Origin of the sequence: Streptomyces sp. NRRL S-455 (assembly GCF_000717875.1) — a bacterium.
Taxonomy (GTDB): Bacteria; Actinomycetota; Actinomycetes; order Streptomycetales; family Streptomycetaceae; genus Streptomyces.
Genome location: NZ_JOCT01000021.1, coordinates 225,401 through 283,071, shown reverse-complemented (window position 1 = coordinate 283,071; position 57,671 = coordinate 225,401). Strand labels below are relative to the sequence as shown.

Here is a 57,671-nt window from a genome sequence, read left to right as displayed (position 1 = left end):
AGTACCAGTGCGGCGTCCGCGCCGGCTTGCTCCGCGATACGGGCGAAGCGCAGCGCCTGCGCCCAGCCGTAGCCGATGCCCGCCACCACCGGCAACCGTCCGTCGGCGACCTCGACCGTGGTCCGCACGACCGCCCGGTACTCGTCCTCGTCCAGTGAGAAGAACTCTCCAGTCCCGCAGCACGGGAACACCGCGCCGGGTGCGGTGGCCAACCGGTCGGCCAGGTACGCCCGGTAGGCGTCCAGGTCGAGGCCGCCGTCGGCCCGGAAGCTCGTGAGGGGGAAGGACAGCACCCCGCTCGCCATTCCGTCGCGGAGTCGCCGAGTGACCTCTGCGACCTCCGCGCTGATCCCTGTCATGTCTTCTCATCCCTGTATGCAGATGGCGTCTACGTATGCAGATGGAGGCTAGATGGGTGAACTGGGTGGGTCAACGGATGGGCAGACTCGAATTGACGCGGATTTACGATGGGCCCATGTCGGAGGGGAGAGGTGTCCGCGGTGTGAAGTCGGCGGCCCGGACCGTCGCGCTGCTGGAACTGCTCGCCGCGCGGGGCGAGCAGCCCTCGCGCCTGGACCAGCTCGCGGAGAACCTGGGCGTGCCGCGCAGCAGCATGTACCAGCTGCTCCAAACCCTGGTCGACTGCGGCTGGGTCCGCACCGACGTCACCGGCTCGCTCTACGGCATCGGGATCCGCGCCCTGCTCACCGGCACCAGCTATCTCGACGGCGACCGGCGCATCCGTGTGGTCCGGCCGTACCTCGACGAGGCGTCGGACGCGCTCGGCGAGACGATCCACATGGCACGGCTCGACGGCCCGGACGTCGTCTACCTCGCCACCCGTGAGTCCCACGAGTACCTGCGCACCATCAGCCGGGTCGGCCGCCGCGTCCCGGCCCATGCCGGCGCCCTCGGCAAGGCGCTGCTCGCCGAGCGCCCCGACGAAGAACTGCCGATCACGGACGGGTCGTTGACGGCCCTGACGGAGAACACGCACACCGACCGTGCCGCACTGCTCGCCGACCTGGCCCAGGTGCGCGAGCGCGGCTACTCCATCGACCGCGAGGAGACGGTGACCGGTATCGCCGGCTTCGGCTTCGCCCTGCGGTACGACGCACCGGCCACCGACGCCATGAGCTGCTCGGTCCCGGTGGCCCGGCTGACCCGGGAGCACGAGGTCCGCATCGTCTCCGTGATGCGGGAGGTACGAGCGAAGATCGAAGCCCACCTGCCGCCCGTCTCGCGCATACCCGACTGGCGCTGAGGCTGCGGGTTCACCCGGGGCCCCGGCGGCGAGAGCCGAGAAGCAGCGGTCACTCTCCGCCGGCCCCGATGTCGCCGCCGAACGGCACGAGCCAGCCGAGACCGTGCCCCGTCCGCGCCCCTGAGAACGGGCAAGCAGGGTCAACAGGGGTGCGATCAGCCCCAGGAAACGGCGTGCGGACGGTGAATCACCGCAGTTCAGCGACCATGTGGCAGCGCAAGCGCCGTCGCTTGGCCAAGCTGAGAGCGCGAGTTGGATCCTCGTCACCCGCTCCACGTCCAAGAGCTCCGTGCGCCGATTCTCCGGGAGCCGGGAGCCGGGAGCCGGGAGCCGGGAGCCGGGAGCCGGGAGCCGGGAGCCGGGAGCCGGGAGCCGGGAGCCGCCACATGTTGTGCAGTGTCCTTCCCCCGGTCAAGGGAGACCGCGATGCCCCCATCCCTCTCGCTCACCCCTGCCGAGGAGGCGGAGCGTGCAGGGCAGTTACGCAGGGGCGCCCTCTCCGGGCTGCTGGGCACCGCCGTCGAGTTCTACGACTTCCTCGTCTACGGAACCGTCGCCGCGCTGGTCTCCGGCGAACTGTTCTTCCCCGGCGCCGACCCCGCAGTCGGAACCGTCGCCGCGTTCGGCACCTTCGCCGCCGGCTATGTCGCCCGACCGCTCGGTCCATGCTGCTGCTCACGATGGGCCTGATGGGTGGGGCCAGCTTCCTCATCGGCCTGCTGCCCACGTACGACACGATCGGTGTCTGGGCGCCGATCCTGCTGATCACCCTGCGCGTCGTCCAGGGCATCGCCATCGGCGGTGAGTGGGGCGGCGCCACCCTCATGGTCGTCGAGCACGCCGGAGAGCGGCGCCGCGGGCTGTGGTCCAGCTTCACGCAGATGGGAGCCCCGCTCGGCTCCCTCCTCTCCTCACTGGTCGTCACCCTCGTGGTCGCCATGCCCAGGGAGCAGTTCACGGCCTGGGGCTGGCGTGTGCCATTCCTGCTGAGCGTGGTGCTGCTCGGCGTCGGACTGTTCGTACGGCTCAAGGTCGTGGAGAGCTCGCTCTTCGCCGAGGTGAAGAAGGACCGGGCCGAGTCGCGGCTGCCGATCCTCGACGTGCTGCGGCGTCCGCGTCCCCTGCTGCGTCGGTATCGGCGCCTTCACCGCCCAGTCCCTTCTGACCAGCTACCTCATCGCGTACGCCACCGGCATCGGCTACGCACGCCCGCAGGTACTCACCGCGCTCACAGTCTCCGCCTGCGTCGCCCTCGTCGTGCTGCCCCGCGCCTCCGCGCTCTCCGACCGGATCGGCCGCCGCCCGGTCGTCCTCGCCGGTGCTCTCGCCTCGGCGGCGCTGGCCTTCCCGGTGCCGGCGCTGGTCGACTCGAAGTCGCCCGGGCTGCTGATCCTCGCCGTCGTCCTCGGCCACGGCATCGCCCAGTCCACGATGTACGGGCCGCTGGGCGCCCTGCTCAGCGAGATGTTCGGCACCCGGGTCCGCTACACCGGCGCTTCCCTCGGCTACCAGGGCGCCACCCTCATCGGCGCCGGCTTCTCCCCGATGATCGCCGGAAGCCTGGTGGCCGGGAGCGGCAGCAGCACCCCCGTCGCCCTGCTGATCTGCGGGGGCTCCGTGATAACGGCGCTGACCGTCCGGTTCGTGCGCGAGACCAGCGGGGCGTCCCTCCCTGAAGCCACCGAACGACCCACCGCACCCCACACCGAGGAGATCTCCGTATGACGACCGGCGCCCGCACCCGCGTCCGGACCGCCCGCCGCACCGCCTGCGGCGCGGCGCTCCTGCTCGCCATCACCGCGCTGCCCACCTCGACCGTGGCGGCCGCCGCGGACACGAGCCACATCGAGGGCCAACTCGCCTCCGGTGCGACGTACATGATGGACGTGCCCGCATCCTGGAACGGCACTGTCCGACGGAGCCCGGCCGAGCGCAATGCCCCTGCGCGCACGTGCTCCGCCCACCGGCCTTCGCCGCTCGTGCCCACAGCGTGCCTGGAAGAGCGGACAACCACGGTCAACAGCGGTGGCTCCCCACCGCAGCGCCGCCTTGAGAGAAAGACGTCTCCGCAGGTCAGGGCAACTTCCGCACCGCAAGCGCCCTCGCTTCCCAAGCTGAGAGCGCGAGTTCGATTCTCGTCACCCGCTCCATGATGAAACCCCAGGTCAGCGTTCTGGGGGTTGTGTCTTGCCACTGCTTATCGGGGCTTTTCGCCCCGCCATACGCTCGAGGATCGGGCACGCGGAGTGTACGAGCGCGTAGTTGACGCCAGCCGGCCCCTGCTCCTCGAGCCGGTGTGCACCGGTGACCTGCTGTTTTCACGCCGCGCAGGACAAGATCGCAAGAGGAGAGCCCTCAGCCTGCCGGTCCCGTAGAACTACTGCCGGGCGGTGCGACGCATGACACCAGCCAAAAGTTTTCGGCCCAGCTATGCCGCCGCGCTGCCCTGATCACCACTTGCCGGCATCCGCAGCGTGTGATCACCGAAGTCGGCAACCAGGTCCAACCTGCCGCCGAGCGCCTCGACGTAACGTGCGATGACATCGAGAGTGGCGACCTCACCGTGTTCGATCTGGGATACGCGAGCGATGCTCACACCCATGCGGGCAGCCACGTCCCTCTGGGCCAGCCCGTACTGCTTGCGCGCCTCGGCGAGTTGATGCCCACGGGCTTCCGCCAGCAGACGACGCGAACCAGCTTCCACCTCAGCGGGATGCACACCGGCCGAGTACAGCTCCTGCTCCAGGGTCTCTCAGTCCTGCGGGGCCTTCTTGGGCATGCTTACTCCTCAGTCCTCCGTGTCACCGGTGTAGTCGCGGTAGAGCTGTTCAGCCAGAGGAATGTTGTCGCGGTACCAACGATCCCAGTTTCCCGCCTTGTCGCCGCCGAGGAGCAGCAGGGCCGAACGAGTCGGATCAAAGGCGAAGATGATCCGAATCTCGGACCGGCCACCCGATCCCGGCCTCAGCTCCTTAGGTTCCCGATCGTCCGCGACCAGCTCACGGCCCTCAACGACGTGCTCGACGGCTGCCGGACGGCCGAGTTGCCTCCTACACCCTGGCCGCCTCTGCGAGCGAGGAAGCCAAGTCTTACGACCTGTGTGCATGCGCCCTGGTGAGGCACGCGTACATCGATCTGTATGAACGTCGCTACGCCGACGCCGCGCGAACCCTCTCGGCGGCCGAACTGGTGGCCCGGCGCGGAGACAGCGCCCTGACTACCCGTTACCGGGTCGCCTCCGTCCAGGCTGAGGCTCACGCCGGCCTCGCAGACCTCTCGGCGTGCGAGCGAGCCCTGTCAGCGATCGTCGCGCCTCCCGCCTTACCCGTGAGCAGAAGAGCCGCATCGTCGCCACCTGCTGGACCGCCCAGATGTACAAACACTTCGACGACCCGAAGCCGGGCTACGTCGCGGACTAACCTGACCTGCCCGACTGGCAGAAAAGAGCAAGCCCCCTTGCGGGGACGCACGTGATGCACGTGGCCGCGGAGGGCATTTCGGTGTAGCCCTCCCGAACGCCCTCGGCGGCCCGAGGCACCTACTGGAAGTGCCCGAAGGTGTAGCTCAGGCACCAGCTGTTGACACAACCAGTGATCGTCAGCGGGCTGTCATGTGAGAACGAGATGTTCCACTCATCCGAGAGATCGATGCCCTTCGCCTTCAAGTACTCACGCGGTGCTTTGTTGGCTACGTCCACCATTTGGCGCTCGCGCTCCATCTCCGCGACCACATCGGGCAGTTTCGGGTGGGTGGCCAGATAGGCGGCGCCGAGCTGGAAACGCTGGAACTTCTGGTCGTCCGCAGAATTCATGACACCACTCCTACTTCTCTGGGAAAAGACGTTGCGCACGCCGTTGAAGCCGGATCTTGGAACCGCGGAGTCAATCCCGGTATTAGGAGAGAGCGAGGGTTGCGCGACGGTCCATCATCCTGCGGACCCGTGCGCCGGAGTTCTTGTCCGGCATGGCCTGCGCACCAACACAACCACCCTCCCCCTCCCTGCGCGTTCCCGCAACTTCCCTAACGTCCCACGGGCTCACCGAGCGGGAAGTGCAGGTCCGTCGGTCCGGCATCGGACACCACTGCGTCAGAGCAGGGGCGCGCCGCACTCCTCTGCTCCACCTGCGCAGACTTCCTCCGCCGGGCTGCGGCCTTCCTCCACACCATGGGCATCGCCCGCATCGAGCGAGTCCTCACCCACCTGTTTCTGGAGATGCGCACGTAGCAGCAAAGGTGCAACATAACAAGTGGGGGTTTCTCAGATGGCGTACACCCAGTCATCTATTGACGCCGGGTCTTACGCCGTCGGAACTGGCAAGTCATGCCGAAGGAGAACGGCCATGTCAAACGCAGTCACCGGGCAGCCTCAGCCCGCAGTTGGCCGGAATCAACCCAGCGGGGATCAGCTGCCGTACGTGCCTCCGTGGGACAATATTCCGCGGCCCACCCCCTGGTGGCCCTGGTGCGACAGGCTGCCGTGGATCATCCGCTCGGTCACGCGCGAAATGGATCTCTTCAAGACGGCTCCTCCAGAGGTTCAGAAGAAGCACTTCGAGGTGACGCTCAACGGGCTCAAGGAAGATGGGATACTTGAAGAGGGTGATGTGCAGACGCTGCTCAGTGCGTTCGATGGCGCTCGAGCAGACATTCCGCCAGCAGTAACCCCTGACGGATCCCCCTCGCTGTGCGGAATGATCGGCGCAACTCTGGTTCCCCGTCTCAACATTGAGAGAAGTGGGAACGACGTTGGTGTCGCCGGTGGCGCAGCTGTTGGTGCAGCCGCCGGGGCTGGAGTCGGTGGAACCGCCGGGGCGATCGCTGGTGCATCTCTGGGAGCGCTCGTCGCATCCTCTGTTCTGCCGAAGTGACGACCTTTCACGTATGAGGGGCGGCCGTGCCGACAGCCACGAGCTCCTCGGTGAGCCCAACCGCACGGCCTCGTCCGCCACCTGCTGCCACGTGTCATCATTCCGACCTTCACAACACGGTTATCAGGGGTGACCAGGACGCGGTGCGGGAGATCGTCAGTACCGTGGGCCTTACTGAAGAGAGCTTTCAGGCTCAGGGCGGCGGCATGTGGCTATGGATCGCCTTGGTGGGAGGGTTCATCGCAGCGCATGCCATGTTCACGAAACCGAAGTGCACTACCTGTGCCCGATGGGTTTCACCCGGACAGAGCCTATGCCAGTGCACAGTCAGTGGCTACGGTCTCATGGCAGGCCCCTTCCCTCTGGCACGATTGGAGTAGCCACATGCCTCAACAAGCCAGCACGAACAACGCACAATCAGCACGCAATGTCACAATCACTTTCAAGCCGGATGCGGAGTTGGAGGTAGTCCACAAGGCGGTCGAAGACCTCATCCGACGATTGAATCCTTCAGGGTGCACAAGATGCGGCCTGACGGGGATCGATCTGACTCTCCGTAGCGGTGACCCAGAAATTCACAATGGGCTCAACGAGCTCCTCCGCGACGACGACGTTATCGGCGTGGATGTACGACTCTAGTGCGAAGCAGCGGGATTGTGATCTGCGAGTTCTGGAGCTGATCCGTGATCATGCCTGAGTCGCAGATTCAGCGGGGGCCCCGAATCGCGACCACTTACACTCCCGGCGATCGCGCCCTCCTTGAACGAATCCTACCTTTGGTGGATCACATGGAGGTGACTCCCGATGCTTTTGTAGATGAAAATTCTGACGGGGGAAGCCTTCAGATTGACGCTCTGCATGAGCTGAGGGATTTGGCGAGTGACGCCACCGTAATTGTCCATGGAGTTGGACTGTCCATCGGCTCCCACGACGGATGGTCAGATGACTATCTGCGCTGTCTCGATCAGCTCATGGACACGGTTAACGTCGCCTGGCACAGCGAACACCTCGGCTATACGATGGTGCGCGGAGAGTTTCTCGGCACAATGCTTCCCCTGCCTCGAACGAAAGAGGCGCTTGAGCTCGCCATCGAGCGTGTTGCAGCTATCCAAGAGCGGTACCCGTCCCCCTTCCTCTTGGAGAACGTGGTGCGTCTGCTTCCGGATTACGACAGCGACTACACGGAGGCGGAGTTCCTCAATGAACTGACATCGGCCACTGGATGCGGACTTCTGCTCGACGTCTACAATTTGGAATGCGACCGGGCGAATAACGGATTTGAGATCGAGAAATTCTTGAATGAAATCGATCTCAAAACCGTGCGGGAGATTCACGTTGCCGGCGGCGTCGAGCACCGGGGAATCATGCTGGATGTGCATTCACGCCCCATGAAGGCGTCGACGCTGAACCTAGCGAAGGAGGTTTTTACCAGGGCGCCGTATGTGGAAACCGTCACCTACGAACTACTGGATGAGGCAGCGCCAATTCTTGGGCCAGATCTGATCGCCTCCGAACTGGTTCGAATGCGGGCAATGCTGGAGTCAGCACCAACCGCCAGCAGGGCAGTAACTCAATGAATTTGGAAAAACTGCAAGTCGGCCTGTTGGCCCTGCTGAAGTCGAGAGAGCAGGAACCGCAGAATGATCACCCGTACTTCCATCAAGTAAATTCCTCGGGGCGGCTCTCGGCGCTACAGGAGATTTCAGGGTGGTGGCGGATTTTTGCAATCGAGAAAACTTGCATTTTGACATCGACCTTGCTTAAAAGGCGCGGAACCTTCGACGAGGTGGCTGGTCGATTCGCCAGTAGGCCCGATGTGACGCCCTACTATCAGCAACAGGCAGCTGTCTTCCTGGCCGACATGGGATGCCATAGTGATCCACTCATCGCTGCGGTCGCTAGTTTTGAAGCCGCTCTTCTGGCAATCAAGGCTGGTGACATGACAGGTCCCGTCACTATCGAGTGGCAGCACGCACCGTACGCAGTACTAAAAAGCCTGTTGCTGGGTGCACCACTTGACGAAGCGAAGATTCGCGGCGCGTACCGGATGGTAGTGAGCCGTGAAACTCCAGAATTGTTCTACGTGCAGCCACTGCCGTAGCGGCCGGATCACTCATGGCCGCCCGGGGAGTCGGCTTTTAGAACTCTTGCATCAGGCGGCTGATCAGAGCAGCCAAGCAACACCTTTGAAGCGCTTGAAGCTTACCGGTTCGTCGGTTCGGAGAAGCGGCCACCGGCAGCCGCACCACAACCGCACCAGATCGAGCGGGGAACCACGCGGAAAGCGGCCGAGCCAGACAGGGCCGCAACCCGACCGTTCGTCCAGGTCAGCCCTTGGAACCAGGCACCCCCGGCTCGGCCCCGTGATCATGCACGGAGGTAGGTGAGGACGGCGAGGACGCGCCGGTGTCCCTCGCCGTCGAGGTGGAGTTCCAGTTTCTGCAGGATGTTGCTGACGTGCTTGTTCACCGCTGCTTCGGTGACGTACAGCTCGCGGGCGATCTCGTTGTTGGTACGGCCCTCGGCCATCAGAGCAAGGACCTCGCGCTCCCGTGGGGTGAGGCGCTGCAGGGGGTCGTGGCGGCGGTTGAGGAGTTGGCGGACCACTTCGGGGTCCACGACCGTCGCGCCCGCGGCGACCTGTGCGACCGCGTCGACGAACTCGCTGACGGCGCTGACCCGGTCCTTGAGGAGGTAACCGATCCCGGTGTCACTGCCCAGGTCGAGCAGGTGGGCGGCGTAGGACTGCTCGATGTACTGGCTGAGGACCAGCACCGGCAGCGTGGAGGGCTCCTGCCGCAGGGCGACGGCGGCGCGCAAGCCGTCGTCGGTGTTGTCCGGTGGCATGCGGACATCGGTGACGACGATGTCGGGACGGTGTTCCCGAACGGCGGTGATCAGGGTGTCCGCGTCGCCCACGGCGGCGAGCACCTGGTGGCCGAAGCGGGTGAGCACCCCGACGAGGCCGTCCCGCATCAGCGGGGAGTCCTCGGCGACTACGACGGTCAGCGGCATGGCAGCTCCACATGCAGCAGGGTAGGCCCGCCCCGCGGGCTGGAGATCCGGAATCGGCCGTCCGCGGCGGCGACGCGGTCGGCCAGGCCGGTCAGTCCGGTACCGCCCTCCGGGGTGGCGCCGCCGATGCCGTTGTCGCCGACGGACAGCGTGAGCACGTCGGTGTGCAGGCGGGCGTGTACCTCCACTCGCGTCGCCTCGCTGTGCTTGACGGCGTTGGTCAGGGCTTCGGCGATCACGAAGTACGCCGTGGTCTCCGCGGAGACGGGCATACGGTGGGGCAGGCTGATGTCGACCGTCACAGGCAGAGCCGAGCGGGCCGCGAGGTTCTCGACCGCCGCGGCCAGACCGTGATCGGTCAGGGCCTTCGGGTGCACGCCACGACTGAGCTCACGCAACTCGTCGACGGCGAGCGCGACTTGCTCCTGAGCCTTGTCGAGTTGCCCGGCCAGTGCGGAGTCCGGCTCGGCGTCGAGGCGGGCCAGGCCGAGCATCACGTTGAGTGAGACCAGCCGTTGCTGCGCGCCGTCGTGCAGGTCCCGCTCGATACGGCGGCGTTCCGCGTCGAAGGCATCGACCAGCCGGGCTCTCGAGGCCCGCACGTCGGTGAGCCGGCGGCCGAGTTCGCTGTCGCGCGGCGCCAGCATGAGACGCGTGACCGCCGCCCTGGCACCGGCCCAGGCGGTGATGGTGTACGGCGCGGCGGCGAGCAGGCAGAGGCCGACGAACACCAGGGGCCAGGCGCCGGGATCATCCAGTGGCGACATCATCACCAGCACGGGGACGACCAGGGCGAAGCCCAGGACGAGGAGATCCATCCACCACAGAGCGGTTACGGAGACCGCCGTGAAGCCGAGCTCGCGCCAGGTCGCCGGCTCCCGCAGCCGGGTCCGCAGCCATCCGACGAGTCCCGCGCGCTCAGCCGCCCGGTGCGGGTCCGGCACCGGGTCCAGGTCCACCAGCCGCAGGCGCCACCGTTCGAAGCGTGTGACGACGACGCCGGACAACGCGACCCCGAGCAGGATCACCGCCCCCACCAGCACGACCAGCGAGACGAGCCCCGCGACCAGCGCGACCACCAGAACGGTGCTGGTGACGGCACCGAAGACGACGCCGGACAGCAGGTAGGCGAAGGACCTCCAGGGCCAGCTGGAGCCGAGTACCTTCAGCGGGTTCTGGCCGAGCGCCTGCCAGGCGGTTCGATGTCGCATCCTGCGACCGTAGCGAGTGCAGGATCTTGAAGCGGTAGTGCCGGCACTACCTCGGGACTCCCGTGCACGCCCGTGCGTCGGCAGGGGACGGACCGGTGCACTGGGCCCATGAAGCTGATCACCCTCCGCACCGGCCCCCGTCGCAGACTCGCTGCCCTCATAGCCGCGCTCGGTGTCGCGGTGGCCGCCGTGCCGGGCTCCTCGGCCGCGCAGTCCACCGCCACCTTGGATCCGGCCTCGATCGACCGTTTCGTGGACGACTACCTGGAGCAGACCCGCCTGCCGGGCGCGGTGGTCGCCGTGACCAAGGGCGACCGGGTCGTGCACACCGCGGGGTACGGGCACACCGCGTCCGGCCAGGCCATGACACCGCGTACGCGCCTGCCCGTGGCATCTCTGTCGAAGTCCATGACCGCTCTGGCCGTCATGCAACTGGTGGAAGCGGGCAAGGTCGACCTCGATCAGCCCGTGCGCCGCTACCTGCCGGAGTTCACCATGGCCGATCGGCGCGCCGAGGAGATCACCGTCCGACAGGTGCTGACCCAGACCTCCGGCATGGCCGATTCCGCCTACCCGGACCTGACCCGTGCCCAACCACACACCCTTGAGAAGGCGATCGCCTCGATGCGCGAAGCGCACCTCGCCTCCGCGCCGGGCACCAAGTACAGCTACCACAACCCCAACTACTTCGTTGCGGCCCGCCTGGTCGAGGTCGTGAGCGGTCAGCCCTTCGCCGACTACATGTCCGCCGAGCTCTTCAGGCCACTGCGCATGACGCGTACCGCCTCCGTCGACACCACCACGGAGATGCCCGACCAGGCCCGTGGCTACGTCCGCGCCTACGGCGGGACGTTCTCCCGTCCTCACCCTCGCTGGTTCACCGCGGGCGGTCACGGCGTCGTCACCACCGCCGACGACTTCTCCCAGTGGCTGATCGCCCAGAACAATCAGGGCGTCGCCGCCGATGGCCGTCGTATCGCCACCGCGCAGAGCATCGAGCTCACGCACACCCCGCCGGATGCGCCGAAGGACAGCGACTACGCGATGGGCTGGTGGGTGAAGCGAGACGACGACGGACGCGACGACAAGCGCGAGGAGATCCAGCACACGGGCCAGCTCCTGACCCACAACTCGATCGCGATTCTGCTGCCCGACAGCAAGGTCGGCATCGCGGTCGTCACCAACACCGGCCTGCTTTCGGGAGACGACGCCCCCCAGATCGCGCAGGGTCTCGTCGACCTGGCCCGGGGCAGGAACCCCGAGGTGGCCAAGCCCTTCTCGATGACGGCCGACTGGGTTCTGGCGGCCCTCACCCTGCTGGCGACGGGCCTCGGCATCCGCGGCGTGCTTCGTGCTCGGCGCTGGGCACGGCACACCGCACGGCGACGGTGGTGGAGAGTGGCACTGCGGCTGCTGCCCCATGCCCTTCCGGTCCTCTTCCTGACCCAACTCGCCTCACTCCTGGGCCTGCTGATGAACCGCTCCGGAACCCTTGCTCAGACCGCCTACGCCTGGCCTGCCCTCGTCGTCTGTGCGGGCGCCGGTGCCCTTGCCTCCACCGCGGTCGTCACCGCACGGGCCCTCGCTCTGCTTCGGCACCGCCATGGCCGTCGCGCCCGGCACGGAGCACTCGGTGCAGGGGACGAGTACCAGACCGCCCAGCCTGGCTGACAGCACCAGGAGGGGAACGCAGACCGGGCAGCCACACGGCTCGGAGCAGCGCGCACCCCCAGGCCGAACCGGAGACGGCCGCCGAGAAGGGCTTCACCGCCGAGACGGCGTGCGATACGGCATGCCTTGGACGCCACTTCGATCACTCCCTGGCGGTGACGCGGCCGGCTCCCCGGCAACGCAAACGCGCCACATTCGAGCACATGCCCACGTCAGTCATGTCCATGACTTCCGCGCCAAGAGGTACTCCCTTAGGCTCCTCCGCCGGACCGCAGGCGTTACCGACGGTAGGGGAGACCGGTATGGGGCGAACGGGCAGCACGCGACGCACCTTCGTGGTGGGGGCCGCGGCCGCAGGCGGGGCGGTGGCGCTGGGCACCGGCACGGCGGCTTCAGCGGCACCGGCGCAGGAACGGCGGCAGGCCGTCGCCGTGCTCGGCGGTGGCGTCGCCGGGCTGACCGCGGCGCATGAACTCGCCGAGCGGGGCTTCGCGGTGACCGTCTACGAGCGCCGGGCGCTCGGCGGCAAGGCCCGCTCCATGGACGTACCGGACAGCGCGAAGGGAGGCCGCAAGCCACTGCCCGCGGAGCACGGGTTCCGCTTCATCCCGGGGATCTACCACAACCTCCCCGACACGATGCGGCGCATCCCCTTTCCCGGGAACGCAGGCGGCGTCCGGGACAACCTGATCGCACCCAAGGAGATGATGTTCGCGCGGAACAACGGCCGCGAGGATCTGCGGATACCCATCCCCGGGGAGAAGGAGCCCGCCGAGCTCACCCTCGACGACATCAGACGCGCCCTCACCGGTCTCCTGGAGACGGGATTCAACCTTCCCCTCCATGAGATCGCGTACTTCGTGAACCGCGCCGTCGTCTTCCTGACCAGTTGCGACGAACGCCGCAACTCCACCTGGGAAGCCACCCCTTGGTGGACCTTCGTACGCGCCGGGCAGATGTCGAAGGAGTACCAGCGCATCCTCGCGGTCGGCGTCACCCGCAACATCGTCGCCACCAAGGCCGAGGAGGCCAGCACCCGCACGGTCGGCACCCTCGGCGAGGCCTTCGTTCTCAACGCGCTCGGCCGGGGTGCGGACGGCCCACCCGACCGGATCCTCAACGCACCCACCAATGAGGCCTGGATCGACCCCTGGGTGGCTCATCTCACCACCCTGGGCGTGGAGTTCCGTATCGGCTGGACCGTGCACGAGGTGAGGCTGGGCGGAGACGGGCGGGTCTCCGAGGCCGTCATCGAGGATGCGGACGGCGTACGTCGCTCCGTTACCGCCGATCACTATGTCTCCGCCATGCCGGTGGAGCACGCGCGGCGCACCTGGAGTGCCGGACTACGCGCCGCCGACCCACAGTTGGCGCGCTGCGACAAGCTGCAGACGGACTGGATGACGGGCCTTCAGTTCTATCTGACCGAGACGCCGCCCGTGGTACAGGGCCACTTCAACTGCATCGACTCGCCGTGGTCGCTGACCGCGATCGCCCAGGCCCGGCACTGGCCAGGGCGTGACTTCGCCGCCGACTACGGCGACGGCGTGGCCAAGGAGTGTCTGTCGGTGGATATCTCCGAGTGGGACAAGCCCGGCGTCCTGTACGGCAAAACGGCCAAACAGTGCACCCGCGAGGAGGTCGCACGCGAGGTGTGGGCACAGCTCAAGGACGCACTCAACGACACCGGCAGGACAGTGCTGCGCGACAGCACGCTGCACTCGTGGTTCCTGGACCCCGGAGTGGACGGGATCGGCACCCCGCACCCGACCAACCAGGACGAGCTGCTGATCCATCCCGTGGGCACGCTGCACAACCGCCCTTCGGCCAGGACCGCGGTCCCGAACTTCTTCCTGTCCGGGGACTACGTCGCCGTGGACATCGACCTCGCCACCATGGAGGGCGCGAACGCCTCGGCCCGTCAGGCGGTCAATGCCCTTCTGGACCAAGCAGGTTCGACTGCGCCGCGCTGCACGGTCACCCCGCTGTTCCGGCCGCCGGAGCTCGAGAGCCTCAAGCGCCACGACCGCTTCCGCTTCAAGGCCGGCCTGCCGAACGCGTTCGACCTGGGGTGATCCATTCGAGGGCGGTCGCTCGACCTGATCAGCCATGACGCCGGCGAAGGCACCCTTCTTGCCGCGGAGCTGCCCCAGGAGGTCATTCCACAGCTGGGGCATCGCGAACAGGTGTGAGGACACCCCCTGAGCAGGGGGTGTCCAATTTCAAAGAGCGCCATCAGCCGGTCGGGGTGCAGCGCGGCCTTGGGGTCGCGGCATCCGACGCCAAGGGCAGCACACGTTCACCCCAGCCCGTCCTACGGTCGCTCCGCGAGCAGCCGTACGACGTCGGCGAGCCGCGTACGGAAATAGAAGTGACCGCCTGGCTGTACGTGGAGCCGGAACCGGCCCGTCGTGCACCGTTCCCAGGACCGGGCCGCGTGCACCGGCACCGAGGGGTCGGAGTCACCGACGACGGCCGTGAGGTCGCAGCGGAGGGGAACGGGCCGGGCGGTGTACCTCTGCAGCAGCCGGTAGTCGTTGCGCACGATCGGGAAGATGACCGCCCGCACGTCCGGGGAGTCCAGCAGCCTCGGATCCGTACCGCCCTCACCGGCGAGGTCAGCCCGCAGCTCGTCGTCGGTCAACGAACCGCTGCGGGAGGGAACCTGGCCGATCGGGGAGCCGGGCGCCGACCGTCCCGAGACGACGAGATGTGCGAGGCGTGCCCCGAAGTCGTCCTCCAGCAGACGCGCGACCTCGTAGGCGACGGACGCGCCCATGCTGTGGCCGACGAGGGTCGTGGGCAGCGCGGGCCCGGCCGCCCCGGCGACCGCGTCGGCCGCCGCCCCCGCGAGGGTCGCCATGTCCGGGACGAGCGGCTCCGCCATACGGTGCTCCCGCCCGGGGTACTGCACGATCCGCAGCTCCACGTGTGGGGGGAGGTGCGCGGCCCAGGCGCGGTAGTAGTTCGCCCCGCCGCCCGCGTGAGGGAAGAGGAGCATCCGGTGCCGGGCGTCCGGGCGCGGACGGGGCACCACGAACCAATCACCTGGGTCAGCCATCGCCGCCTGCTCGCTCGCTGTCCGAGGCGGAGACGAGCGACGTCCCCTCGTCCCCCCGCCCACCCGGTGCGGACGGCTGCGGCTTCTCCTCGCGGATCCGGAAGCGCTGGAGCGACTTCGGGGCCCACCAGATGGCGCGGCCGAAGATCGCCATGAGAGCGGGCACCAGCAGGCACCGCACCAGGGTGGCGTCCACCAGGATGGCCAGGGCGACGCCCAAGCCCAGCATCTTGGTGAGGGTGATCTGCGAGGTGCCGATGGCCACCATCACGATGGTGAGCAGCACCGCGGCGGCGGTGATCACCCCTCCGGTCTGGGCGATGCCGGCGCGCACGGCCTCGCGGTGGTCGCCGTGCCGGTCGTAGTTCTCCTTGATCCGCGACAGGATGAACAGGGAGTAGTCCATCGACAGACCGAAGGTCAGGCAGAACATCAGCACGGGCAGCGAGGTCTCGATGAACCCGGTGGCCGTGAAGCCGAGCAGCCCACTGAGGTGTCCCTCCTGGAACACCCAGACGGCGGCCCCGAACATCGCGGTGAGGCTGAGCGCGTTGAGCACGACTGCCAGGAACGGGAGCACCAGCGAACCGGTCATGAGGAAGATCATGACGAGGGTGACCATGATGATGAACAGCAGCGCGTACGGCAGGTGTTCACCGATGACGGCCCGGCTGTCCACCAGCATGGCGGCCTGCCCGCCGACCCTCACCGAGGACGAGGGCGGCTCCTCGACGGCGCGCACGCGCTTGACGAGGTCCTGGCTCTCGACGGAGATGTCCTCGATGGTGGGGACGGGCCAGACGGTCAGGTAGTCGGTGCCCGACACCGCGCGGGTCGCGCTCACCGCGGTGGGCGGCTGGACCAGCTGTCCGCCCTGGTAGGTGCCGGTCGGGCTGTCCACGCGCGCCACGCCCTTCAGCGCGGACAGCTTCTCGGCGTAGGCACCGATGTCCTGCTGCTCCCCGTCCCGGGCCAGTACGTCGATCCCGCCGGTCGGACTGACGGGGAAGGACTCGCGCAGGGTGTTGTGGACGATCCGGGCCTCGGCCTTCTCACCGAGCGTCCGGTCGTCCACCGTGCCGAACTCAACCTTCAGGAAGGGGAGGCCGACCAGGATCAGAAGCGCGGTGACGAGCACGGTGACCAGCGGCGCACGGCGCATCGTCGCCCCGGCGAGGGCACGCCAGCGGCGTTCCGCGGCGGCCTCCCGCTCCTGGCTGCCCTTCCGGCGGAGCCGTAGCGCGTCCACCCGGTGGCCGAGGAGCAGCAGCAGGGCGGGCAGCACGATGAGCGCGGCGAGCGCGGCGAGCGCCACCACGGTGATCCCGGCGTACGCGAACGAGCGCAGGAAGTACATGGGGAAGATCAGCATCGCGGCGAGCGACACGGCCACGACGAACGCCGAGAACAGTACCGTCCGGCCCGCGCTGTGCATCGTGGCGCTGAGGGCCCGCGCGGTATCGGGCTCGCGCTTCAGCTCCTCCCGGTAGCGCCGGACGATGAGGAGCGCGTAGTCGATCGCCAGGCCGAACCCGAGTGCCGTCGTCAGGTTCTGCGCGAAGACCGACACGTCGGTGAGGTGCGTGATCCCCATCAGGATGGCGTTGGTCCCCAGGATGGCGATCACGCCGATCCCGAGCGGCAGCAGCGCGGAGACGACGCTGCCGAACGCCAGCAGCAGGATGAGGAGCACCAGCGGAAAGGCGATCAGCTCGGACTTCACCAGGTCGTCGGCGGTCTGCTGCTGTGACTCGTTGCGCACGGCGACGGTGCCGCCGAGGGACACCTCCAGGTCACCGACGGCGCCCCGGTAGTCGTCCTCGATACGCTCGAAGACCTTGCCCGCCTCGGTCTCGTTGCCTTTGATGTGGGCGACGATCAGCGCGTACCGGCCGTCCTCCGCGCGCAGCCCGGGATCACCGGTCTGCCAGTAGTCGACGACGCCGGTGATGCCCTGCTCCCGGGCCAGCCGCTGGGCCAGCTCGGTGCCCTCCCGTTTCGTGCCGGGGGCGTCGGCCTCCGCCTTCACGAGCAGTACGAGATTGGGCCTGCTGGCCGGGAACTTGGCGTCCATCGTCTCGGCCGCCAGGCTGGACTCCGCGGCCGGGTCCTCGGTGCCGCCGAGTTGGAGCCGGTCGGTGAGACCGCCGCCCGCGAGTACCGCGCCCACCAGCAGCGCGACGACACAGGACAGCAGCAGCCTGGGCCGTCCCGCGATTCGAAGTAAAGCTGACATGCTTACCGCCGATTCTTCCTCAGAGGGACGCGTTCGGATGTCCGACTGCGACGTGAACGCATCCTGGGTTATGCCTCGGGCTTGGTGACCGCGAACGCGAACACCGAACCAAACTTAATCAAGCGGTAGTTGACGAATCCCACCTTCTCCAGCTGCACGGGCAGCTGCTTCAGATCCGTGCGACGGATTCCGGTCATCCTGACCCCGATGCGGCTGCTGACGAGATCGTTGACTGCGAAGGTGCTGGCCACGTAAACACCACCGGGCTTCAGGAGCCGGAACACCGCCTCGTAGGCGCCGACCGGGTCGGCGTACAGGTGCAGCGAACCGGGGTTGTTCACGCCGTCGAAAACACCCTCTTTGAAGGGCAGTCGACGCACGTCCCCGCGGACCAGGTGAACGTTGCGACGGCCAACGGTCTCCTGCACCGCCTTGTGCAGCATCGCCTCGGAGATGTCCAGGCCGATCACGGTCGCCTCGGGCACCGCCCCCGCGAGCTGGTCGGTGAAGTACCCCGCGCCGCAGGACAGATCGAGCCACGTGCCGGTGTTCTCCTCGTCTAGCTTCAGCCATTTCCGGTAGATCTCGAACTCTTCGGCGTAGTCCGGGATGTGGTTGCCGAACCCGGCGAAGAGCCTGGAGAAGAACGGGCGCATGACGGCCTCGTAGAGCCGGACGAACGCGGCGCTCTCCATCAGCTTCTGTGCGGTGGTCGGCGCGGCCGGGTCGGGTTTGCCCGGTTCCCGGACCATGTCGATGAAGGCAGGGGTGACCGGGGCGCCTCGACCGCAGGAGGAGCACTTCAGCTCGGTGGACGCGGTCTGCGTGACCTCCGCCGAGCAGGACGGGCAGGCCAGTAGGTCGAGCACCTTGGTCAGCATCGGTTGCCTCTCTTGGATAGCTTTGTCACGTACTGCGGATCGGAGTGCGGGGTTCACAGCTCGATGTGCTCGCCGATCAGCTTGGCGAGGTGACCCACATGCGGGCCGGTGAGCATGGAGAGGTGGTCGCCCGGCGTCTCGCAGACCTCGACGGGGCCGGCGGTGAACCGTCCCCAGCCGCGCGCTTCGTCGTCCAGGATCCAGGCCAGCTCGTCCGGGGGGACGTTGTCCGGGTGCAGCTCGGCGGCCCGGAAGAACGTCAGGGTTCCCTCGTACGGCACGGCGGGGACGTACAGGCTGTGCTGGTCGGCGATGTAGGCGCGGATGAAGCCGCGCAGCCGGGCGTCGTCGTCGAACTCGGGCGGCAGCACGCTCTGCTCGCGCAGGGTGTCGCGGAACGCGGCGAGCTGGGCCGCCTCGTCGAGCTCCCTCAGCCGCTCGTGCGTGATGTCGAGCCGGCAGCCGAAGATCCGCTCGAAGACCCGGGCCAGGGCCACCAGCCAGTCGACGTGGTCCCAGTCCGCCGTCGCGTGCCGCCGCTCGGGCAGTGGCGCGGTGGTGTCCAGCATCCCGAGCAGCCGGACCTCGTGACCGGCCGCGCGCAGCCGGGTGGCGAGCTCCAGGGCGATGTGCCCGCCGAAGGAGTGCCCGACCAGGTGGTACGGGCCCTGGGGCGCGGCGGAGAGCACCAGGGGAAGGTATTGCTCGGCGAGTTCCGCGACCAGCGTCTGCGAGGTCGTGTCCTCGGTGAAGAGCGGCTGGAGGCCGTACAGCATGAGCTGTTCGGGGAGGTGGGCGGCGAGGTCGTTGAAGTACACGAGGTTGCCGCCCGCGCCCGGCAGGAGGAACAGCGGCACCTCACCGCCGGGGCGCAGTCGGACCAGCGACTGCCGGTCGGTGTCGGCGGCACCGCTTTGGAGGGCCACGGCCATCTGGGCGATGGTCGGCCCCTGGAAGAGCACGGACAGCGGCAGCCGCCGCCCGAACTGCCGCTCCACCTCGGCCAGCAGCACCACGGCGAGCACGGAATTGCCGCCCAGGTGGAAGAAGTTGTCGCGCACGCCGACCGAGCGCTCCCCGAGGATCTCCTGCCACAGCAGCGCCAGCCGCATCTCGGTGAGCCCCCGGGGGGCGAGCCGGCCGGCCCGGTCGGTGCCGGACGCGGTGGGCTCGGGCAGAGCGCGGCGGTCGATCTTGCCGTTGGGGGTGTAAGGCAGCTCGTCGAGCAGTTGGAGGGAGGCCGGGCTCATGTAGCCGGGCAGCCGCGTGTCCAGGTGGGCGCGGAGCGACGTCTCCGTCAGCCGGCTGCCGGGCCGGGGCACGGCGTAGCCGTCGATACGGCGCGCCACTCCGGTGCCGTGCGTGGTCGCCGCGGCCTGCGCGACACCCGGGTGGGAGAGCAGCGCCGCCTCGATCTCGCCGAGTTCGATGCGGAAGCCGCGCACCTTGACCTGGTGGTCGGTGCGGCCTATGAACTCCAGGGTGCCCTCTGGACGGAGGCGCACCAGGTCGCCGGTGCGGTACATGCGCTCGCCGGGCACCGCGGCGAAGGGGTCGAGCAGGAAGCGCTCCTCGGTCAGCTCCGGGCGCTTGAGGTAGCCGCGGCTCACCCCGTCGCCGGCGATGTGGAGTTCGCCGGGCACTCCCGGCGGCACCAGCGTGCCCTGCGCATCGAGTACGTACATGCGGGTGTTGGCGATGGGACGGCCGATCAGCGCCGTCCCGTCCGGGTCCACGCGGTGGGTACCGGACCAGATCGTCGTCTCCGTCGGCCCGTACATGTTCTGGATACGGGCCGAGGTCAGCCGGGTCAGCCGCCCGGCGAGGGCGGCGGGCAGTTCCTCGCCGCCCAGCAGCAGCAGGCTCAGGCCGGCCAGCGCTTCGGGCCCGCCGGGCTCCGCCAGGATCATCGCCGCCTGGGACGGGGTGCACTGAAGCCGGGTGACCTGGTGGCGCCGGATGAGCTCGGGGAGAGCGGGCTCGGCCTCGGCGGGGCGCGCGGCGTGCAGTTCGCGGGCCCGGGCCAGCAGCGGCAGGGAGTCGAGGACGGCGTCCTCGTCCATGCCGAAGTCGATGAGCGCGGCCACCTCGTCGACGCCGGTGTCGGCGATGGCGTCGAGCAGGGTGACGGCCTGGTCGACGGTGCCGAAGAGCGCGGCCGTGCCGTAGAAGCGGTCGAAGGCGTGGTCGAGCAGGGTGTTCAGGTCGTCGTCGGGCAGCGCGGAGAGGTCGTCGCCCAGCCCCATCGAACGGGCGAGGCCGGCGAGCAGCCCCAGGGACGAGGCCAGATAGTCGCGGAACGGCCCGCGCACCGCCTCGCGTACCGCCTCCGGGTCCTCGCCGAGGAAGGTGTGCACCATCAGCGTGACCCGTCCCGGTCCCTGGTGTCCTGCCTCCTGCCGGGCCCGGCGGTAGACGGCGACCTTTTCCGCGAGCTGTTCGAGGTCCTGGCCGAGGAGATGGGTGAGGACGTTGCAGCCCGACTCCCCCGCCGCGCGGAAGGTGTCGGGGCTGCCCGCGGCGGTGACCCACAGCGGCAGATCGTCCTGCACCGGCCGCGGCAGGGTCCGCACGGCGGTGGTCCTGCCGTGGCCGTTGGGGCGCTCGACGGGTGCGCCCGACCACAGGGTGCGCAGGGTGGCGATGCCGTCCAGCATCACCTGCTTGCGCTCCGCGTAGTTGCCGGGCGCGAGCACGAAGTCGTCGGCCTGCCAGCCCGAGGCGACGGAGATCCCGGCGCGGCCCCCCGAGAGGTTGTCCACGACCGACCACTCCTCCACGACCCGGACCGGATCGTGGAGCGGCAGCACGACGCTGCCCGCCCGGATCGCTATCCGTTCGGTGGCGGTGGCGAGTGCCGCGCCGATGACGGACGGGTTGGGGAAGATACCGCCGAAGGCGTGGAAGTGGCGCTCGGGGGTCCAGACGGCCTCGAAGCCGTGCCGGTCGCCGAATCTGGCGCCTTCGAGCAGCAGCCGGTAGGCCGCGCCGCTCGCGGTCCCCTCGGTGCCGGAGGCGCTGGCGAAGTAGAAGAGGCTGAGGTCGGCGGTCCTGCCCGGGGCTCGCCCGTCGGCCGGGCCGGGGTCGGCCTGGAGGACGACGGTGGAGCCGTGCGTCAGCGTCCACACCAGCTCCAGGACCGAGATGTCGAAGGAGACGGTGGTGACGCCCAGCCAGGTCCCGGCGCTGTCGGCACCGAACTCCTCGGTCATGGCGGCGCAGAAGTTCACCACGTTGCGGTGCTCCACCATGACGCCCTTGGGCCTGCCGGTGGAGCCCGAGGTGTAGATGACGTAGGCCAGGTCGCAGGGGCCCGCCTCAGGGGCTGCGGGGTCGTCGGGGCGGGTCGCGACGTCAAGGGTGTCGAGTGTGTCCAGGCACAGGGGCTCGACGTCGTCCGGGCAGTCGAGGGTGGGCAGTAGCGCCGAGTCGCTCAGCAGCAGCCGGACGCCCGCGTCGCGCAGGATGTACGCGGTGCGCTCGGGCGGTGCCGTGGGGTCCAGCGGCAGATAGGCGGCGCCGGACTTGAGCACCGCCAGCAGGGCGGTCACCAGCGCGGGGGTGCGCGGCAGGCAGAGCGCGACCACCGTGTCGCGGCCCGCACCGCGGGCGCGCAGTAGCCGGGCGAGCCGGTCTGCCTCCGCGTCGAGGGCGGCGTAAGTGAGGCACGTGTCGCCCTGGACCACCGCCGGCCGGTCGGGGGTGGTGGCGACCTGCCGCTCGACCAGGGTGTGGACGGTGACGGCGGGGAACTCGACGGCGGGGCCGCGGCCCGCCTCGACGAGGGCGCCGCGCTCCTGCTCGGTCAGCAGCGGCAGGGCGGAGAGCCGGGTGGCGGGGGCGGACACCGCGTGGCGCAGCAGTGTCTGCCAGATGCCCAGGAATCGGCGGGCGGTGGCGGCGTCGTACAGGTCGGTGGCGTACTCCAGGGAGCCGCGCAGCCCGTCGGGCGCCTCCTCGACGAGGAGCGTGGTGTCGAACTTCGCGGTGCCGGTGTGCACTTCCTCCATACGGCACTCCAGGCCCGGCAGGCGCGGGGCCTCGGAGGTGGCGTTCTGGAGGATGAACATGTGCTGGAAGAGCGGGCTGTGGCTCAGGGTGCGCGGCGGCTGGAGGACCTCCACCAGCTGCTCGAAGGGCAGCTCCTGGTGATCGAAGGCATCCAGCGCGGTGGTCCGTACCCGTGCCAGCAGGTCTTCGAAGGCGGGGTCGCCGGAGGCGTCGACGCGCAGCACCAGGGTGTTGACGAAGAAGCCGATCAGCGGCTCCACCTCGTGGCGCAGCCGTCCGGCCACCGGAGTGCCGAGCGCCAGGTCGGCCGCGCCGCTCAGCCGCGACAGTACCGCCGACCAGGAGGCCAGCAGCACCATGAAGGGGGTGCAGCCGTGGGCGCGCGCCAGCTCCTGCACCGCGTCGCGGAGAGCCGCGTCCAGGTGGAAGGGGACGGCCGCGCCACGGTAGGACTGCGCGGCGGGGCGGGGCCGGTCGGCGGGCACCTCCAGCAGTTCGGGCAGCCCGTCGAGGCGCCGCTTCCAGTGTCCGGCCTCGTCGCCCAGTGCCTCGGGGGTGAGGTGGGCGCGCTGCCAGGCGGCGTAGTCGGCGTACTGGACGGGGAGTTCGGGCAGCCCGCCCGTGACGTCACCGTGGCCGGTCGCGCCCTGCTCGTTCTCGAGGCAGGCGCGGTACAGGGCGAACAGTTCGCGGTAGAGGACGCCGAGCGACCAGGCGTCGGCGCTGATGTGGTGGACCGACAGCAGCAGATGGGCCCGCGCGGGGGTCTCGCGCAGCAGTACGGCCCGCAGCAGCGGGGCCTCACTGAGGTCGAAGGGTCGCCGGGCCTCGGCGGCGGCGAGCTCCTCGACCGACTCGCCCTCGGCGAGGGCGCGTTCGGGCAGCGCCACCTCAGGGACGTCGACCACCCGGGCCACCGGCTGCTCGTGGACGACGGAGATGACGGTGCGCAGGGCCTCGTGGCGCCGGACCAGTTCGGTGAGGGCCCGGCGCAGCGCGCGGACGCCGGTGTCGTCGAGCTCACCGTCGAGGGTGACCCGGCCGGCGAGGACGTAGGCGGCGGCACCGCTGTCCGGCAACATCTCGGCCATCACCCACATGCGCTGCTGCCCGAAGGAGAGCGGCAGCGGACCGGTGTCCCGGTCGAGGGGCGTGACCGGTGGAAGCGTGCGCGGGCCGTCGCCGCGCGCCTCCCGCAGCAGGCCGATCAGGGCGTCACGCCGGGCGGACAGCCGGGCGCGCAGATCCTCGTCCAGAGCGCCGGGCGGGGCGCTGAAACGGATTCGTCCCTCGTCCTCCCAGACGCGGATGTCACGGGAGCGCAGCTCCGCGAGGAGTTCAACCGGTGAAGTCACAGCTCTCCCTCTTCCCTCTCCGCCGCCGTGCCGGGCGAGTCCGGGTTGCGCGCCGCGGGTCCGGCCGCCGCCCACAGCAGGGTCTCCAGGCTCTCCGCGACTCCGGCCACGGTCGGCCGCGCGAACACGACCTGAGCGGTGAGGCCGACGCCGTGCTCCTCGCTGAGCCGCAGCGCGGCCCGGGTCACCGCGAGTGAATGGCCGCCCAGCCGGAAGAAGTCGTCGTCACGTCCGACCGAGCCGACGCCCAGGACGTCGGCGAAGACGGCGGCGACGGACTTCTCCATCGGGGTGCTCGGCTCCGCCCCGCCGACGCCCTCCGCGACGGGCGCTGGAAGGCGCTTGCGCTCGACCTTGCCCGCGACGGTCAGCGGCAGCGCGTCGAGCGTGACGTACTGGGTGGGCACCATGTACTCGGGCAGCCGGTCCGCGCAGTGCCGCCGCAGCTCGTGCGGCGTCAGGTCCTGCCCGGCGGTCACCACCCAGGCGACCAGGGCCTGTTCGGCGCCCTGGCCACGGGCCGCGACCACGGCCTCGCGGACGCCGGAGTGGCTCAGCAGGGCGGCCTCGATCTCGCCGGGCTCCACCCGGAAGCCGCGCACCTTGACCTGGTGGTCGATGCGGCCCAGGTATTCGATCGCGCCGTCACCGCGATAGCGCGCCAGGTCGCCGGTGCGGTACATCCGTTCCCCGGGCCGGTACGGGTCCGGTACGAAGTGTGCGGCCGTCAGTTCGTCCTGTCCCAGGTAGCCGAGGGCCAGGCACGGTCCGGAGACGCACACCTCGGCGGCGACGCCCTGCGGTACCGGCTCGCCGTGCCGGTCGAGGAGGACGACGCGCACGTTGTCCACGGGCCGTCCCACCGGGGGCACCGGCTCCCACTGCTCGGGCGCGCCGGTCAGGGTGTGCGAGGTGATCACATGGGCCTCGGAGGGACCGTACTGGTTGTGCAGGACGGCTTCCGTGCGGGTGAAGAAGGTACGGAGTTCCGACGTGATGTGGAGCTGTTCACCGGCGGAGAAGACCTCCCGGAGCGCGGTCGGCCACTGCTCGCGCACGGCCGCCACCTCGGCGAGTTGCTGGAGCGCGACGTACGGCAGGAAGAGCCGGGTGATGCCTCGCTCCACCAGCCAGGGCAGCAACTGAAGCGCGTCTCGGCGGGTTTCGGCGTCGACCAGGACGACCGTGCCGCCGGCCGCCCACGTCCCGAAGGTCTCCATCATGCAGATGTCGAAGTGCAGGGGGCTGAACTGGAGCGTCCGGTCGTCGGCTGCGAAGGGGAAGGCCGCCGTCTGCCAGGCCAGCAGGTTGGCGAGGGCACCGTGCCGCATCACGATGCCCTTGGGGCGGCCGGTGGAGCCGGAGGTGTAGATGGTGTAGATCGGGTCGTCGCGCCCGGTGACGGTGGCGAGTTCGGCCCCGTCGCGGTCCGACCAGTCCAGCTCGTCGAGCCGCAGCAGGCGGGTGCCGTCGGGCGTCTCCAGCGGTGCGTCGCTCAGCAGCAGCGGGCAGTGGGCGTCGTCGAGGGTTCCGGCGGTGCGGTCGGCGGGGTGGTCCGGGTCCAGGGGGAGGAACGCCGCGCCCGTCTTCAGGATCGCCAGCATGGCGACGATCTGCCGGATGGAGCGGCGGGCGTACAGCCCGATCAGAGTGGACCGGCCGACGCCCTCCTCGGCCAGCAGCCGGGCGAGCTGGTTGCTCTCCGCCTCCAGCCTGGCGTACGTCCATGACTCGGTGGCGTGCTCGATGGCGGTCGCGTCCGGGCTCTGCGCCGCCCGCTCGGAGAGGTATCGGTACACGGGCCGGTCGAGATCCACCTCGCGGAGCGCGCCGTTGCGGCCGTGCACCAGGTGGTCGCGCTGGTCGGCGGTGAGCAGGGCGAGTCGGGACACCTCGGTACCGGGATCCTCGACGGCGGACGCGACGAGTTGCTGGAAGGTCGCGGCCAGCCGCTCGGCGGTGTCCCGGTCGAAGAGGTCCGTCGCGTATTCGAGCGAGCACGCGAGTCGCTCTCCCTGATCCTCGACAAAGAGGGTGAGGTCGAACTTCGCGGTGCCGTTGTGCACTTCCTCGCGGCGGGCGGTGAGCTCCCCGGCCCGGATGTCGCCGAGCGGGGTCTCGTAGTACGTGAGCATGTTCTGGAAGACCGGGGCGTGGCTCGGCGACCGGTGGGGCCGCAGGGCGGCGACGATCCGCTGGAAGGGCACCTGCCGGTTCTCGAAGCCCTCCAGGAAGGTGCGCTGGACCCGCCGCAGCAGCTCGGTGACGTCGGGATCGCCGGACAGGTCGATGCGCAGCGGCAGCGTGCCGACGAAGAAGCCGACGAGGGTGGCTACTTCGGGGCGCTCCCGGTTGCTGACCGGAGTGCCGATCACCACGTCGTCGGTGCGCGCGTACCGGCCGAGCAGCACCGCCCACAGGGCGAGCACCGCGACATACGGGGTGACCTGCGCCCCGGCGGCGGTCTCGCGCAGCCGGGCCGTCGTCGCGGGGTCCAGGACGAAGGGCACGGTGTCGCCGCGGTACGACTGGCTGACCGGCCTGGGACGGTCCGCGGGCAGCTCCAGGAGCGGCGGCGCGCCGTCGAGCCTGTCCTTCCAGTAAGCCAGTTGTTCGGCCTCGGTCACCGGGGAGAGCGCGGCGCGCTGCCACTCCGTCGCGTCGATGGCCTGGACGGAGAGCGGGGGAAGGGCGCTCGTGTCCGCCGCGTACAGCGTGAACAGTTCGTCGAAGAGGACGCCGAGCGAGGCCGCGTCGGCGGCGATGTGGTGCACGGCCAGGAAGAGGTGGGCCTGCTGTGGCGCGGTGGTCGCGAGGACGGCTCGCAGCAGGTTGCCGCCCGCCAGGTCGAAGGGTTCGCGGGCGACCTCCTCGGCGAGGCGGGCCAGGGTGGCGTCCCGCTCCTGGTCGGTGAGGCCGCTCAGGTCCTCGTGGACCAGCGGCAGCGGGGCCGGCGGACACAGGGTCTGCTCGGGCGCTCCGTCGGCGCCGGCCCGGAACGCCGTGCGCAGGGACTCGTGGCGCCGGACTAGGTGGCTGAGGCAGTCGGTGAGGCGCTCGACGCGCACCGGTCCCGTCAGGCGGACCTTGCCGCTGAGGACGTACGTGGGCTGGTGGCCCTCCATCTGGTCCAGGAGCCACAGCGATTCCTGCGCCGGTGACAGGGGGAAGGCCCGGCCGTCACGCGGCAGCGGCCGGACCGGCTGTTCCGCGGCGGCCTCGGCCCGCAGATGGCTGAGCAGCCCCTCCTTGTGCGCCCGCAGCTCGTCCCGCAGCTCGGCGGTGAGGGCTCCCTTGGCCGCGGAGACCCGCAGCTGGTCACCCTCGGCACGTAACCGGACGCGTGCGCGCCGCAGTTCCCCGAGCAGCTCCACGAGCCGCTCGGGTCCTTCTGAGGTGTCCGCGGTCTTGACGAGGTCCCCGTTCACAGCGTGATCTCCTCTCGTTCCTCGTCGCCGTCCAGTGCGCCGAGCACCTCGGTGAGCAGGCCCAGCACGTGGTCCGTGAGCTGCTCCACGCTGGGCCCTTCCAGCAGCCGCACCATCGGCACCACGACACCCAGGTCGGCCTTGACGCGGACGCGCAGTTCGAGGGCCATCAGCGAGTCCAGGCCCATCTCCACGACGGGCACCTGCGGGTCGATGTCCTCCGCCCCGGTCTGGAGCACCGCGGCAAGCCGCTCGGTGAGGTAGTCACCGACGATCATCCGCTGCTCCTGCGGTCCTGCCTGCGCGCAGCGCTCCAGCAGTTGCGCGGAGCCGCCGGCGGCGCCGAACTCGTCGAGGAACGCGGCGAACTGGCCGGTGGCGCGGGCGGAGGGCAGGGCGGTGAACACCTCGGGCCAGTCGATGCGGGCCACCGTGACCTGGGCGGGCCGGAGCGCCAGCACACGGCCGAAGACGTCGAGGGCCTCAGCCGGTGCCATGCTGCCCACGCCGAGGCGGGACAACTGGTCGAGGCCGCCCTCGCGCACGGCGAGGCCGATCCCGTTCCAGGGGCCGTAGCCGAGCGCGACGGCGTCCGTGTCCAGGCCACGCCGGTGGTGGGCGAGCGCGTCCAGGAAGGCGTTGGCCGCGGCGTAGTTGGCGGCACCGACACCGACCGGCCCGAAGACCGCGGGCAGCGCCGACACGAGCAGGAACAGTGCGGCGTCCCCGAACACCCGGTGCAGGTTCCACGCCCCGGCGACCTTGGGCTCGGCCACCTCGCGCAGCTGCTCGACGTCCAGCCCCGCGAACATGGCGCCGCGGGCGATGCCCGCCAGGTGTGCCACGCCCACGACCGGGGGCAGGCCCTCTCGCTCCAGTTCCGCGCGGAGCGCCGCGACGTCGTCGGCCCGCGCCACGTCCGCCGCCGCGATGTGCACGCGGACACCCCGGCCGGTCAGTCCGTCCACGGCCACGCGCTGAGTGTCGTCGCTCACCCCGCGCCTGCCGACGAGTACGAGATGGCGCGCCCCGCGCTCGGCCAGCCACCCGGCCAGGGCCAGTCCGAGGTCCCCGAGGCCGCCGGTGAGCAGGTAGGTGCCGTCCGGGTCGATGTCCGGCACGGCGGGGGCCGGGGCCGCCATCTCCTCGGCGCGGACCATGCGGGCTGCGAGCAAACTGCCGTCCCGTACGGCGAGTTGGTCGTCGACCGGGGTTCCTTCGTCGGGGCGCGTGCCGGTGAGGACGGCGCTCAGCAGCGTGGCGGAGGCCGCCTCGTCGGGCGCCGTCCGCGCGTCGAGGTCGATCAGGCCGCCCCACAGCTCCGGGTGTTCGGCGGCCAGGACCCTGCCCAGTCCCCAGACCGGGGCCTGGAGGACGCCCGCGGCGGTCACGGCCGTTCCTCCCGCCGGCTGGGCGCCCCGAGTCAGCAGCCACAGGCGTCCGCAGCGCGTGGGGACATCCACGTCGAGGCAGGCGCGCACCAGGGCGAGCGCGGCCTCGGCGCCGCTCTGCTGTGCGGCACGGACCTGGTCGGTGGTGGCGTCCGGGAGATCGGGCGCGTCCAGCGGCCGGGCCAGCACCACGCCCTTGAGCGGCCCGTCCGCGAGGGCGCCGTAGAGGGCCTGGCGGATACGGGCGGCATCGGAGGCGGCGTCGGCTGGTACGACGTCGACGCAGTCGCCCGCTTCCCGCAGGGCCGTGGCGAGCGCCTCGCCGGTGCCCGCCATGTCGGCGAGGACCAGCCAGCGCCCGGACTCGGTGTCCGCCGCGCGCTCGGCGGACACCGCGGTCCAGTCGGTGCGGTAGCACAGGTCGCGGCCGGGGTCCCCGCCGCCGTCCTCGGGGTCCACCAGGCGCATCCGCAGCCCCTGCGCGTACGCGACGGTCCCCTCGGCGTCGAAGAGCCGTACATCGGCGAGGAGTTCGTCACCCGTCTCGGCGGCAGGGGTGCGCACCACATGGGAGTAGACCTCGCCCACCGGCTGCCGGTACGGCTCCAGCGTGCCGACGCCGACGGGGAGCGTGAGCGCCCCGCTGCCGCTGAGGGCGCCGGGTGCGAGCGCCCCGAGCAGCAGAAAGGCGTTGTCGAGGAGGGCCGGATGGAAAACATAGCCCTCCTCGGCCCACCGGGCCGGCAGAGTCAGCCGGCCCAGGACCTCGCCGTCGCCGACCCACATCCCTTCCAGGCATCGCATCCGGGGGCCGTAGGCGGCACCCGCCCGCTCGACATGGTCGAAGAACTCCGCCACCTCGACGGTGTGACCGCACCGGGCCTTGACCACCTCCGGGTCGTCCTCCCAGGCGGGCGGCGAGGGGGAGGCGGCCGGAGTGCGCGCCACGGCGCTCGCAGGCTCCGGCAGCGTCCGGTCCACCACGGCCTCACGGACCTGCGGATCCTGCTCCGCGAGCCGACGAAGCCGGTCGAGGTGGGGCAGCCCGTCGAGCACCTGCGCCGTGGTGGGGCCGAAGTCCAGCAGGCAGGCGACCTCGTCCACGAACGGGGCCAGCCGGCGCACCAGCGGCAGACAGGACTCGGGCGAGCCGATCAGCGAGCGGGCGGAGGCGAACCGGTCGTACAGGAAGCCGGCGAACTGTGTCAGCTCCGCCTCCGGCAGGGCCTCGATGTCCGTGGCGGAATCCCGGCCACGGCTGCTCGCGAGTCCCTTGAGCAGGCCCATGTTCCCCTTCAGATAGGCGCAGTAGGGGTCTCGGGCCAGCTCGGTCGCGGTCCCGGCGTCGGCGCCCACGAAGCTGTGCAGCATGACGGTGACCCGGCCCGAGGCGGGGTCGAGACCCGCATCGGCCCGCGCCTTGCGGTAGACCGCGACGTTCTCGGCGAGCCCGTCCACGCCCTGGTCGAGCAGGTGGGTGAGGAGATTCGCCCCGGCCCGCCCGGCCCGGGCGAAGCTCGCGGGCGAGCTGGCCGCCGTCAGCCACAGCGGCAGCTCCCGCTGGACGGGCCGCGGGTAGGTGCGCAGGCTGACGGGTTCACCGGTGCCGCTGGTCGCGGTGACCGCCTCGCCCCGCCACAGCGCGCGCAGCTGCTCCATGCCCTCCTCGAGGTGGCGGGCGCGCTCGGCATACCGCTCGGGGAAGTAGGCGAAGTCGTTCGGGTTCCAGCCGGAGGCGAGGGAGATCCCGGCCCGGCCTCCGGACAGGTTGTCCACGACGGCCCACTCCTCGGCCACCCGCAGCGGGCTGTGCAGGGGCAGCACCACGCTGCCCGCGCGCAGCCCGATCCGGCTGGTCTCGCGCGCCAGGGCGGCGTGCAGCAGGGCCGGGTTCGGGTAGAGCGAGCCGAGCGGGGTGAAGTGCCGCTCGGGAACCCAGACGTTCTCGAAGCCGTGCGCGTCACCGAACCTGGCGCTCTCCAGCAGCATGTCGTACCGGGCGTCTTCAGCCAGCGCGTTCTCGTCACTGGCGAAGAACATCAGGCTGAATTTCATGACGTGTTCTCCCCGTTCTCCGCGCTCTTCGCGTTCTCCCCGTGCCGCCCGTGCCGCCCGTTCCCCACGTGCTGTACGGGCACCATGCGGGCCGAGGCGTGCTGGGTCCACTTGGTGGCGGTGTCGCCCTCGGCCTTGCTGTGCACGGTGAAGGCCAGTGCTCCGTCGGAGCCGTCCCGCAGTCCGACCTGGACGATCCGCGCGCCGTCCGGCGGGATGCTCAGAACGCTGTGGTAAGCGACGTCCTGGAGCCGGTACGGCACGCCCGGCGCGAGCTCGCGGGCGGCGGCGAGCGCCATGTCGATGTAGCTGGTGCCCGGTGCGACGACCCGGCCCTGGATGACATGGTCGTCCAGGACCGCGACCTGGTCGCGGGCGAGCGACCGCTGCCACACATGCCTGCCGGGATCGGCCGCCACACCCTCCATACGCCGCCCCAGCAGAGGGTGACGGCCGGGCTCCCCGGCGAGGGCGACGCCGTCGGCGGGCGCTGCCTCCAGAGTGTCGGGCAGCCAGAACCTGCGGCGTTGGAAGGGGTAGCCGGGCAGCTCGGTCGGCCGCCCCGAGTGCACCCGCGCCCAGTCCACGGCCACGCCTGCCGCCCACGCGGCGCCCAGCGCATCCAGCAGCGCGCGCTGTTCGGGCCTCCCGGAGCGCAGCGAGGCCAGCCACACCGAACCCGGCTGTCCCTGCGTCTTCGCGGACTCACGCCGCACCGCGCGCCGGGCCAGCGGAGCGAGCACCGCGTCGGGCCCGACCTCGATGCCCGCCGTGCACCCCTCATGGCTCAGGGTGGCGATCGTGTCCGCGTACCGGACGGTGCCGCGCAGCTGCTCCACCCAGTAGTCCGGGGTCGCCATGCGGCGTCCGATCAGCTGGCCGGTCAGCGAGGAGACCACCGGGTGCTGGGGAGCGCGCATCCGCACCCCTTCCGCCGCGGCACGGAACTCCTCCAGTACGGGGTCCATGAGCGGTGAGTGGAAGGCGTGCGACGTACGGATCTGCTGCGCGACGACGCCCGTTTGCGCCAGCTCGTCCACGACCTTGGCGACCGCGGCGGCGGCGCCCGAGAGCACGACCTCGCCCGGTCCGTTCACGGCGGCCAGCGCCACCTCGTCGGCGTACGGGGCGAGGGCCGCGAGCGCGCGCTCCTCGCTCACCCGCACGGCGTACATCACGCCGCCCGGCGGGAGGCCCTGCATCAGCCGGGCGCGGGTGCCGAGCAGGGTCAGCGCGTCCTCCAACGCGAACACCCCGGCGAGGGTGGCCGCGACGAACTCGCCGACGCTGTGCCCGAACAGGTAGTCCGGCTCGACACCGAGCGAGCGCCAGAGCTCGGCCAGGGCGTACTCCGTCGCGAAGATCGCGGGCTGGGCGTACTCGGTGCGCGCCAGTGACTCCTCGTCCCGCACGACGTGGTGCAGGTCGAAGCCGAAGCGTTCCTTCAGCAGCGCCGCGCACCGGTCGAACGCCTCCCGGAACACCGGCCACTCACGGTGCAGTTCGGTGCCCATGCCCACCCGCTGGGAGCCCTGGCCGGTGAAGAGGAAGGCCATCACGGGGGCCTTGCGCGGGGCGCGGCCACGGGCGCCCGCGGCCGCGGGCCGGCCCTCGGCGGCGAAGCGCTCCAGGGCGGCACGGGCCTCCTCGGCGGAATCCGCGGTGACGGCGAGCCGCTCCGGGAGAGCGGTCCTGCCCTGGGAGGAGGTCCAGGCGACATCAGCCAGATCCCCGGGGTCGCTGCCGGTCCGGGCGAGCCGGTCGGCGTAGCGGGACGCCAGGTCACGCAAGGCCTCGGGGGTCCTCGCGGAGAGCAGCAGCGCCTCAGGCCGCCGTGCCTCCTTGGTACCGGGGACGGCGGCCGGCGTCGGCGCCGCCGAGAGCACCACGTGCGCGTTGGTCCCGCCGAAGCCGAAGGCGCTCACCCCGGCGGTACGCCGGTCCTCGGGCCAGGCCAGAGGAGCGGTGGGGATCTCCAACGGCGAACCGGCCGCATCGATGTGGGGGTTGAGCCGGGTGAGGTGGAGGTGCGGCGGCACGGTGTCGTGCTGAAGAGCCAGGACGACCTTGATGACACCGGCGATACCGGCCGCGGACTCCAGGTGGCCGATGTTGGTCTTCACCGATCCGAGATAGCAGGGCCCGGCGGCGTCCCCCTCGGCGGCCGGCTCCGTCACAAGCGCCTCGGTCAGGGCCTCGTACTCGATGGGGTCGCCGAGTGCGGTGCCCGTGCCGTGGGCCTCGATGTAGCCCAGCTCGCGCGGAGCGATGCCGGCGGCGCTCCAGGCAGCGCGCAGGACCTCCGTCTGGGCGCGGCCGTGCGGGGCGGTCAGGCCGTTGGAGCGGCCGTCCTGGTTGACGGCCGAGCCCCGTACGACGGCGAGCACGCGGTCGCCGTCGGCCAGCGCCAGCGAGAGCGGTTTGAGGATGACGGCCCCGCAGCCCTCGGAGCGCACGTAGCCGTCGGCGCGCTCGTCGAACGCCTTGCAGCGGCCGTCGGACGCCATCATCTGGGCTCGGGAGAAGACCGCGGTGAGGTCGGGGGCGAGGAGCAGATTGACCCCGGCGGCCACCGCCAGCGAGGACTCCCCACGGCGCAGGGCCTCGCACGCCTGGTGCACGGCGACGAGCGAGGAGGAACACGCGGTGTCCAGAGCAAGACTCGGACCGCGCAGGTCGAGGAGGTACGACAGCCGGTTCGCGGCGACGCTCAGGGCGTTGCCCGTGCCGTAGTACGCGCCCAGGGCGCCCTTCGCTCCGGCGGTGAGCCGGCTGTAGTCGTTGTTGCTGATGCCGACGAAGACTCCGGTGTCGCTGCCCGCGAGGGCCGCCGGGACGATCGCCGCGTTCTCCAGGGCCTCCCACACGACCTCCATGAGGAGCCGCTGCTGGGGGTCGATGGCCACCGCCTCGGCGGGCGAGATGCCGAAGAACTCGGGCTCGAATCCCGCGACGTCCCCGAGGAAGCCGCCCCAGCGGGTGCTGGCGGTGCCGTCCCGCTTGAGCTCCGGGTCGTAGAGCCGCTCCGCGTCCCATCGGTCGGCGGGCACCGGGGTGACGGCGTCGCCGCCGCCGTGCAACAGCGTCCAGAACTCCTCGGTGTTCTCGGCGCCGGGGAAGCGGCAGGCCATGCCGACGACGGCGATCGGCTCGGCCGCGGCCGGCGCGGCGGGCGGGGCGGGCGTGCCGGGCCGCGGGGCGGCCTGCGTGCCCGCCTCGTGCCCGGCACTCCGTCCGGCGAGGTGGCGGGCGGCGGCCTCGGCCGTCGGGTGCTGGTAGAAGAGGGCGGCGGGCACGCGGCGGCCCAGTTCCCGCTGGAGCGAGCCGGAGATCGCCACGGCGGAGGCCGAGTCGACCCCATAGGTGTGGAAGCTGGCGGTCGGGTCCAGCTCGTCCACGGCCAAGCCGGTGTGCTCGGCGACGGCGTCGAGGATCCGGCGTACCAACGCGTTCTGGTCCCCGTCGGCAGCCGGCCCGTACCCCTCGGTGTCGGGACGCGGCGCCGTCCCCTGTGCGGTCCAGGTGGCCAGCGCGTCCAGGGTTCCTTCGAGATAGCCCTTGCGGGCGGCACGGCGGGCGAGCTTGCCGCTGGAGGTCTTGGGAATGGCTCGCGTGCGCAGCAGCACCAGCGCGTGCAGCGGCACATCGTGCTCCGCGACGACGGCCGCAGCCACGGCGGGGCCGATCCGCTCGGCGTCCGCGTCCTCGCCCCGCACCTCCTGGACGACGACGACGCGCTCCTCGCCGCTCGCGGATTCCACGGAGAAGGCGGCGGTGCAGCCGGGCCGGAAGGCACGGTCGACGGTCTCGACGGTGCGCTCTATGTCCTGGGGGTAGAGGTTGCGCCCCCGCACGATGATCATGTCCTTGATGCGGCCGGTGATGACGAGTTCCCCGTCGGGCGTCAGGAATCCCTTGTCACCGGTGGCGACCCAGCTCGGCTCCCCTTCGTCGGCGAGGCGGTTGCAGAAGGTGGCGGCGGTCTCCTCCGTCCGGCCCCAGTACCCCTGTCCCGCGCTGGGGCCGCTGATCCAGATCTCGCCGACCTGGTTGGCGTCGAGGGCACGCCGGGTGGCGGGGTCGACGATCGCGGTCCGTTGTCCGTGGCGGGCGTGTCCGGCGCCGACGAGCGCGCGCGAGCCCGCGGTGCCCGGCGCGACCTCCACGATCCGGTCGTGCTCCAGCTCCGCCCCGTCCACGTGGACGATGACGGCGCCGCTGTCCGGGAGGCCGCTGGAGACGTACACGGAGTTCTCGGCGAGTCCGTACGCCGGGTGCCAGGACTCGGGGCGGAAGCCGTGCTCGGCGTACATCGCCTCGAAGCGGGCGAGGGTGTCGGCGCGTACCGGCTCGGCCGCGTTGAGGGCCAGCCGCCAGTGACTCAGGTCCAGTCCGGCGCGGTCCTCGGGGCGGGTGCGGCGGACGCACAGCTCGTAGGCGAAGTTCGGCGCGGCGCTGAAGGTGCCCCGGTAGTCACTGAGGGCGCGCAGCCAGCGGACCGGCTCCTGAAGGAAAGCCTCGGGCGGCATGTAGACCAGCTCGCTGCCCCAGTAGAGGGCCTGGAGCAGATGGCCGATGAGCCCCATGTCGTGGAAGAGCGGCAGCCAGGAGACAAAGACGGGGCTCTCGCTGTGCCCCATGGCGCGGGCCATGAGCTCCAGGTTGTGCAGGAGGTTGGCGTGGCTGAGCATCACCCCCTTCGGGTTGCCCGTCGAGCCGGAGGTGTACTGGAGGAAGGCCAGGTCGTCCGGGGTGATGTCCGGGTGACGCCAGTCGTCGGCGGCTTCGAGCGGAACACGGTCGGTCGGCGCCCAGCGGGCGTTGGGGTCGTACTTGTCCGCCAGCGTGTCGCAGAGCCGGCCGGGGGCCGCGATGATCGAGGCCCCGCAGTCCTGGGCGACGGCGTTGAGCCGCGCCGCGTGTTTGTCGGAGCGCGGCGGATAGGCGGGAACGGCCGTCATCCCGGCGTAGAGGCAGCCGTAGAACGCGGTGGCGAATTCCGGACCCGACGGATACAGCATCAACACACGGTCGCCGGGATCGCCCAGGGTCAGCAAATGCGACGCGATGGCACGCGCCCTCCGGTCGAGATCCGCGTAGCACAGTCGCTCCGAGACCTTCACACCGTCGGCGAGAAAGGTGAATGCGGCGCGTCGGCCGTTTTCATCGCCCCGCTGCCGGAGCAGTTCCACGAGATCCCGGGCCTGGACGCCCGGCGGCGTTGTTCGACGAATACCGCTCACGTCTACCTCTCTGAAGGCGGGCTCCGCGCGGTGCGTTTCAGGAGCAGTGCGTGCTGGAACGGAAGGCGAGCAGGTGGGGCGTGCCCCACCTGCCCGAGACAGGCCCCAGGGGTCAGGCCGAGGCGTCCTGCGGCTCCGTCGGCGGGTAGAACAGGTCGACGGCGGGCGCGGCACGCTTGAGCGCGCTGACCATCTCGTCGGCCGAGGCCAGCGGGATGAGCTTGCCCTCGGTGAAGGCGCCGGTGGAGTAGCCGGTCAGCACGGCGGCGTGCGCGGCCTCCGCGTCCGGGAAGTCGACGACAACGGCGAAGTGGTATTCGACGTCGCGGGTGAACCAGTAGTTGACGACCTTGCCGCCGAGCGAGCCGTAGAACTTAAAAGCGTGCTCGTCCCTGGCGATAATCGCCTGCGGGTCCTTGAGCACGCCTTCCACCACGTCCTGCGAATAGCGCGCGAGAATCATGTACTGCACGGAAAAGCCCCTCCCGGAGTGGGTCAGACAGAGTGGCGAAGCAACCGGAATCACTCGTCTCGGGGCCGGACTTGGGCGCTCGACGCTCAGTGGAACCCCCGTTGCCACGGCCCGGCATTTCGAAATGCCATGCTGCCGACGCACGGTTGGAGGGGACAAGCGCCGTGTCAGCAAGACGACATCGGCTGTCGCGACGCGGTCAGGACCGTCCGCCCGGAGGGCGGGCCTCCCGCCCGGACGGGCGGTACACGAGCCGCACGAGGGCGTCAGCCCGGCCCTCGGTCAGCAGGGGCGGGGTGGGCGGGGCCGGTACACCGAGTCGCCTTCGTTCCGGCCACCGCCTCGAGAACCCTATCCGTGCAGCCCCTCACACCCAGCCCCGCGCGGCGGCCAGCATCCCCGCCTCGAACCGGCTGCGTGCCCCCAGGCGCTCCAGCAGGCTGGCGACAATGCGCCGCACCGTGCGGTCCGAGAGGTCCAACTCCCGTGCGATGACACGGTCGGTCGCCCCCTGAGTGAGCATCAGGAGCACCTTGCGGTCCGTCGCGCCCAGGGACTCGTCACCCGCATCGACGACGGCGTCGGCCCGTCCCCACAGCATGCGCGCCAGTGCGCGGAACGCCTCCAGCACCCGCCCGTCCCGGATCCAGGCGTAGTCGCACCCCTCGTCGAACGCCGTGGTGACCAGCGCCCCCGCGTCGGTCAACAGCATGGCCCCCGGCGGCAGTCCGGCGCTCGTCCCCACCTGGAACCCGCACGCCCGGTGCCAGTCCACGAAGTCGGCGATCTCCGGAGTGAGCAGCACCGTGCGGGGCAGCACGGTGCGCACCTCCCCCGCCCGCTCCCGCAAGTGGAGGCCACTGCGGTGAACCGATTCCAGCAGCGGCTCCTCCACCGAGGCGTAGTTCCAGTAACAGAAGACCTCGCCCGTACTCTCCCCGACGATCTCCCGGGCCGCGGACTGGAGTTCCTCAACGGTACGCAGGCGCGGAGCGGACAGCGGGCTCAGCATGACTTCCGGTCCTCCTCGAGGGACGTCGCGTCCGACGGGCGCACGACAGGGGAATCGGGTGCGGGGCACGCTGGGCCGGGTGGCCCCTGGGCCGGGGGCGTGCGGGCGGCGCTGTCCTCGGCCGCCTCCGCCCCGGGCGGCCCGTCCTCCATCGGCAGCGCGCTGACCAGGCACACCACTGCCTCCAGGCCCCCGTGCGACAAGGACCTCAGCCGGAGCCGTCCCCCGGAGGACTCGATGAGCTTGGTGGCGATGGAAAGCCCGATACCGCTGCCGCCTGACGCGTCCCGGCTCCAGCCGCGCTTCAGCGCCAACTTCCTTTCCACGTCGGACAGTCCTGGGCCCTGGTCCCGCACCGCGATGCGCAGGCCGCCGTCCTCCCGCTCGACTCGGACCTCCACCACGCTGTCCTCGGGCGCGTATTTCAAGGCGTTGGCCAGCAGCACGTTGAGGGTCTGCTCCACCGCGCCGACCCTGGTCATGGCCCAGGCCCGACGCGGCATGCTCAGCTTCAGCCGGACGCTGCGCGCCTCCGCGACCGGTGCCCACCCCCACACGCACTTCTCGGCGACACCGCACACGTTCTCGATCTGGACGCCCGGCACGTCGGGCGCCGACCGGGCGTGCTCCAGGAGATCCGTCAGCGTGCGGTCCAGCCGGTCCACATCGGCCAGCGCACGGCTGATGCGCGCCCCGTCCGCGTCCACGAGATGGGGGCGCAGGTTCTCGACCCGCAGGCGCAGCGCGACCATCGGGTTGCGAAGCTGGTGGGCCACGTCCGTCAGGAAGTGCCTCTGCTCCTCGATGACGGACTGGATGACGGACCCCAACTGGTTGATGTCCCGGGCCAGTGCGCGAACGGCGGGCAGATCGGCGGCATCGGTGTCGACCCGGACATGGAACGCACCCTCGGACAGCGACCGTGTGGTGTCCCGCAGCCGCTCCAGGGAGGACTGCGCCCGGCGGCGCAGTACCACCACCGGCAGCAGAGACAGCGCGGTGCCGACCGGCACCAGCGCCGCCAGCGCGAACCAGGCCATCAGGATCTCGCCACGCAAACCGACGGCGGACTTCTCCACCAGGAGCGTTCCGGAGGTCCCGGCCGGCCCCAGAGCGCTCGCCACGGCGATCCGCTCATGGCCGCCGGGCGGCATCCCGCGCGGCAGCGTTACGGTGCGGGTGCCGCCCTGCGGGGGGAGCCGCTTCGCCTCCGCCACCAGGTCGGCAGAAGATCGCGGCGACGTCACCACCGTGCCGTCCGCCCTCCGCACGACGGCACTGGCACCATCCACGCGGGCCAGTTCGGCCAGTAGGCGCGCCTCGTCGGTCTCCTCCGGGGACTCCCGCGCCAGGGCCCGGACCAGCCCGGGAGTCACCTCCCGGGCCGTCCGGTGCATGTCCTGCGCCGCGCCGTCCACCATGTTCTCGCCGAGCAGCGAACCGAGCGGTACCAGGAGACTGATGAGGAGGCCACCGACCACCAGGGCCTGGACCGCCCCGTACATCTCACGCATCGGATATCTCGGGCGTCAGGTCCGACGGCGGGTGGAAGCTGAACCCCACCCCGCGCGACGTTCTGATCCACTCCGTGCTGCCGAGTTTCCGCCGCAGGCTCGCGACGTGCGTGTCCAGTGTCCGGCTGCTGCCCATCCACTCCTGGCGCCACACCTCCGCCAGCAGAAACTCCCGGGAGAACACCCGACCCGGAGCGCTCGAGAGCAGCACCAACAGGTCGAACTCCTTGCGGGTGAGGTGCACGTGACGCCCCATGACCCGCACCTCGCGGCGAACCCGGTCGATGCTGAACGCGCCCTGGGTGACGACGGTGTCGGCGCGCTCCTCCTGGGCCCCGTTCGCGCGGCGCACCACCGCGACCATGCGCGCCAGCAGCTCCTGCAGCCGGTACGGCTTGACCACGTAGTCGTCCGCTCCCAGGCGCAGGCAGAGCACCTTGTCCATCTCGTCCGACCGCGCCGTCACGGCGATGATCGGGGTCCTGCGGGCATCGCGCAGCCCCCGGCACACCTCCAGTCCGTCCATGTCCGGCAGATTGAGGTCGAGCAGAATGACCTCACCCGGGTCCTGCACCCGTAACGCCGCCCGGCCGGTGGACACATGGTCCACCGTCCAGCCGTGGCTCTCCAGTCCTTCCGTGAGGGCGCTCGCCACCTCTGCGTCGTCCTCCACCAGCAAGACCTTCATGCGACCCCCGTTGGTCAACATATGACTGTGGAACGTAAGTCAACGTACGCCAGACACCCCACATGTCGTGCCCGCTACAAAGTTTTGACGTTGTGTTACAGATCCACAAGCACGTTTCTTTCACTGCCGCCCTACTGTCGGAGGCCCGGTAAGCCACTCCGGGACGCCAACGGGGCTCGCGAAGGGGATAGTGCGCGCGATGTGGAGGTTCCTGACAAATGCCGCGCCCAGGTCGCTGACCGCCTGGGTGCTGTGGGGCCTCATTCTCGGCGGCGCCTTCGGGGCCGCGGCACCCGGACTCGCCGTTCGTCTGCACGTGGTCGCCGACGGCTTCGTGTCCATGATGATGCTGCTGATTCCGCCGATCATCTTCACCACCGTGGCCGGCGGCATGGCCTCGCTGGGCAGTGGACGCCAGATGCGCCACCTCTCGCTGAAGGCCCTGATCTACTACGAGGTGGCCACCGCGGCCGCCCTCGTCATCGGGCTGCTCGTCGGAAACCTCCTCTCCCTGCTGCCTCTTCGGGAGGTCCCGCAGGAGCAAGCCGCCGATCAGGTCGCCGCACTGCGGAACCAGGTCGAGGACTTCTCCATCGGCCTCGACACCCTCCTCCCGGAGAGCTTCTTCTCCGCCTTCACCAGTGGAAATCCGCTGCACGCGCTGTGCGTCGGAGCGCTGGTCGGCGGTGCGATGATCCTGGGGGGTGAACGGGTCGTCCCCGTACTGGACTTGATCAACCGGTGCAGTCACCTGCTCTTCTGCGCCGTACGCCTCATCCTCGTCTGTGCCCCGCTGGCCGCCTTCGCCGGCAGCGCGTACACCGCCAGCCGGTTCGGTGTGATGCATCTGAGCGGGCAGCTCTATCTCTTCCTCACCTTCGCTCTCACCTGCACCGTCGTGGTCCTCGGCGGGCTGGGCCTGCTGGCGCGGCTGCACGGCTGGTCGCTGCTCGGCCTGCTGAGGTACCTACGGCACGAGATACTGCTGGTCATCGGGACCTCGTCCTCGGGCCCGGTCTTCCCCCGCGTCCTGCGCAAGCTGGAACTGGCGGGGGTTCCTCGGGCGACGAGCGCCCCCCTGATGGCCGGCGGCCAGTCCCTGCACCTGATCGGCACCTGCATCTACCTCACGCTGGCCGCGGTCTACGTGTCCGCCGTGACAGGGGATCCACTCTCCCCCACGGACCAGTTCCTCTTCGTCGTCCTGTCGATGGTGATGTCCAAATCGGCGGTCGGTGTCACCGGTTCCGGGCTGCTGACGCTGGTCGCGACGGTCTCTTTCACCCAGTCGTTCCCGCTCACGGCGATCGCCCTGCTGATCGGCATCGACCGCTTCATGTCGGAGTTCCGGGCCATCACCAACCTGATCGGGAACGCGGTCGCCACCCTGGTCATCACCCGGTGGGCCGGACAACTCGACCTCGATCGACTGCACCTGACGCTGTCGGCGCGGCGTCCCGTCGAACCGGACCGGCCCGGCGAGGACACCTCCGTCGTCGAGGTCCGCATTTCCGACGACTGACCCACCCCGGTAAACCACACACGCCCTCGCTTTCCACCCGTATGCCCACCCATGCCGAACCTCGCCCGTTATCCACCCTGTTTCCCTGCCACCCTCCCTCCCCCTCCTCCGCCCCCGCCCTCCTGCCTTTCCGTCATCGCGTCATCGCGTCATCGCGTCACCATGGAAAGAGGCCGTACGGCATGACAGTGAACGCCACCGCAACCGCCCCGAGTCGCTCGCCACGAACCCCGGCACGACCGACCCTCCACCACCCGGACCGGAGGTTCCGCTCCGCCCTCGCGACGGCCCGGCACGAACTCGTCCTCGTCCGCTCGGGCGAGACCATGAGCCCCGTCGAACGGGAGGGGGAGCGGCTGCTGTTGTTGAACCTTCTGCGGCGCTGGGTACGGATATCGGTCATCTGGGAGGAGCGGCTCGCCGCCCTTCCCGACGTCCGCGCCTACGTGGAGTGGCAGGCCCGCTCAGGAATCCAGGTGCGTACCTCGGCACAGGTCCCCGTCCCCCTCTCGGTGGTCGACAACACCACGGCCGTTGTCGGCTCCTTTGCCGGCGGGGGGAGCGCCGGCCGGGACCGGGAGGAGAACACCACCGTTTCCGACTGCCCCGAGACCGTGAGCATGCTGCACTACCTCTTCCTGGGCCTGTGGGACGAGGCGAAGCCGTTCTCGGTGAGCGTCCACCCCTCGCTGGAAAAGGGACACGCCCAGGAAGTCCTGCGCATGCTGGCCAACGGCTCCACCGACGAGCAGATCGCCCACCGCCTGGTGGTGTCGAAGCGCACGGTCAGCCGTACCGTCGCCCGGCTGCTGGACGAGATGAACGCGCGCAGCAGGTTCGAGGCCGGAGCCATCGCCGCCCGTCGTGGCTACCTGGACGCGACGAAGAGGGCTTTCTGATCGCGCTCCCGGATCCGCCGGGATCCTGTTTGTGACAGCGCTCGTCGTCGAGCGGACAGAGACCTTCAACACTCCCTACCGGTAGGTAAGTCTGCCTCCGTGACGAGTCCGGGTGACCGCCTCCCCGGCACCGCGCGGGCAAGGTGTTCCGGCAGAAGACGGCACGCGAGAGAAGGGGCGTCGATGACGAGTCCGGAAGCACTGCTGATCTGCGGCAGTCCGAGTGTGGGTTCGCATTCCAGGGAGGCGGTCGCCACCGCCGCCGAGTGCCTGGCCGAGCTGGGCGGGACGAACCGGATCTGGGATCTGGCGACCCGGCCCCTGCCGATCCTGGACGCGGCCCGCCACGGCCGGGGCATGCACTACGCCGACCCGGCCGCGCGCGAACTCGTGGCGCTCGCAGACCGCGCCGATGTGCTCGTGCTCGCGTCCCCCATGTACCACGGCTCCTTCAGCGGAGCGATGAAGAACGCCCTGGACCACCTGGACACCCCGCATGTCCAGGGCAAGCCGGTAGGGGTCCTCGCGCACGGCGAGAACCTCTCGGCCACCCAGGTCTGCGACAGCCTGCGGGTGGTCGTACGCGCCCTGAAAGGACTCGCCGTCCCCGATCAGCTCGTCACCGTACCCACTGACTTCACCAGCACCCACGACGGTCGCCGGAGGCTCACCTCACCGGCGGCACGAGCGCGGCTGACCGCCATGAGCCGCCAACTGATCGCCCTGTCGTCCATGTCCTCGGCCGTCGGCGCTTTCGCCCTGCACGGCAACTAAGGAGCAGGCTCCCGATGTCGACGTCAGCACAGCCCGGCCGCCGCAGAACCGACCGCAGTCACTATCTCTACCTCGCCGTGATCGCCGCCGTCGTCATCGGCGTGACCCTCGGGCTTGTCGCTCCGCAGGCGGCGAAGGAACTGAAACCGCTGGGTGCGGCGTTCGTCGCGCTGATCAAAATGATGATCTCGCCCATCATCTTCTGCACGATCGTGCTGGGCGTGGGCTCCGTCCGCAAGGCGGCCAAGGTCGGCGCGGTCGGCGGTCTGGCACTGGGCTACTTCATGGCGATGTCGACCGTCGCCCTCGCCATCGGACTGGCTGTCGGCAACCTCCTGGAACCCGGCCACGGCCTGCACCTGACGCAGGAGACCGCCGGTGTCGGCGCCGAGCAGGCGAAGGACGGCAGCGGCGGGACCGTCGAGTTCCTCGTCGGCATCATCCCCACCACCCTCGTCTCCGCCTTCACCGAGGAGGAGGTCCTCCAAACGCTGCTGGTCGCGCTGCTGAGCGGGTTCGCGCTCCAGGCGATGGGCTCGGCCGGGGAGCCGATCCTGCGGGGGATCGGACACATCCAGCGGTTGGTCTTCCGCATCCTGTCGATGATCATGTGGGCCGCTCCGGTCGGCGCGTTCGGCGCGATCGCCGCCGTGGTGGGCGAGACCGGCACCGACGCCCTCGCGTCCCTCGCCGTCATCATGACCGGCTTCTACGTCACCTGCGTCCTGTTCGTCTTCCTTGTGCTGGGCCCCCTCCTGAAGCTGTGCACCGGCATCAGCATCTTCTCCCTGCTGAGGTACCTGGGCCGCGAGTTTCTGCTGATCCTCTCCACCTCCTCCTCCGAGACGGCGCTGCCGCGCCTGATCGCGAAGATGGAGCACCTGGGCGTCTCCAAGCCCGTGGCCGGCATCACCGTCCCGACCGGCTACTCCTTCAACCTCGACGGTACGGCCATCTACCTCACGATGGCCTCGCTCTTCGTGGCCGACGCCATGGGTGATCCGCTCTCCATCGGGCAGCAGATCTCTCTCCTGGTCTTCATGATCATCGCGTCGAAGGGCGCGGCGGGCGTCACCGGCGCCGGGCTCGCCACCCTCGCCGGCGGCCTCCAGTCCCACCGCCCCGAACTCGTCGAGGGCGTCGGCCTGATCGTCGGCATCGACCGCTTCATGAGCGAGGCCCGCGCCCTCACCAACTTCGCGGGCAACGCGGTCGCCACCGTCCTCGTCGGCACCTGGACCAAGGAAATCGACAAGGAGCGGGTCGGCCAGGTCCTCGGCGGCCGACTCCCCTTCGACGAGGCCACCTTCGTCGCGGACGTCCCCGAGAGCGACCACGGCGACACCGGACCGAGTACGCACTTGACCGCGAGCGCCCCTGCCAAGTGATGCGACTGAAACGACCGTTCGACTGAGACGACTGTGGGAGCGACATGATGATCGACGAGACACCCAAGGTGTCCGCCTACGCCGCGCCGGACCGGGACTACCGTGTGCCGTACCTCCCGGTGGGGAGCAAGGTCGGAGCTGCGGAGCTCGAAGCGGTCTCCCAGGTCCTGCGTTCGGGCGCGACGCTGTCCGGTGGCGCTTGGCGGGCCCGGTTCGAGCGGGACTTCCGCTCCTACGTCGGCACCCCGTACGCCCTGAGCACCACGAGCGGCACCGTTTCCCTCGAACTCGCCATCCACCTGCTGGACCTGCGCCCGGGGGACGAGGTGGTCGTCACTCCGCAGACCTATCAGGCCACCCTTCAACCGCTGTTGCAGTACCCACACATACGGGTGAGGTTCTGCGATGTCAGCCCGGACACCATGAACATGGACCCGGTCCGCCTGGAACAGCTGGTCAACCACCGGACCCGCGCCGTCATACTCGTCCACTACGGCGGCCTGCCCGCCGACATGCAGACGATCACTGCCATCGCCCGTGCCCACGACGCCGTGGTCATCGAGGACTCCGCACACGCCATCGGCAGCTCCTACCGGGGCCGCCGCCCCGGCTCCCTCGGGGACATGGGCTGCTTCAGCTTCCACTCCAGCAAGAACATCACGACCCTCGGCGAGGGCGGCATGCTCACCCTCCACAACGAAGAGTGGGCCCAGCGGGTCGAACGGCTCCGGGGCAACGAGACGGACGCACGCTTCGTCCCCCACCGGCACCGCTTCGGTGACTCCGCCGAAGCCCTCCCCGGCGCCCTCTACCCCGGGAACGCCTACACCCACGACTGCGCCGCCCTGCTCCGGCACGGCACCAACGCCACGCTCTCCGAAGCCGCCGCGGCCGTCGGCTCGGTGCAACTGGCCGCCCTGCCCGAGCTGGTGGCACGCCGCCGGCTGATCGCCTCCCGTCTGCGCGAGGTGCTGGAGAACCACACCGACTGCGTCGAACTGCCCGTCGAACCGGCGGGGGCCGAGCAGTCGCACCACCTGTTCACCTTCTTCGTCCGCGGGCCGCGGAAGATCGACAGGGACCGGCTGGTCAACGAACTCCGCGAGCGAGGGGTGCAGGTGGTCCTCCGTTACTTCCCTCTCCACCTGACCCCGGAGTGGCGTGCCCGCAGCCACTACTACGGCGAGTGCCCGGTCGCCGAGCGGCTGTGGTTCCACGAGCAGGTCAACCTCCCCTGCCACCCCGGGCTCAGCGACAAGGAGATCGAGTTGCTCTGCGACCTCCTGGACGACTCCCTCCGCACCGTACGCGGCGGCTGAGGCCACTCCCGCGCAGCTGAGGGCGCCCCGCACGACGAATCGCCCCCGTCCGTGAACGCCGCGACCGAAAGCAGAACCCGTGTTGAAGCTCCTCGACGCGACCACCATCAGGGACCTGACCTCGGTCTCCGACCTCGCCGCCGTCGTCGGCGAGGCGTTCCTCCCGGCCCGGGACGGCAGTGACGGGTTCGTCCGCAGCGCCGTGCAGACCCCGGAGGGGCAGCTGCTGTTCATGCCCGCCGCCCATGGGGCCACCCTCTCCGTCAAGCTGGTCAGCCTCTTCGACGGCGCCACCGCCCAGGGGCTGCCGAGCGTCCAAGGGCTGGCCGTGGTCTTCGACGCCCACTCCGGCCGGCCCCTCGCCCTGATGGACGCCACCACCCTGACCGAACTGCGAACCGCCGCAGTGACCACCCTCGCGACCGACCTGCTGGCACGGCGGGATGCCCGCACCTTGGCCGTCATCGGCGCGGGCGTGCAGGGGCGGAGCCACCTGGAGGGCCTCGCGGGCATCCGTCCCTGGGACTCCGTCCGGCTCCACAGCCGGGACATGGGCAAGGCCCGTCGGCTCGCCGAGTGGGCCCGGAGCGCCGGGGTCGAGATCGAGCTCCACGACAGCGTCGCGAGCGCCACTGAGGACGCCGACGTGATCTGCACGGTCACGTCCGCCACCGACCCCCTGTTCCCCGACGCCTTCCGGCCCCGCCCGGGCGCGCACATCAGCGCGGTCGGAGCGTACGGCCCGACCCGGCGCGAGCTGCCGTCGCGGCTGGTCGCGGACGCCTCGCTCTTCGTCGAGTCCACGGACGCCGTGCTGCGCGAGGCGGGCGACATCCTGATCCCGATCGCGGAGGGCCTCCTGCCGCCCCGCCCGCCCATGACCGAGCTGTCGGCCGTCCTCTCCGAGGAGCACCCGGGCCGCACCTCCGCCGAGGAACTGACCCTCTTCGAATCCGTCGGCATCCCCACCGAGGACGCCCTCGTGTGCGACCTGCTCTACCAGCGCGCCGTGCAGACCCACGCGGGCCAGGAAGTCCCCTTCTGAACCCGTGCGATTGACATGCCTCGTAGCTCCACCATGATGGTCGAGGCATCGGTGATCACGATTCCTGACGAGGAAGAGGCTGCGCATGGCATCGGCTCGCTCTCTGCTGCTGCTCGGTGGTGCGCTTCGGCCGACCGGCGCGCACTGCATGGAACAGGCCGAGGAGCGCGGGCTGGACGTGATACTCGCCGACACCCGGGAGAATCTGAGCAAGGTCCCGGAACTCGTCGAACGCGCCGCACGCACCGTGGAGTTGCCGTACGCGGATGTCGAGGCCACGGTCGCCTGGGCGGTGCGGCAGAAGAAGGCGGGCCAGGAGTTCCTGGGGGTGTACGGAACCCGTGAGACGGCGGCGGAGTCCGTCGCGGCCGTCGCCGAGGCCCTGGGGCTCCCGGGCAACGGGCGGGCCGCCGTGCGGTGTATTCAGGACAAGTTCGCCTGCCGTGCCGCGCTCGCCGAGCGGGGCTTCCGGCAGCCGCCCGTGGCGCGTTGTTCCTCGGAGGGGGAGATACGCGAGTTCCTGGCCGCGCACCCACCGGGACCGTGGATCGTCAAGCCGCCCACCGGCCGGGGCAGCGCTGGGGTGTCGCTGGTGCGCGACGAGAGCGACCTGGAGGCGGCCCTGGTCCATCTGGCCCGGGCACGGCGGGAGCTGAGGGAGGAACTCGTCGGTCAGGGGATGGACATGGCCGCCGACGAGCCGACCGAAGCAGCTCTCGCGGAGGACGTCCTCGTCGAGGGATTCCAGACCGGGGAGGAGTTCAGCGCGGAGGGCGTCTTCGTCGACGGTGTGCCGCGGCTGCTGGCCGTGACGGCGAAGGTCACCACGGGCGCCCCGCACTTCATCGAACTCGGGCATGCGATGCCCGCGGACCTTCCGCCGGGCGCGCAGGCCGATGTGACGTCGACTCTGGAGCGTGCCCTGCCGGCCCTGGGGCTGTCCTGGGGTGTGTTCCACGTCGAGTTCTGGCTGGAGCCGGACGGCGGGATCGTGCTCGGCGAGGTGCATGTGCGCCCCGGCGGTGACTACATCCACGTCATGGCGCAGCACATCACGGACACGCAGATGCACGGGGCCGTCTTCGACCAGTTCCTGGGCAAGCCCGTGGACGTCTCGGGCTGGGGCGCCCGGCACGCCGCCGCCATCCGGTTCTTGACGCCGCCCGCGGGGACCGTCACCGCCGTGGACGGCTGGGCGGAGGTCGCCGCCTCCCCGCATCTCCTCGCCGGGAAGCTCACCCTCAAGGAGGGCAGCGAGACGGCGCCGCTGAAGTCCTCCTACGACCGTTCGTCCTTCGTCTGTGTCACCGGGCCGACACTCCAGGAGGCCGTCGACACGGCCGAGCGGCTGACCGCGAGTGTCAAGATCGAGGTCACCCGTTCTGCAGCAGCAGCTGACGATCCTGGCGACTGTTTCTGACCCTGTCGTACAGACCGCTCCGCAAGGCCTGGGTCACCGCCGAAGTGCGGTTGGTGCAGTTCAGTTTGGCGAGGATGTTGGCGACGAGACGCTTGGCGCCGTGCAGGGAAATACCGAGTTGCCGCGCAATCTGCTTGTTGCTCAGTCCGTCGACGAGGAGGACCAAAGCCTCCTGCTCCCGTGGAGTCATCCGTACCAGGTGATCGTGGGAATCCCTGGGGGCGCCCACGGCCAGGGACAACAGAGCGTGTATCAGATTTCCGGATACCGGCACTTCACCCGCGCGTATCCGCTCGATCGCCCGGCAAAGACCCTTTTCGGACAGTTCCGCGGTCGACAGACATCCGCCCACGGCAATGCCCGCCAGCCGTTCCCACGGGGCCCGTCGAGTGTCGTCCACAAGGACCAGGACCTTCGCTCCCGTGGCCGCGCACAGCGTCAGGGCGGACCGGCTCACGGCATCGATTTCGTGCAGCGAGACGATCAGTATCGGATTTCTTTCCCGTACGACGTCCTCCACGACGTCCTCGATGTCCTGGGACCCGTACACCCGCGCCCGCCGGCTCGCACCGTTCAGGATCTGCTCGACGCGTAACCGGGTGAGCCTGTCTCGGAGCATGACGAAGGTGCCTGCCAGATCCGTCTCATCAGTCGCAGTCGGCTGCGGGGACATGTTCTGACTTCTCCTTGGTGAGGACCACAGGGTGGAGGTCGGTGACATGTTTGAGGGCCACCGGGTCTGTGCGGGCCCGGTGCCGCGGCGGGGCGAAAGGGCCCCAGCGGGAGATCCCGCTCTTCACGACGGAGGTACGTCCTCGGGGCGGTCGGGATCCACCGTGAGTGAGGCCGCGAACGTGTGGCGCAGGCGATCACCGTCCAGGTGCCCGGCCCATCCGGCGATGACACCAGGCCCGGCAGGCCGATGACCGGGGCGAGGGTGGTGGAGACCTCGAAGAAGAGGAACGCGGGCCGACACGCGGCCGAAGCGCCGGAAATCGCCGAGCACGGCGATCGCGCCGACCACCGTGGTGAACACGATCGGCGCTATGAACATCGTCATGACGGAAAGGAACAGGTCGGGCAGTCCGCGTAAGCGTGCCCCGTCCTCGCGCAATACCGCCCCGAACAGGGCGCCGAGCCCCAGTGCCAGCAGGACCCAGAACGCGAGGCTCCGATGGAAGGGCCGTTGGCGCGCCATCCTCTGAGTGCTCACCGAGTTCTCCTCGTCCCAGCGCAGGGCCACCAACGTAAGTGCGCTCTGTCATCTCTGTGTTCGGTCCGGCGTACCGGGACGTGAGATCTTCGTAAAAACTTTCCTCGCAGTGGCCGAGGGCGGTGTTACAGAAGAGACACAAGTGAATGAGCAGTACAACAAGGACTGTCGTGAATTATGGGGTCCGCCCGGGGTGAGCGACGACGGGCACGGGCGAGCCCGTCAGACGGACGGCGGCCGGACGCGCCGTAGCACCGTCCCGGCCGCGGCCACGGCGCCGGCCGCGGCGAAGGCCGCCCAGTACACGGTGGGCGAGAAGACGCCCCGCACGTACTCGAAGAAGCCGCCGCCGAGGAGCATGCCCAGCCCCTCTCCCGTGGCGAGGGTGAACTGCTTGCCGGTGTAGACGGCGACGAAGCTGCCGGTCGACGTGTCCCGCGACTTCGCGAACGCCGTGTCCACGGACGGCGCGAACAGGATCTCGCCGAGCGTGAACGTCGCCACCGCCGCGTACGTGGCGACCGGGTTGCCCCCCGACAGGGCGAGCACCGCGAAGGCCGCCGCGAAGCATCCCATGCCGGTGCCGATCACCGTGGTCAGCGCGACACGGTGGGCCTCCATGAGCCGTGCCACCCCCTTGGAAGCGGGGATCTGGAGCACCACGATGATGATCGCGCTCATGGTGAAGTACGTGGCCACCTGGAGCTTTGAGCCCGTCGTGGCGAACAGGTACAGCGGCAGCGCCGAGTACATCTGCGCGTAGAGCACCCACCCGACGGTGGACACCAGCACCACATGGCGCAGGTACGGCGACGAGCGCAGCGCCGTCCAGTACTGCCGGAAGGAGAAGCGCTTGCCGCCCCGCTCGAAGCCCTTGCCCTCCTTGCGCACGGCGAACAGCATCGACAGGGCCGCTGCGTAGTACCCGGCGGCGATCACGACCATCAGCCGCCAGGGGGCGTCGGTGTCCAGCGCGGCGGTGCCGATGAGCGGTCCGACCGCCGCCGCGAGGTTCAGCATGACATTCAGCTTCGCGAAGGCCGTGACCTGAGCCGGGGAGCCGCTGGTCCACTCCGCGACGACCGACCGTACGACCAGGCCGTTGAGGCTCACCCCGGTGCCGCCCGCCGCGAGCAGCACGATGAGCGGCAGCACGGAGTGGGCGACCGACATGGTGAGGAAACAGCTGCCGGACACCAGGTTGGCCAGAAGCAGCACCCTGACGCCCGACCTGCCCTCGATCCACGGGCTCAGCACGATCGAGCCGGCACGGGAGGAGCAGCTGAACACCATCAGCGCCAGCCCGACGACCAGGCCGGACTGGTGCCAGCCGTCCCTGACGAGGACGGCCAGGACCGGGGTGAGCGACAGATACCCGGTGAAGGCGAGGACGTACTGGACCAGCAAGGGGCGTATCGCGCGATTCAGCCGGCGATCGCGCTCCTCGGGGGGCGCCGTGGACGGTAACGCCGGCCCGTCCGCCGGTTGTGCGCTCACTCGGACTCCCCGGAGAGCAGCCGGGCACGCCAGCGCGCGGCGATCTCCTCCTCCGTGGCACCGCCTTCGTACGCCGGCGACACGAGCGGGTCGGCCTTCAGCACGCGGACCAGAACGGCGGAGTTGACACGCGCCGGGTCGGTGCCCCGCTCCCGCGCGAAGCGCCGCACGATCCGGTCGTACGTCTCCCCTTCCGTGAACACCTGACCCACCCCGCGGAAGCGGTAGCCCTTGCGGCGGACCGGGTCCACGACATTGATCTCCACCGCCGGGTTCGCGGCGAGGTTGGCGACCGTGCCCGGCGAGTGCAGATCCAGGAAGACCAGGTGCTCGTCGTCCCACACCTCGGTCGTTCCCTTGGGAGACAGGTTCGGGGTGCCGTCCGGGCGGACCGTGGCGACGAAGCCCAGCCCCTGTGCCCCGACCAGGCGGCGCATGTCGTCGTCCAGCATCTCTGTCGAACTACCTCCGTGCCGAGACCAGTTGCGGTTCCACGTCGTTCGGCGCCGAGAAGACCTGCAGCCGTGAGCCGACGTCCAGAGGCTGCCGGCGCCTCGCCACGGATCCGTCGCGGACCGGTGTTCCCATATACAACCAGCCCAGAGCGCGCTCGTGTTCGTCCACGGACAGAAACCGCCGCATCGGCGCTGCGTCGGCCTGCTCGCCCGTCCGCCAGATGCTGCCGAAGCCACGCGCGTGCAGCAGCAGCATCAGCGACGTCACCATGCCGGTGGCGGCGGCCAGTTGTTCCCACTCGGGCACGTGGGAGCGGGTGTCCGGGGAGAGGATCAGCCCGGCGAGGAGCGGGGCACGGTGTGTCTTGGCGACCATCGACGCGACGCTCTTGCCGTTGCACTCGGCCATCACCTCGCCCAGCGCCCGCCGGTCGTCACCACTGACCAGCAGCCATCGCCACGGGCGCAACCGGCCGTGGTCGGCGGCGCATGACGCCGCCTTGAGCAGGTAGGTCAGCTCCTCCATGGTGGGGGACGGCTCGATCAGCCGATGCTCGCTGCGACGGGTGAGCACAGCGGTCATCACGTCCATTGCGTTCCTTTCGCGTAGCGGTCGAGGACGCGGTCGCCGGAGCAGGCACGCGTGGGGCGGGAGTCCGGGCCCAGGCTGTGGGGCTCGGCCAGGGTGGCCTCCGGGCCCGGTTCCACCGGCCCCCGCATGGTCACGCCGGAGTCGGTGAACGTGGTGACCTGCGAGGCCACCGGGTTCATCAGCGGCTGCCGCGCCCGGTCGGTGCGCCACACCCGTCCCGCGCCGGGCGCGGCGGGGCCGACCAGGTGGACCGTGCACGCGAGGGGCTCGGCCGACCGCCGGACGTTCGCGCGGATCCGCTCCACCACCGAGAGGCCACGCGGGCCTGCGCCTACTACGCAGACCTTCATCCGCCCGTCCGTCCTCCCCGGCCGCCGGGTCGCGGCCGGCCGGCCACCGCCGCCATGACGCCGCGCAGCTCGTGGGTGGCCTCCTCGGCCCGGGCCAGCCGGCCGGCCAGTCGCTCGCGCGACACGCCGGACGTGAGGCCGTGGCGCACCTGGTCGAGCCGGCGGGCCAGTCGCCGCCGTTCCCGGGCGAGCTTGCGCAGCCTGCGCCGTACGTCGTCGCGGACCGGGGCGCTCAGCGCGGCGGGCAGCCACAGGCGCAGTCCCGGGGCTCCGGGAACCCTCACCGCGAAGGCACCGTCCGGCGGCGGACCCGGGACCAGGGCCACCTCGCTGAGGTGCCCGAACCAGCGCGTCGCGAGCAGCCGGGCCACCGCCGTGTCGGTGCTCTCGACGGTCACCGGGACGCCGGCCGGGATGCCTGCCACGCCGCGCAGCCGCTCCGCCTCCTCCACCGTCGCCAGGACGGCCCGGACCGCTGCGACCAGCTGCTCGTCGGGCAGCCAGTCCGCGGCCGAGCGGGTGGCCGCCGCCTTGCGCAGCCCGGCCGCCGTGTCGGGCATGAACGGCTCGTACACGGCGGCGAGGTCGAGCAGCAGCTGCGGGGTGACGCCGGCGCCGTCGGCCTTGGCGCGCACGGTTGCGTAGCGTCCCAGGACACGCGTGCCGAACGCGGTGACGGCCTCGACGGCACGGTCGAAGTGCCGCTCCCGCAGATGCCGGCGGACGGCCGCCCGGGTGGACCGAGCGGCGTGCCGGGCGTAGTGCTCCAGCTCGTCCGCGGCGGTGGGCCGAGAAGCCGACTCGGGTGTGCGCACGACGAGTTCGGCCAGGTCGGCGGCGCGGCGGCGGACAACCGCCTGCTGCGTGAAGATGTCCTGGCGGATCCTGATGTCCTCGGCGTCACGGCAGGCGGAGAGCAGTGCCGCCCGTAGCACGTCGCGGCCGTGCTCGGCGAGAGCGTCGTCCAGGGTGACGCCGTTGCCGCGGCTCTTGCTCATCTTCTGACCGTGCTCGTCCACGACGAGGCCGTGCAGCCAGCACTCGCGGGTGGGCGGAGAGCCGGTCACGAAGGTTCCGATGGCCAGCAGCCGGATGAACCAGAAGAACAGGATGTCGCGGCCGGACGTCATCACGGCGGCCGGATACCGGCTCCGCGCGGTGGCGGCCGGCCAGCCGGAGACGGCGATCGGCCAGTGCGCCGAGTTGAACCAGGTGTCGAACACATCGGTCTCGGCCCGCAGGGCGCCACCGCAGTCGGGGCAGCTCCCGGACCCGGCGGGAGGCAGCGTCCAGTAGGCGCAGTCACCGCAGACGACCGCCGGAATCGGCTGGCCCCAGCGGATCTGGCGGCTGATGCACCAGTCGCGCGCGGAGTCCAGCCAGTGCCGCGCCTCGCGCTCGACACTGCTCGGTCGGATCACCAGGTCACCGTTGTCCAGTGCGGTGCGCACCGGGGCCATGAGCGGGGCCAGCCGCAGATACCACTGGTGGTGGAGCCGGGCCATCAGCTCGCTGCCGCACACCCCGCAGCGCTCGACGGCGCACTGGCGTGTGACGGTGCGCAGACCGAACCGCTCGACCGTCGCGCGGCGCAGCTCCTGCCTTGACAGTCCGGGCAGGTCCGGAACCAGCGAGCGGCCGTCGGCGTCGAGTATCCCGGTCCACGGCAGTCCATGGGCCTCGGCGAGTTCCAGGTCCTGCTGCCGGTGCGCGGGTACGACCGGACGCGGTGCGCCGGTCGCGGCCGCCAGTACGGGCAGTTCCCGGCCGGTGGCCGGCAGCACAGCCGTACCGCCGGCCGCCGGGTGCCCCTCGGGGACGGCTAGCGCCACCGCGCCCCACAGTTCCTCGGCCGCCGCGAGCTCCACCACCAGCGGTCTGCCGTGCGGTCGCACGGCCAGCAGCGCCAGCGGGACCCGCTCGGTGCCCACCGAGTGCTCCACGTCCGGGACGGTGCTGCGGCAGGAGGGGCACCACGGCATGACCCGCGCCGAGCGGTGCAGCAGCCCTGCCTCGGCCAGTCGGACGAAGGTCCCGTCGACGAGCTCCCGGTACGCCGGGGACAGCGTGTGCAGTTCCGTGTCCCAGTCGCAGTCGAGGCCCAGGGCGTGGAACTGACCGACGATGACCTTGCGGTAGTGGTCGGCCCAGGCCCGTGTCCGCTCGGCCACCGGCAGGTCCGGCCGGAAGGTCTCGTCCCGGCGCACCGCCGCGTAGGTGCCGAGCCCCGCGTGGTCGGTGCCCGGCACGTACAGCACGTCCGTGCCGTCGAGCCGGGCAGAGCGGACCAGGGCGTCCTGCACCGACAGCGTCAGGGCGTGGCCGAGGTGCAGCGTGCCGGTGACGTTCGGCGGGGGCATCGGGACCACCCAGCGCCGCTCGACGGACGTCACGGACGCCGCCTGGTCATGACCTCGCTGAGCACGGTGCCGGTCGGCGGCCAGACGGTGACCGAAGGCCGTGTCTGTCGCGGCCGGTCGGCGTCGTCCTGCGTCGGCTTGATCCACAGGTTCCGCTGGAAGACGGAGACATCGAGGTTGGACACGAAGAACCCGCGCAGGAACTCCATGTGCGCCGGCAGCCCGTCGGGCAGTTTCAGCATGAACCAGTACTCGCGGCTCGACCGGGGCGGCACCTCCACCACCTGCGCGCCGGGGGTGACGCTCACTCCGTGCTGGTCCGACTGGTACAGGCGCAACCCGACCGCGCCGCGCAGCGGACGGTCCTGGTTGTTGGTGATCAGCACGCCCTGCGCGTGCTCGCCGCCACGCCGGGCGGTGTCCTCTCCGAGCGCGATCGGGGGGTGGACCCCGCCCGCGACGTCCCACACGTTGCCGCACGTGCTGCACAGGGCGAACTCCCGGGCGACCTGCGGGTGGTAGTCGTGCCGGTACTCCCGCAGGACGACGCGCGCCCGGCAGTACGGACAGACGGTGGGCGGCAGGTGCCGCGATACCTGGAAGGTGCCGTCCACGGACTCGAACTGCTCGAGCCAGACGAACGCGCCGGAGCCGATGCGGCCGAGGAGATGGTCGCACAGCGCCTCGTCCAGCCGGGCGACCGTCGAACGCAGATCGTCGGCGGCCGCGTCCGCCTCCCGCAGTGCTCGGGGCACGGTACGGCTCTCCGCGCGGCGCCGGGTCAGGGCGGTCGCCCGTGCCCGCAGTTCCTGCTCGGTGTTGTCGAACCCCGGCAGATAGGTGCGCAGCAGTCGACGGTAGGCGGTCGCGTTCGTCAGCACCCGGCCGAGGTCCTGGACCAGGTCCTGGTGCGGACGGACGGGTTCGACGCGCAGGGAGAGCGAGTTCAGCCGGAGCGTCTGCCAGGAGAAGACGAAGAGCCGGGCGCTGCCGTCCTCCTCCAGCGCGATCGCGGTGCGCAGGTCGATGTCGCACGGCTGCCCGTCCGGGCCGACGGCGTCGAGGACGCGCACTGAGGGGTCGGGGCCGGGGCTCGGCAGGCGCAACTCCAGCAGTTCGGACTCCACCTCGGTGAACAGCACCTCTACGGCCTGCCCGTCCGTCGCGCGGGTGACCACCTGGGCGCGGTCGGCTCCCGAGGCGAACGGCGTGAACTGCTGGTCGCCGAGGACCAGGTAGTCGGGGGCCTCGCGTCCCCACAGGGGAATGGCGTTGTTGAGCAGCCGGACCACCTCCCCCACGCTCCGGCCGGTACGCATCAGCCGTTCGGCCAGGGCAAGTTCGACGTTGTCGTCGCCGAAGCGGGTGCGCCTGCTGCCGACCGCGGCGACGCCGGAGCCCTCCTGGTAGGTGAACGGCAGGGTGAAGTGGGGGTCGAACGCGCCGTCGCCGCCCAGCCGCATCACGTTGCAGCTGTTGAAGAAGGCGACCGGTGCGGTCAGGGCGTGGGCCGGCAGGACCTCGCCGTCCTTGACGCAGCGGCCGTCGTGCACACAGGCGGGAAGCCGACTTCCCGGGGCGAACGTCGGGTTCTGCGCCGACCGGCCGCACAGCGCGTCGGGCCCGAGGTGGAACAGGTCCTCGCGGCTGTGCCCGGACAGGAACAGCGCGTTGACGCCGCCCATGGCTTCGAGGTAGCCGACCGCGGACCGCTCGCGGTTGAGTAGGAAGGAGTCCGGGCCGACCTCGGGATCGGTGTCCAGCCCGGTGAACACGGAGGTGGTGGTCGCGGTCAGCGGCAGCTCCAGCGTCAGCTGACGGCCCACCACCGAACTGAGGACCTCGACGGAGGTGGCGGTGAGGAAGCCGACGGGGCGGGTGGCGAGGGCCAGACCGTCCGCGAGGCGCCCGCGTGCCGTCCAGGACCGACTGGTGGCGAGCTGGGCGATCTGCTCGACCGTCACCTCGTCGTGCGGGAAGGACAGGGTGAGCGGACCGGACCACTGCCCGGCGGCCCGGACGGCCTCTACGGCGGTCGGCTCCCACAGATACGGGCGTCCTGTGCGCGCGGCGAGCAGCATGCCCGGCAGCGACCACTCGGGGGTGCCCCAGCCGAGGACGGCTCCCTCGCCCGCGTCCGGGGTGTCCCCGCCGAGCAGCCGTGCCATCGCGGCCAGCCGCTCCTCACGGACTCTGCCGAGTTGCTGCAACTGCGCGTCGACGCTGCGGTGCACCGCCCGGTGCGTGCCGGCGGTGACGGCGGTCAGATACCAGCGGACCGGGTGGAAGGAGTCCAGCGGGGCCGCCCAGCGGTGCCACAGCACCTGGAAGTGCCGCCACAGCTCGACCGTCTCCGGGGCGGCGTCGCGCAGGAACTCGTGCATGGTGACGGCCGGACCGGGATCCGGCAGCGAGGACGCCGGCTCCCGCAGGATCGGTGTCAGGGCGAGGTCCGGACGCCGAATCGCCAGGGCCACCATCGGCCCGTAGTCGTCCAGCGATTCGGTGAGCACCAGAACCGCGGTGCCGCTGTTGTCACTCGTCATCGTCATCGGCGCTCCGACCGAAGTAGTCGGCATTGGTCTTGATGTACGACGTCCACTCCTCCGGCACCTCGTCCTCGGGGTAGATCGCGTCCACGGGACAGACGGAGGTGCAGGCGGCGCAGTCCACGCACACCTCCGGGTCGATGTAGAGCATCGGAGTGTCGGGGGTGCCCTCGATGCAGTCCACCGGGCACGCGTCGATGCACGCGCCGTCCTTGACTCCTTCGCAGGGCTGGGTGATGACGTAGGTCATGACGTTGCCCCCTTCGGCACGCTGATGGCCTGGTCGTAGACGGTGACCTGGTCGTTCTCGACCTCGGTCCGGAACGTCCGCAGGTCGCGGCAGTTGGGCTGGTTCACGCGGGCGCCGGTGCGGACGTCGAACTTCACGCCGTGCCAGGGGCAGCGCAACAGGGAGCCCGACAGCTCGCCGTCGGCCAGCTCGACACCCTGGTGGGTGCAGCGGGCTGCCGTCGCGTACACCCAGTCCCCGTACCGGAACAGCAGCAGCGCCCGGCGCCCGATGGTGACCGGGTGCGGTGTGCGCTCGGGGATGTCGTCGAGCTTGAGCGTGACGGACGGGACCTGCACGGGGGGAGCGACGGCGGAGTTCACGGGATGCGTCATCGGCCCTCTCCCAGTATGGCTCGGCGACGTGCGAGTTTGCCGCCGTCCTTGTCCTCGTAGGTGTCCAGCTTCACGCAGTACTTCTCGTCGAACATCAGGCCGTGGCGCCACGTGGTCTCCGTGACGACCTTCATCCACCAGCTGATCCGGATGACCACGGCCAGCTCCGCGGGGGTGAACTGGCGGGCCTCGTCGTGGGTGGCCCGGTTGATGCGGAAGTCCGCGAGGCCCTTGAGCCTGCGGGTGCCGCCCGGCAGATCGACGTCGAAGACCAGCGGGGCCCGGGTC

Annotated in this window: 42 protein-coding genes and 1 pseudogene (2 of these 43 running past the window's edge); 15 read left to right on the top strand and 28 right to left on the bottom strand. The window is 70.3% G+C overall.

The features are described from left to right. Window positions 1-359, bottom strand: the start of a protein-coding gene (locus tag IE97_RS0126580; protein WP_030245547.1) for a 5-dehydro-4-deoxyglucarate dehydratase. 601 nt of this gene lie to the left of the window's left edge; the window shows 359 of its 960 coding nt (coding positions 1-359); its start codon is at window positions 357-359; its stop codon lies beyond the left edge, outside the window. A 116-nt stretch (window positions 360-475) separates the two neighbouring features. On the opposite strand from IE97_RS0126580, the gene IE97_RS0126575 reads away from it, so the two are divergent. Continuing rightward, the gene (locus IE97_RS0126575; protein ID WP_030245543.1) at window positions 476-1,264 is read left to right on the top strand and encodes an IclR family transcriptional regulator; all 789 of its coding nucleotides are present in this window, start codon (window positions 476-478) and stop codon (window positions 1,262-1,264) included. A gap of 426 nt (window positions 1,265-1,690) precedes the next feature. Further along, window positions 1,691-2,989 (top strand): annotated as a pseudogene (locus IE97_RS38730) (MFS transporter). 703 nt (window positions 2,990-3,692) lie between these two features. Here IE97_RS38730 and IE97_RS38725 read toward each other — a convergent pair. Further along, window positions 3,693-4,010, bottom strand: coding sequence for a helix-turn-helix domain-containing protein (locus IE97_RS38725; RefSeq protein WP_420706140.1), 318 nt, complete (start codon window positions 4,008-4,010; stop codon window positions 3,693-3,695). Between the two features lie 42 nt (window positions 4,011-4,052). Continuing rightward, window positions 4,053-4,370: a type II toxin-antitoxin system RelE/ParE family toxin gene (locus IE97_RS43835; RefSeq protein ID WP_078603392.1), complete on the bottom strand. Its 318-nt coding sequence runs from the start codon at window positions 4,368-4,370 to the stop codon at window positions 4,053-4,055. 175 nt (window positions 4,371-4,545) lie between these two features. Here IE97_RS43835 and IE97_RS42255 point away from each other — a divergent pair, with 175 nt between their 5' ends. Then, the gene (locus IE97_RS42255) at window positions 4,546-4,683 is read left to right on the top strand and encodes a hypothetical protein (protein WP_158708342.1); all 138 of its coding nucleotides are present in this window, start codon (window positions 4,546-4,548) and stop codon (window positions 4,681-4,683) included. 119 nt (window positions 4,684-4,802) lie between these two features. Here IE97_RS42255 and IE97_RS0126560 read toward each other — a convergent pair whose 3' ends face one another. Continuing rightward, window positions 4,803-5,075, bottom strand: a complete 273-nt coding sequence (locus IE97_RS0126560) for a hypothetical protein (protein WP_030245541.1) — start codon at window positions 5,073-5,075, stop codon at window positions 4,803-4,805. Window positions 5,076-5,604: 529 nt separating this feature from the next. On the opposite strand from IE97_RS0126560, the gene IE97_RS42250 reads away from it, so the two are divergent. The 3 genes from IE97_RS42250 to IE97_RS42245 all read left to right on the top strand — a co-directional run bounded on the left by IE97_RS42250 (window position 5,605) and on the right by IE97_RS42245 (window position 8,233). Continuing rightward, window positions 5,605-6,132: a hypothetical protein gene (locus tag IE97_RS42250; RefSeq protein WP_158708341.1), complete on the top strand. Its 528-nt coding sequence runs from the start codon at window positions 5,605-5,607 to the stop codon at window positions 6,130-6,132. Between the two features lie 779 nt (window positions 6,133-6,911). After that, complete coding sequence (locus IE97_RS0126550; protein WP_158708340.1) at window positions 6,912-7,709, top strand: DUF692 domain-containing protein; 798 nt, start codon at window positions 6,912-6,914, stop codon at window positions 7,707-7,709. Then, complete coding sequence (locus IE97_RS42245) at window positions 7,706-8,233, top strand: hypothetical protein (RefSeq protein ID WP_158708339.1); 528 nt, start codon at window positions 7,706-7,708, stop codon at window positions 8,231-8,233. The genes IE97_RS0126550 and IE97_RS42245 overlap by 4 nt, the downstream gene beginning before the upstream one ends. Before the next feature lie 266 nt (window positions 8,234-8,499). Here the strand turns inward: IE97_RS42245 and IE97_RS0126540 are convergent, their stop codons facing one another. Together IE97_RS0126540 and IE97_RS0126535 are read right to left on the bottom strand one after the other, a co-directional pair. Beyond that, window positions 8,500-9,147, bottom strand: a complete 648-nt coding sequence (locus IE97_RS0126540; RefSeq protein ID WP_030245537.1) for a response regulator — start codon at window positions 9,145-9,147, stop codon at window positions 8,500-8,502. Next, a complete protein-coding gene (locus tag IE97_RS0126535) occupies window positions 9,138-10,358 on the bottom strand; it encodes a sensor histidine kinase (RefSeq protein WP_030245534.1) in 1,221 nt (406 codons plus the stop codon). Before IE97_RS0126535 ends, IE97_RS0126540 begins: the two co-directional genes overlap by 10 nt. Window positions 10,359-10,466: 108 nt before the next feature. Between IE97_RS0126535 and IE97_RS0126530 the strand changes: the two genes are divergently transcribed. Continuing rightward, the gene (locus IE97_RS0126530; protein WP_030245530.1) at window positions 10,467-12,029 is read left to right on the top strand and encodes a serine hydrolase domain-containing protein; all 1,563 of its coding nucleotides are present in this window, start codon (window positions 10,467-10,469) and stop codon (window positions 12,027-12,029) included. Between the two features lie 302 nt (window positions 12,030-12,331). Further along, window positions 12,332-14,104: a hydroxysqualene dehydroxylase gene (locus IE97_RS0126525; RefSeq protein ID WP_030245527.1), complete on the top strand. Its 1,773-nt coding sequence runs from the start codon at window positions 12,332-12,334 to the stop codon at window positions 14,102-14,104. A 239-nt stretch (window positions 14,105-14,343) separates the two neighbouring features. Here IE97_RS0126525 and IE97_RS0126520 read toward each other — a convergent pair whose 3' ends face one another. The 11 genes from IE97_RS0126520 to IE97_RS0126470 all read right to left on the bottom strand — a co-directional run bounded on the left by IE97_RS0126520 (window position 14,344) and on the right by IE97_RS0126470 (window position 39,376). Then, window positions 14,344-15,066: a thioesterase II family protein gene (locus IE97_RS0126520; protein ID WP_030955265.1), complete on the bottom strand. Its 723-nt coding sequence runs from the start codon at window positions 15,064-15,066 to the stop codon at window positions 14,344-14,346. Window positions 15,067-15,082: 16 nt separating this feature from the next. Next, complete coding sequence (locus tag IE97_RS0126515) at window positions 15,083-17,326, bottom strand: MMPL family transporter (RefSeq protein WP_051804084.1); 2,244 nt, start codon at window positions 17,324-17,326, stop codon at window positions 15,083-15,085. 68 nt (window positions 17,327-17,394) lie between these two features. Then, window positions 17,395-18,264: a class I SAM-dependent methyltransferase gene (locus IE97_RS39400; RefSeq protein ID WP_158708338.1), complete on the bottom strand. Its 870-nt coding sequence runs from the start codon at window positions 18,262-18,264 to the stop codon at window positions 17,395-17,397. Further along, window positions 18,261-23,573 (bottom strand): MupA/Atu3671 family FMN-dependent luciferase-like monooxygenase, encoded by a 5,313-nt coding sequence (locus IE97_RS0126505; RefSeq protein ID WP_037844853.1) that lies wholly within the window; start codon window positions 23,571-23,573, stop codon window positions 18,261-18,263. The genes IE97_RS39400 and IE97_RS0126505 overlap by 4 nt, the downstream gene beginning before the upstream one ends. Continuing rightward, window positions 23,570-27,001, bottom strand: coding sequence for a non-ribosomal peptide synthetase (locus tag IE97_RS0126500; protein ID WP_051705121.1), 3,432 nt, complete (start codon window positions 26,999-27,001; stop codon window positions 23,570-23,572). Before IE97_RS0126500 ends, IE97_RS0126505 begins: the two co-directional genes overlap by 4 nt. After that, window positions 26,998-30,447: a MupA/Atu3671 family FMN-dependent luciferase-like monooxygenase gene (locus IE97_RS0126495; protein WP_078603390.1), complete on the bottom strand. Its 3,450-nt coding sequence runs from the start codon at window positions 30,445-30,447 to the stop codon at window positions 26,998-27,000. Before IE97_RS0126495 ends, IE97_RS0126500 begins: the two co-directional genes overlap by 4 nt. Next, window positions 30,444-35,690 carry a type I polyketide synthase gene (locus tag IE97_RS39395; RefSeq protein WP_158708337.1) on the bottom strand — a complete coding sequence of 1,749 codons (5,247 nt, stop codon included), beginning with the start codon at window positions 35,688-35,690 and terminating at the stop codon, window positions 30,444-30,446. The genes IE97_RS0126495 and IE97_RS39395 overlap by 4 nt, the downstream gene beginning before the upstream one ends. Before the next feature lie 112 nt (window positions 35,691-35,802). Then, entirely contained in the window at window positions 35,803-36,153 is a 351-nt protein-coding gene (locus IE97_RS0126485; RefSeq protein WP_234310764.1) for a GYD domain-containing protein, read from the bottom strand. A gap of 376 nt (window positions 36,154-36,529) precedes the next feature. Then, on the bottom strand, window positions 36,530-37,174 hold the full coding sequence (locus IE97_RS39390; protein WP_030245505.1) for a helix-turn-helix transcriptional regulator: 645 nt from the start codon (window positions 37,172-37,174) through the stop codon (window positions 36,530-36,532). After that, window positions 37,168-38,688: a sensor histidine kinase gene (locus tag IE97_RS0126475; RefSeq protein WP_030245503.1), complete on the bottom strand. Its 1,521-nt coding sequence runs from the start codon at window positions 38,686-38,688 to the stop codon at window positions 37,168-37,170. The genes IE97_RS39390 and IE97_RS0126475 overlap by 7 nt, the downstream gene beginning before the upstream one ends. Next, a complete protein-coding gene (locus IE97_RS0126470; protein WP_037844805.1) occupies window positions 38,681-39,376 on the bottom strand; it encodes a response regulator transcription factor in 696 nt (231 codons plus the stop codon). The genes IE97_RS0126475 and IE97_RS0126470 overlap by 8 nt, the downstream gene beginning before the upstream one ends. A 199-nt stretch (window positions 39,377-39,575) precedes the next feature. On the opposite strand from IE97_RS0126470, the gene IE97_RS0126465 reads away from it, so the two are divergent. From IE97_RS0126465 to IE97_RS0126435, 7 genes are all read left to right on the top strand, one after another. Beyond that, complete coding sequence (locus IE97_RS0126465) at window positions 39,576-40,898, top strand: cation:dicarboxylate symporter family transporter (protein ID WP_078603388.1); 1,323 nt, start codon at window positions 39,576-39,578, stop codon at window positions 40,896-40,898. Between the two features lie 182 nt (window positions 40,899-41,080). Further along, complete coding sequence (locus IE97_RS0126460) at window positions 41,081-41,797, top strand: response regulator transcription factor (RefSeq protein ID WP_030245496.1); 717 nt, start codon at window positions 41,081-41,083, stop codon at window positions 41,795-41,797. A gap of 183 nt (window positions 41,798-41,980) precedes the next feature. Beyond that, window positions 41,981-42,571 (top strand): NADPH-dependent FMN reductase, encoded by a 591-nt coding sequence (locus IE97_RS39385; protein ID WP_051705116.1) that lies wholly within the window; start codon window positions 41,981-41,983, stop codon window positions 42,569-42,571. A gap of 14 nt (window positions 42,572-42,585) precedes the next feature. Then, the gene (locus tag IE97_RS0126450; protein WP_051705115.1) at window positions 42,586-43,959 is read left to right on the top strand and encodes a cation:dicarboxylate symporter family transporter; all 1,374 of its coding nucleotides are present in this window, start codon (window positions 42,586-42,588) and stop codon (window positions 43,957-43,959) included. Between the two features lie 47 nt (window positions 43,960-44,006). Next, a complete protein-coding gene (locus IE97_RS0126445; RefSeq protein WP_051705138.1) occupies window positions 44,007-45,278 on the top strand; it encodes a DegT/DnrJ/EryC1/StrS family aminotransferase in 1,272 nt (423 codons plus the stop codon). Window positions 45,279-45,357: 79 nt separating this feature from the next. Then, the gene (locus tag IE97_RS0126440; protein WP_051705114.1) at window positions 45,358-46,323 is read left to right on the top strand and encodes an ornithine cyclodeaminase family protein; all 966 of its coding nucleotides are present in this window, start codon (window positions 45,358-45,360) and stop codon (window positions 46,321-46,323) included. Window positions 46,324-46,408: 85 nt separating this feature from the next. Continuing rightward, window positions 46,409-47,743 carry an ATP-grasp domain-containing protein gene (locus tag IE97_RS0126435; protein WP_051705113.1) on the top strand — a complete coding sequence of 445 codons (1,335 nt, stop codon included), beginning with the start codon at window positions 46,409-46,411 and terminating at the stop codon, window positions 47,741-47,743. Here the strand turns inward: IE97_RS0126435 and IE97_RS0126430 are convergent. From IE97_RS0126430 to IE97_RS0126380, 11 genes are all read right to left on the bottom strand, one after another. Beyond that, window positions 47,697-48,416 carry a helix-turn-helix transcriptional regulator gene (locus IE97_RS0126430; protein ID WP_051705112.1) on the bottom strand — a complete coding sequence of 240 codons (720 nt, stop codon included), beginning with the start codon at window positions 48,414-48,416 and terminating at the stop codon, window positions 47,697-47,699. The genes IE97_RS0126435 and IE97_RS0126430 overlap by 47 nt on opposite strands. 123 nt (window positions 48,417-48,539) lie before the next feature. Then, entirely contained in the window at window positions 48,540-48,986 is a 447-nt protein-coding gene (locus tag IE97_RS0126425) for a cation:dicarboxylate symporter family transporter (RefSeq protein WP_030245476.1), read from the bottom strand. Between the two features lie 192 nt (window positions 48,987-49,178). Further along, a complete protein-coding gene (locus tag IE97_RS0126420; RefSeq protein WP_158708336.1) occupies window positions 49,179-50,453 on the bottom strand; it encodes an MFS transporter in 1,275 nt (424 codons plus the stop codon). Next, the gene (locus IE97_RS42240; RefSeq protein ID WP_030245469.1) at window positions 50,450-50,905 is read right to left on the bottom strand and encodes a pyridoxamine 5'-phosphate oxidase family protein; all 456 of its coding nucleotides are present in this window, start codon (window positions 50,903-50,905) and stop codon (window positions 50,450-50,452) included. The genes IE97_RS0126420 and IE97_RS42240 overlap by 4 nt, the downstream gene beginning before the upstream one ends. A 10-nt stretch (window positions 50,906-50,915) precedes the next feature. Beyond that, window positions 50,916-51,491, bottom strand: a complete 576-nt coding sequence (locus tag IE97_RS0126410) for a nitroreductase family protein (RefSeq protein ID WP_234310761.1) — start codon at window positions 51,489-51,491, stop codon at window positions 50,916-50,918. After that, window positions 51,491-51,850, bottom strand: coding sequence for an FAD/NAD(P)-binding protein (locus tag IE97_RS0126405; protein WP_078603384.1), 360 nt, complete (start codon window positions 51,848-51,850; stop codon window positions 51,491-51,493). Before IE97_RS0126405 ends, IE97_RS0126410 begins: the two co-directional genes overlap by 1 nt. Beyond that, the gene (locus tag IE97_RS0126400; protein WP_030245456.1) at window positions 51,847-54,243 is read right to left on the bottom strand and encodes a class I tRNA ligase family protein; all 2,397 of its coding nucleotides are present in this window, start codon (window positions 54,241-54,243) and stop codon (window positions 51,847-51,849) included. The genes IE97_RS0126405 and IE97_RS0126400 overlap by 4 nt, the downstream gene beginning before the upstream one ends. Beyond that, window positions 54,240-56,762 carry a hypothetical protein gene (locus tag IE97_RS0126395; protein ID WP_158708335.1) on the bottom strand — a complete coding sequence of 841 codons (2,523 nt, stop codon included), beginning with the start codon at window positions 56,760-56,762 and terminating at the stop codon, window positions 54,240-54,242. The genes IE97_RS0126400 and IE97_RS0126395 overlap by 4 nt, the downstream gene beginning before the upstream one ends. Continuing rightward, window positions 56,746-57,009 carry a 4Fe-4S dicluster domain-containing protein gene (locus IE97_RS0126390; protein WP_030245451.1) on the bottom strand — a complete coding sequence of 88 codons (264 nt, stop codon included), beginning with the start codon at window positions 57,007-57,009 and terminating at the stop codon, window positions 56,746-56,748. Before IE97_RS0126390 ends, IE97_RS0126395 begins: the two co-directional genes overlap by 17 nt. Beyond that, on the bottom strand, window positions 57,006-57,383 hold the full coding sequence (locus tag IE97_RS38705) for a Rieske (2Fe-2S) protein (protein ID WP_078603383.1): 378 nt from the start codon (window positions 57,381-57,383) through the stop codon (window positions 57,006-57,008). Before IE97_RS38705 ends, IE97_RS0126390 begins: the two co-directional genes overlap by 4 nt. Next, window positions 57,380-57,671, bottom strand: the 3' end of a protein-coding gene (locus IE97_RS0126380) for a hypothetical protein (RefSeq protein ID WP_030245446.1). It continues 1,037 nt past the right edge of the window; 292 of the gene's 1,329 nt are visible here — the last part of the coding sequence; its start codon lies beyond the right edge, outside the window — the gene reads right to left on this strand; its stop codon occupies window positions 57,380-57,382. Before IE97_RS0126380 ends, IE97_RS38705 begins: the two co-directional genes overlap by 4 nt.

Bases quoted from the DNA above. Each gene is read 5' to 3' on its own strand.
- IE97_RS0126575 (WP_030245543.1), top strand. From the start codon at position 476: ATGTCGGAGGGGAGAGGTGTCCGCGGTGTGAAGTCGGCGGCCCGGACC.
- IE97_RS43835 (WP_078603392.1), bottom strand. From the start codon at position 4,370: ATGCACACAGGTCGTAAGACTTGGCTTCCTCGCTCGCAGAGGCGGCCA.
- IE97_RS0126560 (WP_030245541.1), bottom strand. From the start codon at position 5,075: ATGAATTCTGCGGACGACCAGAAGTTCCAGCGTTTCCAGCTCGGCGCC.
- IE97_RS42250 (WP_158708341.1), top strand. From the start codon at position 5,605: ATGTCAAACGCAGTCACCGGGCAGCCTCAGCCCGCAGTTGGCCGGAAT.
- IE97_RS42245 (WP_158708339.1), top strand. From the start codon at position 7,706: ATGAATTTGGAAAAACTGCAAGTCGGCCTGTTGGCCCTGCTGAAGTCG.
- IE97_RS0126540 (WP_030245537.1), bottom strand. From the start codon at position 9,147: ATGCCGCTGACCGTCGTAGTCGCCGAGGACTCCCCGCTGATGCGGGAC.
- IE97_RS0126535 (WP_030245534.1), bottom strand. From the start codon at position 10,358: ATGCGACATCGAACCGCCTGGCAGGCGCTCGGCCAGAACCCGCTGAAG.
- IE97_RS0126530 (WP_030245530.1), top strand. From the start codon at position 10,467: ATGAAGCTGATCACCCTCCGCACCGGCCCCCGTCGCAGACTCGCTGCC.
- IE97_RS0126525 (WP_030245527.1), top strand. From the start codon at position 12,332: ATGGGGCGAACGGGCAGCACGCGACGCACCTTCGTGGTGGGGGCCGCG.
- IE97_RS0126515 (WP_051804084.1), bottom strand. From the start codon at position 17,326: ATGTCAGCTTTACTTCGAATCGCGGGACGGCCCAGGCTGCTGCTGTCC.
- IE97_RS0126495 (WP_078603390.1), bottom strand. From the start codon at position 30,447: ATGAAATTCAGCCTGATGTTCTTCGCCAGTGACGAGAACGCGCTGGCT.
- IE97_RS0126485 (WP_234310764.1), bottom strand. From the start codon at position 36,153: ATGATTCTCGCGCGCTATTCGCAGGACGTGGTGGAAGGCGTGCTCAAG.
- IE97_RS39390 (WP_030245505.1), bottom strand. From the start codon at position 37,174: ATGCTGAGCCCGCTGTCCGCTCCGCGCCTGCGTACCGTTGAGGAACTC.
- IE97_RS0126475 (WP_030245503.1), bottom strand. From the start codon at position 38,688: ATGCGTGAGATGTACGGGGCGGTCCAGGCCCTGGTGGTCGGTGGCCTC.
- IE97_RS0126470 (WP_037844805.1), bottom strand. From the start codon at position 39,376: ATGAAGGTCTTGCTGGTGGAGGACGACGCAGAGGTGGCGAGCGCCCTC.
- IE97_RS0126465 (WP_078603388.1), top strand. From the start codon at position 39,576: ATGTGGAGGTTCCTGACAAATGCCGCGCCCAGGTCGCTGACCGCCTGG.
- IE97_RS0126460 (WP_030245496.1), top strand. From the start codon at position 41,081: ATGACAGTGAACGCCACCGCAACCGCCCCGAGTCGCTCGCCACGAACC.
- IE97_RS39385 (WP_051705116.1), top strand. From the start codon at position 41,981: ATGACGAGTCCGGAAGCACTGCTGATCTGCGGCAGTCCGAGTGTGGGT.
- IE97_RS0126450 (WP_051705115.1), top strand. From the start codon at position 42,586: ATGTCGACGTCAGCACAGCCCGGCCGCCGCAGAACCGACCGCAGTCAC.
- IE97_RS0126445 (WP_051705138.1), top strand. From the start codon at position 44,007: ATGATCGACGAGACACCCAAGGTGTCCGCCTACGCCGCGCCGGACCGG.
- IE97_RS0126435 (WP_051705113.1), top strand. From the start codon at position 46,409: ATGGCATCGGCTCGCTCTCTGCTGCTGCTCGGTGGTGCGCTTCGGCCG.
- IE97_RS0126430 (WP_051705112.1), bottom strand. From the start codon at position 48,416: ATGTCCCCGCAGCCGACTGCGACTGATGAGACGGATCTGGCAGGCACC.
- IE97_RS42240 (WP_030245469.1), bottom strand. From the start codon at position 50,905: ATGCTGGACGACGACATGCGCCGCCTGGTCGGGGCACAGGGGCTGGGC.
- IE97_RS0126410 (WP_234310761.1), bottom strand. From the start codon at position 51,491: ATGACCGCTGTGCTCACCCGTCGCAGCGAGCATCGGCTGATCGAGCCG.
- IE97_RS0126405 (WP_078603384.1), bottom strand. From the start codon at position 51,850: ATGAAGGTCTGCGTAGTAGGCGCAGGCCCGCGTGGCCTCTCGGTGGTG.
- IE97_RS0126395 (WP_158708335.1), bottom strand. From the start codon at position 56,762: ATGACGATGACGAGTGACAACAGCGGCACCGCGGTTCTGGTGCTCACC.
- IE97_RS0126390 (WP_030245451.1), bottom strand. From the start codon at position 57,009: ATGACCTACGTCATCACCCAGCCCTGCGAAGGAGTCAAGGACGGCGCG.
- IE97_RS38705 (WP_078603383.1), bottom strand. From the start codon at position 57,383: ATGACGCATCCCGTGAACTCCGCCGTCGCTCCCCCCGTGCAGGTCCCG.